Consider the following 57,671-nt stretch of genomic DNA (forward strand, 5'->3'; position numbering starts at 1 on the left):
GTCCTGCACCGTGGTGCTGGATACGCGCACCAGCGAATCGCCGCTGCTGCCCACCGGCAGCGACAGCGAGCCGAGTACGCCCACCCCGACGCTGGCCGAGGTCGAACTCTTCTTCAGCGCGTAACGGTCCTGCAATGCGCTGACGAACACCTGCGCCTTGCCGCCGTCCTGCGTGGCGCAGGAAATGCGCAGGTTGAGCTGTTCGCTCTGCTCGGCTTCCTTGAGCTGGAAGTTCTTGCTGCCCTCCACCGCGGCGGCATCGGCACGCGTCACCGCATAGCCCTGGCTCAACAACACCCGTCGCGCGGCCTCGCAGGCCTGCGGCGAGGTGGCTGCCACATTGCGCGAATAGGTGTCGTCGGAATTGAACGACTCGCGCATCAGCATCGTGTCGCCCTTGCTGCCGCCGCAGCCAGCCAGGGTTGCCAGCGCGCCAAGCAGGGCGCCGTGCGCAATCAGGGAAGAACGAGACATGGAGACATTCCGGCATCCAAAACCGGCACAGAGCATAGCCGCAACCCATGTGCGCGCGGCGTCGCCTGGCCGGCTCAGGGCAACGGCGGTTCATCCGCTGGCAGTTGCAGGTCCAGCTGCAGGCGGCTGCCGTCTGCACCGATGCGCTCGGCGCGCAGATAGTGGTGCGCACGCACCGCCGCCAGCGCGACCGGCGCCCGGCACGGCTCGCCCCACAGGCTCAGGGCAAATCCCTGCGCCTGCAGCCACACGGTGAGGCGGTCCCAGAGCGGCTGCTCGGCCTGCAGGATCAGGTCCAGATCCGCCGGCCCCTCCGGCACCGACGCCGGCGACTCCAGCCAGCGCGCGTAGCTGCCGTGCACCTCCACCGGCAGGCCGTTTGCCCGCAACGCATGCAGCAGCTGCGCTGCCTGCTGCAGGTCCAGCCGCGCACGGCAGTGCTGGAAGATCAGTGCGTATTCGTGGCTGCGATCGCTCTGCGTGCCTGCAGGCGCCAGCGCTGCGCCCGGCCGCCGGTAGCACAGCACCCGCTCCTCGCGCAGGGTGAACAGGCTGGCAAGGATCCGCCCCAGATCCCAGGCCTGCGGGATCACCCGCCCGCCGACGACGACGTTCTCCACCATCGCCACACCGAACCCACCCGGTCGCAAGCGCTTGCGCAGCGCATGCAATACCGCGCGCATGCCGGACAGATAGCCCGCGTAATCGGCACTGGCGTACAGCTGCCCGGGCAGCACCTCACCGTGCCAACGGCAACCGAAATACGGCACGTTGGTCAGGCACAGGTCGATCGCCGCGGCGGGCGCGGTGTCGACCAGCGTGCCGACCACCACCGGCGCCTGCACGCCGTGCCGCTGCAGGCGCGTGCGTGCCAGTTGCGCGCGTGCGGCATCGATCTCCATGCCATGCGCGCCACGCCCTTCCAGCGTGGCCGCCAGCAGCGTGCTGCCGAATCCGCAGAACGGGTCGAACACCTGCGCGCCCGGCGCGCTGAAGTGCCGCACGAACGGGCGCATCTGGTTGACCCAGCCACAGTCGCGCCCGCCAAGTGGATCGGCTGCGCGCAACGCCTCGGGCAGTGCCCAGGACGGGTCATCCGGTGTGGGCGTCCACCAGCTGCGCTGATCGAGCTCATCCACCGGCCGGCTCCCACAGCACATCGGCATCCGGGTCCCAGCCCGCACACAGGCGGCCATTGGCAAAGAACACCAGCTTGTAGAGGTCGCCGGTGGCATGGCGTGCGTGCATGGCCGCGTAGTCGGCACTTTCGAACACCACGTCCAGGCCGTCTTCGCTGCGCATGCGCAGATTCCAGAAGTAATAGCCCTCGGTCATGCCATCCGCCTGCCAGCGCGACCACCACCGCTGCTGCATGCAGTCCGCCAACAGGCGCTCCATGCCGATGCGATGCTGCGCGATGTACCGCCAGGTGCCGTTGCTGCGGTACGCATCGTCCAGACGCGACAACTCGCGAAAGATCACCTGCGTGGCGCCACAGCTGCGCGCCCACGCGAGGTACTGCGCCACGGCATCGGCAGTGTCCACCCCGCCCCGCTGCACGATGCAGACCAGCCGCACCGGCAGGCGCGCTGCAAGGCGTTGCGCCGTGCGCGCGAAAGTAGCTGCATCGGCAATGGGTTCGCCGGGACGAAAGCGCATGATCGCATCGTTGCCGGCCTGCAGCGGGTGGTGGCGCGACAGCTCGATCCACGACAGGCCGAACTCGACCAGGGCATCGATCAGCTGTGCCCCCTGCGCGCGCGCAAAGCCGGCGCCATTGCTGTACAGCACGCGCTGCTCCACGCGCGGGCCGTCGGGCGTCGTCGCCAGGGTCTGCAGCAGGGTCTGCAACCAGTCCGGATCGTCGGTCATCTCCAGGCCGGACAACGAATACGACAACGGCACCTCGTGCAGCAGCTGCAACGCAGCGCGCAACTGCGCAAAGTAGTCCGGCCCTGGCCGCAACATCGCTGCTGCCGCGCCACCATGATGCTGGCGCAGGTTTTCCGAGCAGAATCCGCAGCGCGCCGAGCACGGCTGTACCGACGCATACGGAGTGAACGTGATCGGCAGCGCTACCCGGTACGCGCGCGCGCCGATGCGCAGTGCATGCCATCGGCCGCTCTCGCCCTGCTCCGGCACGCGCCGCCACAGGCTGGGGGCGGCGGCGCGCAACCCGGCCAGCAGCGGCGAGGCAGACAGCAACGCGTTGTCATCGATCGCGCGCATGGCGGTGCCTGCGTGGCGAACGTCAGCGGCGCGCGGCGTCGGCACGTGCGCGCACCTGTTCCAGGGTCCACTCCTGCTGCATGACGCCGTTTTCCCACACCGTCACCAGCGCATCGTCGCTGTCTGCATGTGTGCCGACGTCGTCCAGCAACGCGCTGCGATAACTGCCATCGCCGCGGTTGCGCAGCAAGGTCAGCCGACCGCGCTTGCTCTGCTTGCCCTTGTCGGTGACCGGGTCCTTGTAGACATCGATCCATTGCCCGTCCACGCGCACGGCCGAGCACTTCAGCGCGAACTTCTGCGTATCGCGATCCACCTTCTGCAACAGCGCACCGCCCATGCCGAAGGCGACGTTGTCGGCGGCATACCCGGCAGCGGTGATGCGTTCGAGGATCGCGCGCAGCGACTGTGGATTGATGCCATCGCCCTGGATCACCCGCACATGGTTGAGCACCTTGTAGCCCTTGCCGTTGAGCCGATGGCCGAAGGCCTCGTCCAGCAGCACCAGGCAGTGCTCGACCACGTCCACCGGGTCGCCCGAATCCGGGCGGATCACCACCGTCGCACCGGAGGCGATCACCTGCTCGCGCAAGGCGGTGCCCCAATGCTCGCGGATCGCGTGGTAGATGTCGTAGCTATCCGATACCACCGCCACCAGCGAGCCGGGACGCGCGAACTGCGTCAGCATGTTGCGGTACGCATCGGCCTCGCGCTCGCGGCCCCAGCTGGTGATGGTGCTGTGCTCGGCGGCGGGAATCGAATACCCCGCCACCGGCGTGTGGTAGTGCGCACGCGCGAGCAACAACGCCGACAAGGTATCGGTGCCGAGGAAGTTCACCAGATGCGCCGCACCACCCAGCGCGGCCGAGCCAAGACTGGAGACACCACGCGCGCCGAAGTCATGCAGCTTGAACGGCAACTGCCCTTCCGGATCGTCGCTGGTGCGCTGCAGGTAATCGCGCACGACCTGCTTCACCTGCCAGCTCACCGTTGCCACCGTCACCGGGTACCACACGCGCAACAGCAGTGTTTCCAGATACGACGGAACCCAGAACGCCTTGGGATCGGTGGATTCGATCGTCATCAACACATTGTGCGTGGGCACGACCGCGCCTTCGGGCACGGCGCGGATGCGGATCGGCAGTTGCCCGCCGAGACGATCGACGATGTCGCGCCAGCCGGCTTCGTTGAACGGCTCGCCATGCGCGGCCAGCAAGGCCTTCGCATCGTCGATGTCGGCATGCGTCACCGGCCGGTTGATCGCCTCCTTCAGGATCGACTGCAGGCCGAAGAACACGGTCTGGTCGTAGACGCCACCGCGCGATTCGACATAGAAAAACGCCGCATCGGTGCCAGGTGGATACTGCAGCCAGTGGCTGGCCTTGTAGCTGTCGGTGTTGAGCAGCAGGTTATCGAGGTAATGCATGACGGAAGCTCCTTCGCGTCGGGTGAACCGGCGGTCTGTCCGCCGGCGGGAGGCTACGGTTCGAGCCGATCTTGGATTGCGCGCGGATGCCTTTGGTGGACGACGGCACGCACCCGTTGTCGCTCTTAGCCGCGACCCAGAAAGAATTCGAGGATATGCAGGTGATCTTCGTACAGGCGCGGCCCCATCGCCATCACTTCCGCAAGCGGAATCCAGCGCGCCTTGTCGGCATCGTCGCCCCCGCGCACCGCAGGCAACTCGCCGGCCGGAAACTCGAAGTGGAAGGCATGGGTGATGGTGCGCCCGCGCAAGCTGCGCTCGGGGTGATCGAACACCTGGCGCCCACGCAACGACCCCTTGAGCACCGGCACCGGCACTTTCAGCCGGGTTTCCTCGCGCAGCTCGCGCAGGCAGCCGTCCAGCAGGCCTTCGTCCTGGCCGACGAAACCGCCCGGCAATGCCCACAGGCCCTTGCCCGGCTCGGCACGTCGACGCACCAGCAGCACGTGGCCCGAATGCACCACTACCGCATCGGTGGTGACGAAGGTCGGCGGATACGGGGCGTCCTTCCACGCGGCGCGATACTGCTCGATGAAGCGGTATTCGGCCACCAGCTGTGCATAGCTCGGCGAATTGCGCCGGAACGCTTCCAGCATGTCGTACACCGGCGCCGGCACATTGCCACGCAGCATCAGCAGCCCACCGTGGAAGCCGATCTCGCCGGCCTCGAACAGGTAGCGGCGCAATTCGGTGGCCGACAGCGTGGCGGTATGTTGCACGTCTTCCAGCGGCCACTGCGGAAACTCGCGCAGGTAATAGCTGCTGGCGTCCTTGTCCATGCCGATCAGGCCGATGCGTGCATCGAGCGTGCCGCCATCGGCCTGCACGGCCTCGGCAACCTGCCGCTGCACCTCGGCAATCCACAGGCTTTCGTTGTACAGATGGTCGCGCAACGGGCGCAGGATCAGCCGCGGGCTCTCGCCCGGCAACGCGGACTCGATCATCACCGCGCGTTCGGCGACGGTCCACGGATTGCGAATGGTGCGGGGGGTGTCGGCGGAGCCGATCAACACGATGAGCTTGTTCGCCTTGCCCAGCGCATGGCGGGCGACGGCGGCGTGGCCGTTATGAAAGGGCTCGAAACGCCCGATGAACACGAGATAGTCGTACTGCGATGCCATGAGAATCCCTCACGGTTGGCTAGGCAGCCAGCGGTCTATCCGCTGGCTTGGTGCAAATGCTACGCCGATGCGCGATAACGTCAAGCCGGCGCGGTGTCGCAATGACATTTCGGTCATGCAGGCCGATTAGACTCGCCGGTTGGTCCTTGAGGAATCCGCCTGCATGCCACGCTTGTCCTTTCGCGCTATCTCATATTCCTTGCTCGCCGCACTCGCGCTGCTGTGCATCGCCCTGCCTGCATTGGCCGCACCCGCGCCTGCACCCTTGCGGGTGATGTCGTTCAACGTGCGCGTGCCGGTGGACAGCGACGGTGACAAGCGCTGGGCCGTGCGCCGCACGGCGATGGTGGCATCGATCGAACAAGCGCACCCGGACGTCTTCGGAATGCAGGAACTGGTGCAGGAGCAGGCGCAGTATCTGGCTGCACAGCTGCCTGATTACCGCTGGTTCGGCAAGGGCCGCGACGCCGACGGCAACGGCGAACACATGGGTGTGTTCTACGACAGCCGCACGTTGTCGGTGGTGGAATCGGGCGACTTCTGGCTATCGGAAACGCCACAGGTGCCCGGCAGCCGCAGCTGGAATACCGACCTGCCACGCATGGTGACCTGGGCCCTGTTCGAGCGCCGCAGCGACAAGCGCCGCTTCTATCTGCTCAACACGCACTTCGCCCACCGCGACCAGGACGAGGCCGCCCGCGAGCACAGCGCGCGCGTCATCCTGTCGCGCATCGCGTCGCTGCCGGCCGACATTCCGGTGGTGCTGACCGGTGACTTCAACAGCGATCCCGACCAAGGCACCTACCGCATCCTCACCGCCACGCTTGCCGATGCACGTGCCCGCGTCTCGACGCCGCAAGGCCCGGAAAAAACCTTCCAGGACTTCACCACGCAACCGACCCGACGCATCGACTGGATCCTGTTCCGTGGCCTGACACCAACACGCTTTTCCACGCTGGATACCCGCCCAGGCGGTGTGTTGCCCTCCGACCACTACCCGGTGCTGGCCGAATTCGCCTGGCCGCATTGATCGTGCCGGCGAGGTGACGCTGTCACGATGCCGGCCCGTCTGACGGCACATAGGTCAATCGCGTTGCAGCCAATCGACCAGCGCTTGCAGCATGGTCGATGGCGCGGGCCCGTGACGCAGCACGATCGACAGTTGCCGAGGTGCCCATGCTTCATCCAGGGGCACGGTGACCAGCCGATCGCGCACGCATGAGCGTTGCACTGCGGCGTGCGGAAGAATCGCCACGCCCATGCCTTGTGCGAGCATGCGGCACAACGCATCGATGCCTTGCACCTTTGCACGGGTGCGCAACTGCACGCCGGCGCGGCTCACGTGTACGCGCAGGTGCCGTTGCAAGGCGCTGTCGCCGGCCAGGCCCAGCGTGTCCATTCCGGCGAGTTCGTTCAATCGCAGCGTCGAGGCGCCAGCCAGTGGATGCGTGGCAGCCATCACCAGCACCAGCCGATCCTCACGGAACGGCAGCACCTGCAGGCCACTGACATCGGCATGGCTTGCGACCACGGCGATGTCGGCGCGTTCCTCGCGCACCGCATCGGCGGCTTCGTCGCTGCCCTGCTCGGTCAACGCCAGATCCAGCTGCGGGTGTGCGATGAGAAAATCCGCCAGCCGTTCGGGCAGCCATGCCGACAGCGCCGCGGTATTGGCCGCCAGCCGCAGCGTCACCTGCCCGCCGCCACCGTAGCCGCCCAGCTCCAGCTGCAACGCCTCGGTCTGCCGCTGCAACTGCCGTGCGTGCCGCAGCAACACACCGCCGGCCGGGGTCAGGCCGACACCGCGGCGCCCGCGTTCCAGCAGGACGGCGCCCACTTGCAGCTCCAGCGCACGAATCCGCGCGCTGGCAGCCGCCAACGACAACGCCGCCCGTTGCGCGCCGGCAGTGATGCTGCCTGCCTCGACCACCGCGATGAACAAGCGTAGATCGACAAATTCCAGATGCATGAGCGCTCCACAGGCACGTGTACGTCAATCGATGTGCACCGGCCGCCGCCAAGGCAGGCCGGCCAACAGCCACCTAGCTGGCCATGGATCCTTCCATGCTCCGCGTCCCGTGCCTCAGCCTTCGGCTGTACCGAAGCCTGCATCAAACAATCCCGCATTGTCCGCGGCGGAACAAGCCCGGATCCTTGCCTGCATGGAGACCTTGCACACCCATTGGTATCTGATCGCAGGTATTTTCTTGCTGGCTGGCTGGGTCAAGGGCGTGGCCGGGATGGGCTTGCCGACCGTGGCAATGGGGCTGCTGGGTCTATGGCTGACACCTGCCGAGGCAGCGACGTTACTGGCGCTGCCTTCGCTGGTGACGAATGTGCAGCAAGCCTGGGGACCAGACACGCTCGCCGTGTTGCGACGCCTGTGGCCATTGCTGGCAACCGTGACGCTCGGCACCTGGCTGAGCGCAGGAGTGATGACAGGCGCCGATCCCAGCCTGGTCCGCGCCGGGTTGGGCGTGCTGCTGGCGCTGTATGCCCTGCTTGGGCTGGCCCGCCGCCAGTGGACGCTGCAGGCGCGTCACGAACCCTGGGCCGGGCCAGTGGCCGGGCTGGTCACCGGCCTGTTGAGTGGCGCCACCGGCGTGTTCGTGCTGCCATCACTGCCTTACCTCACCGCATTGCAGCTCCCGCGCGAGTCGTTGATCCGGTCCCTGGGCTGGTGTTTCGGCGTTGCGACGCTGGCGCTGGCCATCGCCCTGGCCTGGCACGGCGCGCTACCGGGTGCGGCGATCGCTCCATCGCTGTGGGCGCTGCTGCCCACCGCCACCGGCATGTGGCTGGGTGCCTGGGTACGCCATCGCATTTCCGCCGAGACGTTCCGGCGCTTCTTTTTCGCCACGCTGCTGGTGCTGGGCCTGCAAGGCATCTGGCAGGCAATGGCGTAAGGTCACATCGGACGCACTGAACACTGCAAGGCATACCGGTACGGCAGCCGGCTGGTCGATCCGCAATCACACCCGCTCGCGCTGGTAAGACCGATATGCAGGGTCGGCCAACAAAAACGCCACCGCAGTGCGGTGGCGCTTTTTATTCCTTCAACCCGATGGAGTCGCCGGGTGCTCGGCAGATCAGTCGGCCCAGCGTCCCGGTGCGGTCGACTGCGGCAGCACCTGCGCCGACAACGGCTGGTCCTGCGACAGCAGGCCCAGCGCATCGGCCAGGATGGCGGCCGATTCGTGCAGCAACGGGTCCGGGCGCTTTTCCGCGGCCTTTTCGCGTGCGGTGTCCTTGACGATATCGCGCTCGTTGCCGGTCAGGCCGTCGTCGCTGTCTTCGGCAAGCGGATCCAGCGGCAGGCCCAGCTGCTTGCGCAACTGCTGGCGGTCCTTGCGCTGCTGATCCTGCTTCTGACGCTCGGCAACGCGCTCTGCCTCGTTCAACGAGATGTACTTCTTGGCCTTCTCATCGCGGAACTGCTTGACGTCCTCTTCCCACCACTGGAACTCCTTGTCGGTGGCGATACGCGCAGTGTGCAGGACCTGCAACTTGGGCAGCAGCGGCGCGAAGTTGCCGTACTGGGTATGCGGCGCGGCGGCAATGCGCGTCCACGGCAGCGCATTGTCGTAGGTGCTCTCGCCGAACTCGGTGGCATCCACGCTGGCCGGGAATGCGATGTCCGGCACCACGCCCTTGTGCTGGGTACTGGAGCCACTGACGCGGAAGAACTGCGCGATCGTCAGCTTGACCTGCCCATAGCGCTGGCCTTCCGCAGCCGGCCAGCGGTCCAGGTCGACGATGTTCTGCACCGTGCCCTTGCCGAAGCTGGTTTCACCAATCACCAGACCGCGACCATAATCCTGGATGGCGCCGGCAAAGATCTCCGACGCCGACGCCGAGCCGCGATTGATCAACACGCCCAGCGGACCATCCCAGGCGACCTTGGGATTGCTGTCGCCATTGACGGTGACGCGGCCGCCGGATTCGCGCACCTGCACCACCGGACCCTGCTCGATGAACAGGCCGGTGAGCTCGATCGCTTCGTCCAGCGAACCGCCGCCGTTGTTGCGCAGGTCCAGCACCACGCCGTCGACCTTGTCGGTCTTGAAGCCGGCCAGCAGCTTGGCGACGTCGCGCGTTGCCGAGGCATAGTCGGTCGCGTTGCGGCGGCGGCCTTCGAAATCCTGGTAGAAGCCCGGCAACTTGATGATACCGATGCGACGCTCCGGCTCGCTGCCCTTGGCCGGCAGGGTGATGGTCTCGCCCTTGGCGGCCTGTTCGGCCAGGCGCACCTTCTGCCGGGTCAGCGTCACCGTGCGGTGCTTGCCGTCGATGCCCGACTCGGCCGGGATGTACTCCAGGCGCACCTGGGTGTCCTTGCTGCCGCGGATCTTGGCCACCACATCGTCGATGCGCCAGCCGATCACATCCTCGATCGCGCCGTTCTTGGCCTGGCCCACGCCGACGATGCGATCGCCCGGCTTGAGCGTGCCATCCACCGCCGCCGGACCACCCGGGATCACCTCGCGGATCACCACCATGTCGTCCTGCTTCTGCAGCTGCGCACCGATGCCTTCCAGCGACAGCGACATCTGCTGATTGAAGTTTTCGGCCGTGCGCGGGGTGAAGTAGTCGGTGTGCGGATCGACCGCATTGGTGTAGGCGTTGAGGAAGAACTGGAACACGTCCTCGGCCTTCAACTCGTTGACCGAATCGGCCAGCGCGGCATAGCGCTTGTCCAGCGTCTTGCGGATGTCATCAGGCTTCTTGCCGGCCAGCTTCAGGCGCAGCCAGTCGTTCATCACCGACTGGCGCCACAGCACGTCCAGCTGCTTGTCGTCGGCGGCCCACGGCACGTCCTTGCGGTCGTACTCGAACTTGTCGCTGCCGGTGAAATCGAAGTCCTGCTTGAGCAGGTCGCGTGCGTACTTGACGCGCTGATCCACACGCTTCTTGTAGACCGAAAACACCTGGAACGCCGGATCCAGCTTGCCGCCGCGCAGCGCATCGCCCACGCCCGCTTCCAGCGGCGCGAAGCCGGTGATGTCGGTCTGGGTGAAGAACTGTTTGCTGCCGTCCAGGGTTTCCAGATAACGCTTGAACACGTCCTTGGTCATCGCCTCGTCCAGCGTGCGCGGACGGTAGGCGTAACGGCTATCGGAGAGCAGGCCATAGACCAGCTTGGTCGCAGTGGCCTGGTCGGGCGTGGCTGCGGCCGGCAACGCCGTATCGGCGCGTGCGAGCAATGCCATCGGGGTGGTCAACACCAGCGCCAGCAGGCCGGCCTTCATGGACGCAGAAACGTTGTAGGTCATCGAATGGCTCTCGGCACAGGGCCGACGAAAGAAAGGCGGTGAACGGATCGGACAGCATGACAGTGCCGAAAGTTGCTGGCGTTGTCATCCGCTGGCTGAATCAGCCTAGCGCCGGGCCTGTAGCGGATTGTGAACGCGACCGTACCCTGCAGGCCAGAATGCAAAGGCCGGATACGACAAGACCCCGCAAGAGGCGGGGTCTCGTGGGTCGCTCGGCATCGAAATCGTTGCAACCGCTCGCACGCAGCTGCCACGTGGGATGCGCCCGGCCAGCACGCAGCTGCGGTGCCAGACGGTACATCCGCCCGGGCTGGCGACCGCAGCCGCCTGAGCACGGGGGCGATCGCCTGCCTTAGGCAGCCACGCCGGCGCCGGCCGCCTGCCGGTCGGCGTGGTACGACGAGCGCACCATCGGTCCGGAGGCGACGTGGCTGAAGCCCAGCGCATTGCCGTACTCCTCCAGCGCCTTGTATTCCTCCGGCGTCCAGTAGCGCATCACCGGATGGTGGTGCGGCGTCGGCTGCAGGTACTGGCCGATGGTGATCATGTCCACATCGTGCGCGCGCAGGTCGCGCAAGGTGGCCTGCACCTGTTCCATCGTCTCGCCCAGGCCGAGCATGATGCCGGACTTGGTGGCGATGGACGGATGCTGCGCCTTGAAGCGCTGCAGCAGGGTCAGCGACCACTGGTAATCGGCACCGGGGCGCACGTTCGGATACAGGTCCGGCACGGTTTCGATGTTGTGGTTGAACACGTCCGGCGGGCTGAGCGCCAGGATCTCCAGCGCGCGGTCCATGCGGCCCTTGCCGCGGAAGTCCGGGGTCAGGATCTCGATGCGGGTCCTGGGTGAACTGACCCGGATGGCCGCAATGCAGTCGACGAAATGCTGGGCACCGCCGTCGCGCAGGTCGTCGCGGTCCACGCTGGTCACCACCACGTACTTCAGGCCCATGTCGGCCACGGTGGTGGCCAGGCTGGCCGGCTCGTTCGCATCCGGCGGCTTGGGCCGACCGTGCGCTACATCGCAGAACGAGCAGCGCCGCGTGCACACCTCGCCCAGGATCATGAAGGTCGCGGTGCCGTGGCTGAAGCACTCGTGGATGTTCGGGCAGCTGGCTTCCTCGCAGACCGTGACCAGGCGGTTTTCGCGCAGCTTGGCCTTGAGGTTCTGCACTGCATTGCCGGACGGAATCCGCACGCGGATCCACGACGGCTTGCGCAGCACCGGTGCATCGACGAACTGCACCGGCGAGCGATTGATCTTGTCGCCACCGATCTGCTTGACGCCGGTCTGCAACGGCGCAGGTGCGGCGGAGTCGCCGGAGACGACCTGCAAGGGAATGGAACGGGCAATAGGCTGGGTCATGGCAATAACGGGCGCTCAGGCCGGAAGCGAAAGGTCGGGCAACGCGGACGCGGGCTGCAGGACGAGACCGAACTGGCGCGCCAGCTGATCGAGCAGCACCGCCTTGACGGCGTCCATCCCGGAGGGGCCGCCCAAGTCTAGCACCGAGGTCACCTGCAGGCCCTGGTAGCCGCAGGGATTGATGCGGTGGAACGGCTCCAGGTCCATCGCCACGTTGAACGACAGGCCGTGGAAGGTGCAGCCGCGCCGCACCCGGATGCCGAGCGCGGCGATCTTGGCCCCGCCCACGTACACGCCCGGCGCGCCGTCGCGGCGCTCGGCGACGATGTTCCACTCTTCCAGCGTGTCGATCAGCGCCTGCTCGATCTTGCACACGTAATCGCGTACGCCGATCCTGAGCCGGCGCAGATCCAGCAGCGGATAGACCACCAGCTGGCCCGGGCCGTGGTAGGTCACCTGGCCACCACGATCGACCTGCAGCACCGGAATCTCGCCCGGCGCCAGCACGTGCTCGGGCTTGCCGGCCTGGCCCAGCGTAAACACCGGCGCATGTTCGACCACCCACACCTCGTCGGCCGTGGCGTCATCACGCGCATCGGTGAACCGCTGCATCGCGCGCCACACCGGCGCATACTCCTGTCGACCGAGATCGCGCCACTGCGCCGGCAGGACGGGGACCGGGCCCGCCAGCGCCTGCACCGCTACAGCGTCCACTTCACTTCCGGATGGTCGCGCAGCGCCTGGTGCGCAGCGTCGAACTGCGCGCGGCTTTCGGCGCGGAAGCCGATCTTGACAGAGACATACTTGCCGCTGGACGAATGCTTCCAGCTGATGCTTTCCTCCAGCAGCTCCACGCCGGTGGCGGCGAGCAGGCGCGGAAGTTCGCTTTCCAGCCCGCGCTCGGCCGCGCCCATGGCGCTGAGCTCGAAGGTGCCGGGAAACTGGAAGCCGTGATCGGGGTTGTCGGTGCTGATTTCCATCAGCCCATTATCGGGACGATGGCGGACAAACCCAAGCCCGCAGTACATGGGAAAGAACAACGGGGCCATCGGGGCCCCGTCGTTTCACGCCAAACGCGTCACGCCCGGCATGGATGGCGCTATTGCTTATTTGGACAGTTCCAGCATGGCCGACGAGACCCAGCCACGATTGCCCATTTCGTCTTCGACTTCCCACATGACGCCTTCCTTGGTGCCGGTCGGGTACAGCATCATGCCCGGCTCCAACGTGCGCACGGCCGCGCCAGTGCCCTTGGCATTGCCCAACAGACGCCCCGCACGGGTCACGGTCACAGCCTGCTGCACATTGGATGCAGCCGCGTTGCCGGACAGACCGCCGAGCTGGGTGACGACGTCGGTGTAAGCCTGCAGATAGGCCAGGGTGATCACCTGGCCGATCTCGGTGTTGGCATAACCGCCGGCACCGGCCGCGCCGTAGTCGCCGCCGGTGAAGACGTTGCCACGCGCGCCCCAGCCCAGGTCGGTCTTCTTCGCGTTGCCTTCGGCCATGGCGACCTGTTCGGAGGAGCGCACATCGGTGATGGTCAGCACCACGTCAGCGGTCTTCTTGTTGAGGTTCAGGCCACCGACCAGGTTGCCGGCATTGCCACCCACCAGGCCGCCCAGCATGCCGGCAATGGCACTGCCGCCGGCATTGTGGTTCTGCGAAATGAGGTCCGGCGTCATCACATAATCGGCTGCGCGGATCTGGCCCTTGCCCACGTTGGAACGTGCGCGCAGATCGCCGTTTGCCGCCATATCGCGCTCGCGCTGCGATGCCGCCATGCCCGCGCCACGGTCCACCAGGGTGAAGCAGCGCGAACGGTTGACGAAGACCTTGATCAACTTGGATGGCGCCGGCAATTGCTGACCGGACCACCAGTTGACTGCGTCCTCCGGCTCGATCACCGACAGGCTGCCCAGCGGCTTGGCACACACCGGGATCTGCGCGACGGCATCCTTGCGCTGATCCTGTGCGGAGCCCTTGAAGGCATCCTTCAGTCCGGCCAGGGCCGGCGCGCTGACGCTGGCCAGTGCAATGCCCACCACGCCGGACAACAGCGCTGCGCTCACAGAAATCGTCTTGCTCATATTCTTCCCCTGACACCTGCGCTGCCGTCGGCAAACGCGATCCGTTGTGATGAAACGGCCTGAGAAGGCCGCCGTTCCTTGGGGCTGGTTTCCCCGGGGGCGGATCATATGCTATTCGCGCGAGCTTTTCATGGCCGTCATACCGCAAATGGAACGGACTGGTGTTCCAGACTCCGCCGCTGCATCCAGGCGGCTCGGGCATGATCCCTCCTGCACATTCACGCGGCGCAGCCGTGGCCGCAGGCACCTTTGCCCCACATCGTCCTTCTTACCTTCCCAGGCCCTCCATGCTTCGACCGCGCGCGTTGACCGCTGCCCTGCTGCTTTCTCTTTCCGGGCTGTCGATGCCGGCCCTGGCCGCCGACCAGTGCGACTCCAGCAGGATGAGCCGGACCCCGCCGGCGGTGAACTTCCGGGTCGACAATGACCTGTTCGGTGGGGAGGACCAGGATCAGGGCTACTCCAATGGTGCGGTACTGACGCTGGTCTCGCCCAACCTGGTCGACTACACCGACGACCCCTGCCTGCCGCGCACCGCGCGCTGGGTCAACGGCTACCTGGAGCGCCTGCATCCGGGCGAGTTCGAGCAGCAGAACATGGTGTTCTCGATCGGGCAGGCGATTTTCACTCCCACCGATCCGACCCGCCGCGATGTGATCCCCGACGATCGCCCGTATGCGGGCATCCTGCTGGCGAGCTTCGGCTACAACGCGCGCAACGATGCGCAGCTGCGCACCACCCAGCTGCAGATCGGCGTGGTCGGCCCATGGGCATTTGCGCAGGAAGCGCAGGACGCCATTCACGACATCCTGGGCGACGAGAAGTTTCAGGGCTGGGACAACCAGCTGCACAACGAGCCGCTGATCAACCTGGTCCACGAGCGCATGCGCCGTTGGCCGGGCGATGCGGCGGTCAATGCGGACGGCTTCGGCTGGGACTTCATTTCGCATTGGGGCGGCTCGGTCGGCAACATGGCCACGCATCTGAATGCCGGTGGCGAGGCACGCTTTGGCTGGAAACTGCCGGACGACTTCGGCAGCACCCCGACCCGCCCGGCCGGCGAGAACACCGCCCCCAGCCGGCTCGGGCGCGCCAGCGGCTGGTCGGGCCATCTGTTCGTGACCACCGATGCGCGCTGGGTGTTGCGCGACATCACCCTGGACGGCAACACCTTCCGCAACAGCCACAGCGTGGACAAGCGCGCGTTCGTGGGCGATGTCGGCTACGGCCTGGCGGTGATGTACGGCCGCTGGAAGTTCGCCATCGCCCGCTACCACCGCACCCGCGAATTCGACACCCAGCGCGAAACGCCGGTGTATGGCAGTTTCACGATCAGTCGGATGCTTTGAGGGCTGGGATTGGGGAGTCGGGATTGGGGAGTCGCAAGAGCGGGCTGATGGTGCTTTGCTTCTGCTCTCGCTCCTGCCAATCCCGAGTGCCCAATCCCCAATCCCCGCAAAGAAAAAAGCCGGCTTTCGCCGGCTTTTTCTTTGGATCACTCCGATTCCCACCACATCCAGAACGCATCCCAGAGGCGCTTGAAGAATCCGCCTTCTTCCACGGCATTGATGGCGACCAGCGGGGCCTGGGCGATGATCTTGCCGTCCAGGCTGACCTTGACGGTGCCGATCTGCTGGCCCTGCTTGATCGGGGCCTGCAGGTTCTTGGCCACTTCCATGCTGGGCTTGAGATCGTTGTAGCGGCCGCGTTGCAGGCTGACCAGCAGCGGCTGGGCCACGCCGAGCTGCACTTCGTCCTGCTCGCCCTTCCAGACCTTCTGCTTGGTCACGACCTTGCCGGGCGCGTACAGGCTGTGGGTTTCGAAGAAGCGGAAGCCCCAGTTGAGCAGGGCCAGGCTGTCGTCGGCACGCTGGCGCTCGGACGAATCGCCCATCACCACCGCCACCAGGCGCTGGTCGCCGCGCTTGGCCGAGCTCAGCAGGCAGTAGCCGGCCTCGGAGGTGTGGCCGGTCTTGATGCCGTCCACCGCCGGGTCGCGCCACAACAGCAGGTTGCGGTTGTTCTGCTTGATGCTGCCGACCTGGAATTCCTTGATCTTGTTGTAGGCGTAGGTCTCCGGGTAGTCGCGCACCATCGCGCGGCCCAGCATGGCCAGGTCGTAGGCGGTGGAATGGTGGCCTTCGGCGCTGAGGCCGTGCGCGTTGACGAAGTAGGAGTCCTTCATGCCGATCTTGGCGGCGTAGCTGTTCATCAGCGAGGCGAAGGCCTCTTCGCTGCCGGCCACATGCTCGGCCAATGCGATCGCGGCATCGTTGCCGGACTGGATCGCCATGCCCTTTTCCATGTCTTCCAGACGCGCGGTCTGGTTGACCGGGAAACCGCTGTAGCTGCCGTCGGTGCCGGCGCCGCCCTCGCGCCAGGCGCGCTCGCTCATCATGACCTGGTCGTCGCGCTTGACCTTGCCGTTCTTGATTTCGGCAGCGACCACGTAGGATGTCATCACCTTGGTGATGCTGGCCGGCGCCAGCTGCTGGTGGATGTTTTCACCGGCCAGCACCTGCCCGGTGGCGTAATCCATCAGGATCCACGACTTGGACACGGCCGGGGCGGGTGCGGGCGGAACCGGGACGGCGGCCGGCGCAGCGGCAACGGCAGGCGTCGGCTGCGGCGCAGGCGTCTGGGCGCAGACCAGGCCAAAGGCGAACGTGGCCACCGCAGCGGCGGCGAAGCGGAATTTCATTGAAGAACGACTCCTGACGGGCCCGAAGGCTGGGTAATGCGAAATTGTAAGGCGCCGCGGCGATCAGGGCGACGCGCCAGCGGCCGCGCGCGCCTGCGCAGTTCAGCGATGGCGGCAGGTGGCGTGCCGAACGTGGCTGACGCACTGGGCGATCGAGCAAGCTGCATGGGGGCGCGTCGTGATCGCGGCTGCCCGACGATACCTTTCGAGAGCGGGCGGCGGCCTACCCGCCGACGCCCTGGCTGCAGGATCGATCGTAGCTAGTTGGCAACGATCTGCGGACGCCCGAAGCCCAGCCCGGCGATACGCTGCGCGATCTCCGAGGCATTGGCGTGGTCGCGCGCGTTGACGCGCAACCGCCACAAGGTACGGCCGCCGCTGACGATGTCGCTGACGCTGGCGCCGGCAATGCCGGCCGAGGCGAGCTGCGACAGCGCGCGGTTGGCGTTTTCGCGGCTGGCGAAACTGGCCACCTGCAGCAGGATGTCGCCCAATGCCGCCTCGGCCACGCTCGGCGCCTTGACCGGTACCGGTTCGCTCCTGAGCGGACGTGCTGGCGCGCTGTCGGCAGGCTTGATCGCCGCCACCGCGACCGGGGCGGCTGGCGCGACCGCTACCGGGACAGCCGAGGCAGGCCGCGGCGCGGCGGCAGCCGGCTTGCCGGTGGCCACGCGCACGCCCTGCGACTTCATCCAGGCATCGAAATTGTCGGCATTGCCGGGCTGGCGCGAGTCGGCCACGCGGTAGCGCCAACGCTCGCCCGCGGGAACCGCAGCAGTCCCGGCACTGCTTGCCACTGCGGCGGCGACCGGAGCGGCGGCGCTGGCGGCCCCTGCGCGCGGAGCGGCGGACGGCACTGTGCGGGTAGGCAGACGCTGCACCAGGCCATCGATCTGGCTGGCGCTGGCGGCCGGCCGTGCGGCGGCCACCGCGGTGCTGACCGGTGCGCTGCCGCTGCGGCGCTTGGCCAGCAGATTGCCGTTGTCGGCTTCGGTCAGGCCACGCACCTCGACGTTGCCGGTGCCCTTGCCGGTGATGCCCAGCTTGACCGCGGCGGCGTAGCTCAGATCGATCACGCGCCCGTCGTGGAACGGGCCGCGGTCGTTGACGCGCACCACCACCGAATCGCCGGTGTCGGTATTGGTCACCAACGCAAAGCTGGGCAGCGGCAAGGTCTTGTGCGCGGCGGTGAAGGCGTACATGTCGTAGACCTCCTTGTTGGAGGTCAGCCGGCCGTGGAACTTGCTGCCGTAATACGAGGCGGTTCCGCGTTCGACATAGTCGCCGGGGCTGTCCATCACCACGTAGCGCTTGCCCAGCACCTCATACGGCGAGCGGTTGCCCACCGCCGAGCGCGGCTCGTTGGTGACCAGCGGTTCGGGGATGCAGGCCACGTTGGGCACATGGTCCGGCGTGGTGTCCTTGACGCCGGGCTTGTACAAGCCGCCGGCGGTGTAGTCGCCGCGCGTGGACGGGTCTTCCTTGGCGGCCGCGTACGGCGAGGTCGAGGGGCAACCGGTGGCGACATACGCCGGCCCCTTGCCGTCGACCTTGACGCCCTTGATGGCGCCGCTTCCGCCGGTGCCGGCGCTCTTCTTCGGTGCACTGCTACAGGCCGCCAGGCCGAGCATCAGCGCCATCGGGATCAGCCACTTGGGGCCTGTCGTGCTGTTCATGCCGGGGGTAACTCCTTGCCGGCGATGGCCTCGGACAGCTGGAACACGGCCATCGCGTACATCTTGGAAATGTTGTAACGGGTGATCGCGTAGAAATTCTGGAAGCCCAGCCAGTACTGCTTGCCGTTGGCATCGTCCAGAGTGATCGGCGTGGCGGTAGTGCCGGCCACCACCGGCGCATCGGGGTGGTAGCCGCGCGCGGACAGATCGGCCAGCGTGTGCACCGGCGACCAGTCGGTGGGATTGAATTCCTCGTGGCCTGCGGCCAGCGTGGCCGGCACCGCGACCTGACCACCGCGCACCCAGCCGCCCTTCTTGACGAAGTAGTTGGCCACCGAGGCGAACACGTCGTTGTGGTCGGTGAACAGGTTGCGCTTGCCGTCGGCATCGCCATCGACGGCGAACTGGCGGTAGCTGGACGGCATGAACTGGCCCATGCCCATCGCGCCTGCATAGCTGCCGATCAGCGTGGTGACATCGAGCTGCTCTTCCTTGCCGAGCGCGAACAGCTGGCCGAGTTCATCGCGGAAGAACAGCTCCCGACGCACTTCGCGTTCGAGCTTGGCCGGGTCGCCGCTACGCGGGTAGCGGAAGGCCAGCGTGTACAGCGCGTCCAGCACGCGGTACTTGCCGGCATTGCTGCCGTAACTGGTTTCTACCCCGATGATGGCCACGATCACCTGCGCCGGCACGCCGGTGGCGGCTTCGACCTTGCTCAGCTCTGTACGATGCTCGGCCAGGAACTTGCGGCCGCCATCGATGCGCGCCTGGGTGATGAACATCGGGCGGTATTCGTTCCACGGCTTGACCCGCTCGGCCGGGCGCGACATCGCGGTGACGATGGCGTCCTTGAACTGCGCCTGCGCCAGCACCGCTTCGATCTGTGCGGCGTCGATGCCGTACTTGGCGGCGGTGTCGCGCACGAAGTTGGCACGGGCGATCTCGAACGGCACCGGGGTCAGGTCCACCGGCGGCAGCGCGGGCGCTTCGGCAGCCGCACTGACGGGCGCGACCGGGGTGCTCGGCGGCTTGGCCGGGGGCGCGCTGGCGGCCGGCGGCGGGGTCGGAGGGCTGGGCTGGGTCGCGCAGGCGACAAGGCCGAGAGTGAGCAGGCAGGTCAAAGTGCGTCGAATCATCGGCCGAGGGTAACAGAGAACAGATGAACTTCTGGCAATAAGGCCATGAAAGGAAAGAGCTTTGAGTGGCGGGGATTCGGGATTCGGGATTCGGGATTGGCCGGTGCCGCGCGGAATGGGGAATGGGGAATTAGGAATGGAGATAAGGGGTGCTGCGCGTGTGCGGCCCCGGATTTGCTGTCACGGCAGGCTGGGGCTGGCCAGGCGTCGGGTTCGGCGCCGTGCCAGGCGGCCTGCTTTGGTTTCTCCACCTGGCGGCCTGATCGGCCGCCTTGGGTCCCCTCGCTGGCACTTCAGCCGTCAGGCGCGGCCGGGTGGCCGCGCCTGGTTGATTACAGGGCCGGGAAGCGCGGTGCGGTCGAGCAGGTGGGCACGCTGCCGCCGAGTTGCACGGTGGGCGTGGTGACATTGCTGCCGGTCGGGGTGAGCGCGCTGTTGCTGAGCCCGATCCGCGCGTCGCTGGCGGTGACCGCGGTATTGCCGGTGGCCACGTTGGCCAGTGTCAGGTCCAGCGGCGTCTGCGCATCGAAACCTTTCAGGATCCAGCCCTTGCCCTTGAGGCCGGCATCGCCGGTGGTGCGCAGGCCGTTGACGACGATGTCGCTGAAGCTGGGCTTGGTGCCGCTGCCGCCGGTCGCATAGAACGGGTTGATTACCAGCGGGCTGGTCACCCCGTACAGGCAGGTATTGCGATAGGTCACCAGGCTGACCGGGCCGCCCTTGGCCAGGCTGGTCTTGATGCGCAGCCCGGTGTTGTCGGTGCTGCGATTGCCGGCATCGTCGCTGGCCGTGATGGCGTTGTTGTCGACCAGCACGTTGTTGACCCCGGACATCACCTCGCTGCCGATCGAGATGCCGTGGGTGCCGTAGCAGCGGTTGTCGCGCACGCTGATGTTGCCGGACCTGGACGCAATGGTCTTGATCGCCACGCAGTCGTCGCCGCCCATCACATCGTTGTCGACCAGGCTGGCGTTGACCACGCTGTCCAGGTCCAGGCCGTCGGTGTTGGGGCTGGTCGCCGGCGATTTCACCCGCACGCCCCAGATGGTCAGGCCATCGACGATGTGCGCGAAGAAATGAAAGTACGCCGCGTTGATCAGATTGACGTGGTAAAGGGTGAACGTGGTGGAGTTCTGCACCTTGATCAGGTCCGGGCTGTTCTGCACCTGGCCGGCAGTCTTGGCGTTTTCGCCGAATTGCCACCAGGTGGTGGTCCTGCCGAGCATGGGCAGGTCGCCACGCCCATCGATCGTGCCCTGCCGCCCGCCGGTGCGTACGCCCATCACGCCGGACCTGGCGCCCTTGATGCCGATCAGCGGCAGGCAGCCACCGCTCTTGGCGCCCGCAACGCCGCAACCGCTGCCGTAATCGGCCGGATTGCGCGAGCCGTACAGGGTCACGCCCTGATCGACGACCAGGGTGACGCCGGTGGGAATCGTCAGCGGGCCGCTGAGAAACGCGTCGCCGGTGCCGGCCTTGAGCAGCACGCTGCCGTTCTTGCCGGTGCAGGCCGTCAACGCGGCCTGGATGGTCTTGGTATCAGGCGGCGCGCTTTCCAGCGCGGCATCGAACAGGCGCCCGCTCGGCGTGTGGCTGGCGCTCACCGCCTGGCAGGTGGCAGGAATCGCCGGCTCGGACACGGCGCGCGCATCGCCGCTGGCAAGGGAGATGGCGCCGGCGTGTGCAGCGAACGTCAGACAGACACCGCCGAGGGCGGCGCTTAGCAATTTCATGGAAGAGGTCACCGGAAAGAGGAATGGTGCGCGCCTGCAACTGCAACGCGACGCAACCGCGGGCAGACAGCGGCGCATCGGACTCTACGGAGCAATGCCCTCATGCACAGAAGGCGAGCGAACCCGATGCCGCATGCGCGAAGCGGCCCTGCGCCGGCATGTCGTCATTGCAACGCAGCGCGCACAACCGCACGCGCCTTGCGCAGCGTCAGCTGCGTGTCATGCGCCTGTCGCACACGGCGTGGTGCACCTGGTCAGCCTCGATTCGTTCTGGCGAGGCGGGTACGCCTGCCACTCTGGGCTGCAGCACGCGCCGGCTCAGTACCCATGCACCGGACGGTGCGTCTTGACCGCCATCACCAGGCCCAGGCCGGCCAGCAGCGACACCGCCGAGGTGCCGCCGTAACTCATCAGCGGCATCGGCACGCCCACCACCGGCAGCAGGCCGGAAATCATGCCGCCGTTGACCAGCACGTAGACGAAGAAGGCCAGCCCGGTGGCACCGGCGACCAGGCGCGAATAGGTGTCGCGCGCCTGCGAGGCGATCCACAGGCAGCGCGCGATCACGATCAGGTACAGGCTGAGCACGGTCGCCACGCCGATCCAGCCGAATTCTTCACTGAGGACCGAGAACGCAAAGTCGGTGGTCTGTTCGGGGATGAAGTTCAGGTGCGACTGCGACCCCAGCCCCCAGCCCTTGCCGTCGAAGCCGCCGGAACCGATCGCGATCTTGGACTGGATGATGTTCCAGCCGGCGCCCAGCGCATCGTTTTCCGGATTGAGGAACATCATGATGCGGTCCTTCTGGTACGGCCGCAGCAGCCAGAACCAGGCCACCGGCGCGGCCGCCGAGACGCCACCCACGCCCACTGCCACCCACCACCACGGCAGGCCGGCCAGCAGCAGCACGAACACGCCGCTGGCGGCGATCAGCACGCCGGTGCCGAAGTCCGGCTGCAGCATGATCAGGGCCGTCGGCACGCCGATGATCACGCCGGTCACCAGCACGGTGGAGATGCGCGGCGGCAACGGCATGCGGTGCAGATACCAGGCCGCCATCATCGGCAGGCTGATCTTGAGCAACTCGGCCGGCTGCAGGTAGAACAGTTTCAGATCCAGCCACTGGCGGCCGTATTTGCCGGTGCCTAGCGCGAATACCGCCAGCAACGGCAGCATCGACAGGCCGTACACCCATGGCGTCCAGGCGCGCAGGCGCAGCACCGACATGCGCGAAATGCCCCACATCGCGGCCAGGCCGATGACAAAGCGCACGGCTTGCGCCATCACCAGGTGATCGCCGTTGGCGGCGCCGCCGGCGCTCTTGAGCACCGACAGACCGATCACCATCAGCGCCCCCAGCGCCAGGCACAGCACCCAGTCCAGGCTGCGCGTGAAGCGCGCCACCATGTCCACCAGCCAGCGCAGGATGTCACTCAATGGTCGGTCTCCTGGACCGCATCGGGCACATCCGGCACCACCGGCTGCGCCGGCGTATTGGGGTCCAGGGCCACCGCGGTCTGGCCGATCACCACCGGCAGCTCGGCCAGCGTGGCTGCCGCCGCATCGCCGGCCTGGCGCGCATCGGTGGCGCCGGCTTCGAACTGGTTGACGCCCACCGCGGTCATGCCCAGCTCGCTGTCCAGCGGCTCCAGGCCGGCGGGCAGCTTGCCGAGCAGCCAGGCGTCGAAGATCTTGCGTGCGATCGGCGCGGCCGAACTGGTGCCGAACCCGCCGCCCTCCACCGCCACCGCCACCGCGATGACCGGGTTGTCGGCCGGGGCGAAGCCGACGAACAGGCCACGGTGACGCAGATGCAGCGGCAGGCTGCGCGGATCCACCGCGGCCACGCCCTTGCGGCTGACCACCTGCGCGGTGCCGGTCTTGCCGGCCATCTGGTACGGCGCGCCGGGGGTGATCGCATAGCCGGTGCCGCCCGGACGCATGGTGTCCATCATGCCCTCGCGCACCACCTGCAGGTGCGCCGCGCTCGGGCTGATCGGCTTGCCCGGCGGCTGGATCATCGGCTGCCAGGGGTGGTCGAAGCCGGTGCGCTCCTCCAGCACCAGGTGCGGGCGCAGCAGCAGCCCGCTGGCGATCGCCGACACCCCGCGCGCCAGCTGCAGCGGCGTGACCTTCCAGTCACCCTGGCCGATGGCGATGTTGACGGTATCACCGGGGTACCAGCGTTCCTTGCGGGTCTTGTACTTGTAGGCCGGCGACGGCAGGATGCCGCCGATCTCGCCGAGCAGGTCCACCCCGGTCGGTTGACCGAAACCGTACTCGCCCATGTAGTGGTCGAACCGATCGATGCCCATGTCCACCGCCAGGCGGTAGTAGTAGGTATTGACCGACTGGGCGATCGACTTGCGTAGATCGGTCCAGCCATGGCCGCCGCGGTGCGAGTCGCCCCAGCCGCGGCTGACCCCGGGCAGGTAGAACATGCCGGTGGACAGCACCCGGTCTTCCGGCCGGCGCAGGCCGCTGTCCAGCCCGGCCAGCGCGATCAGCGGCTTGAGCGTGGAGCCCGGCGCCACCCCGCCCAGCACCAGCCGGTTGAACTGCGGCCGCGACGGGTTGTCGTTGAGCATCTTGAAGTCGGTGTGCGAGATGCCGTTGACGAACAGGTTGGGGTCGTAGCTGGGCAGGCTGACCATGCCCAGGATCTCGCCGGTGCGCGGGTCCATCGCGATCGCCGCGCCTTCGTGCTCGCCGAACGCGGCCACCATCGCGCGCTGCAGGTCGGCATCCACCGACAGCCGCAGGTCCGCGCCCGACTGCGGCGCGACCCGGCCGACGGTGCGGATCGCCCGCCCCTGCACATTGGTTTCGACCTGCTCGTAACCGACCTGGCCGCGCAGATCCTGCTCGTAGTAGCGCTCCAGCCCGGACTTGCCCATGTGGGTGAGCGCGGCATTGCCCTCGCCCAGCACCGCCAGGTCCTTCTCGTCGATGCGGCCGACGTAGCCGATGATGTGCGCGAACAACGGCCCGTACGGGTAACGCCGGGTCAGGTACGGCTCCAGCTCCACGCCGGGAAAGCGCCAGCGCTCCACCGCAAAGCGCGCCATTTCCTCATCGCTCATGCGCAGCTTGAGCGTGACCGGCAGGAAGCTGCGGCGCGCGCGGCGCTCGCGATTGAAACGTTCCAGGTCCTCCGGCGCGATCGGGATCACCTTGCCCAACGCGGCCAGCATGGCGTTCATGTCGGTGACCTTGTCCGGGGTCACGTCCAGGCGGAAGGCCGGCACGTTCTCGGCCAGCAGCCGGCCGGTGCGGTCGTAGATCATGCCGCGCCCCGGCACCACCGGCTTGGGCTTGATGCGGTTGGCTTCCGAGCGGGTGGCGTAGACCTCGTGGTCGAGCACCTGCAGCTTGAAGTACCAGCCGCCCAGGCCGACCAGGCAGATCACCACCATCACAAAGCCCAGCACCGCACGCCGGCGGAACTGCTCGGCCTCCGCGTGCGGGTTCTTGGGGTGACGACGCCCGTGCATGGCTTACTTCTTGCTCCGCTTGCCCAGCCGTACCGCATCCAGCAACACGAACAGCGGCGGCCACAGCGCCATGCCCAGCAGCGGCGCCCACCAGTAGCTCCACGGCAGGGTCGGCTCGCCCACCGCCAGATGCACCGCCGAGGAGACGATGCGGTCGTTGAGCAGCAGCCCGCCGATCGCCAGCGCCTGCTGCGAGACCGGGAAGAAGCGCATCCGCGCGCGGAAGCGCTGCAGGATGAAGGTCATGATCACCAGCCGCAGCGCCTGTTCGCCGAGCAGCCCGCCATACAGCAGGTCCGCCAGCACACCGGCCACGAAGGCGATGCCCAGCCCGACCCGGTCCGGCTCCTCGATCACCCAGTACGCCAGCACCAGCGCCAGCCAGTACGGACGCAGCGGCTGCACCACCACCGGCAGCGGCAGCAGGCCCAGTACCAGCGCGATGAGGATGCTCGCCGGCAGGATCCAGGTGTTGCGCATGCGGGTCATTGCTCCGTCTCCTGCGGAGACGGACGGGATTGGGGATTGGGGATTGGGGAGTGGTTGGAAGCCGCGCCCTGCGGCGGGGCCGGACGGGAATCGGGATTGGAGCCGTTGGATGGGGTCGATGAGGGACGGCGGGCGGGCGTGCTGGCCGGGCGGCTGGACGCTGGCGCGCGGGCCGGCTGCGCGCCGGGCGTGGCAGATGTCGATGCGGACCGTGGGCGCGGCGCGGCGCCAGTGCCCGATGCCGCTTCGGCCGTCGGGCGTGCCGGATCAATCGCTGGGTTGGACACTCCGCCCGCCGGCGTGCGTGGTGTTGCGGTCACCGGCGCGCTCGCTGGCGCGCTGGTGGTCGCTGCCTGGACACCGTTGCCGTTGCGAATCCCGTCTCCCGAATCCCCAATCCCGGCCCCAGGCACCACGCGTAGCGGCTTGCCTGCACGCAGCAACAGCACATCGCGGCCGCGATCGAGCTTGGCGGCCGGGGTCAGTTCGCCGACCAGGAAGGCGTGGGTGTCGTCCGGATGCAGTTCGGACACCTTGCCGACCGGGAAGCCGGCCGGAAAGCGGCCGCCGAGGCCGGAGGTGACGATCTCGTCGCCCACCTGCACGCCGGCACTGAGCGGGATGTCGCGCAGTTCCAGCCGGTCGCCGCGGCCGTAGACGATCAGGCGCACGCCGTTGCGCGCCACGCTGACCGGCACCGCGTGGTCGGGGTCGGTCAGCAGCAGCACGGTCGAATGCAGCGGAGTCACCTCGATCACCTGGCCCATCAGCCCGCCGGCATCGATCACCGCCTGGCCCATCAGCACGCCATCGCGGCTGCCGGCATCCAGCAGCAGGCGCTGCCGGGTCGGGTCCAGGTCGATATCCAGGATCGGCGCAAGCTGCACGTCCAGGCCGCGGCGCTCGGCCACGTTGAGCAGTTCGCGCAGCTGCGCATTGTCCAGCGCGGCGGTCTGCAGCCGGGTCAGGCGCGCATTGGCCACCAGCAGCTGGTTGCGCAGGTCGCGGGTTTCTTCCACCAGTTGCGCGTGGGTGGCGGCGTTGTCGCGCACCTGCGAGCCGATCCGCCCCGGCAACCCGGCCACGGCCCAGATCGGCTGGATCAGCAGGTTGGCCTGCAGGCGCACCTGGCTCAGCCAGCCCCCCCGGCTATCGAGCGCGATCAGCACGATCGCCAGCACCAGATAGACCAGCAGCCGCAGCGTGGAGGTGACTTCGCCCGGACGGGAGGCGACGGGAGGACCGGCGTAGGAGGGCACTGTCAGGGCCGGGAATGGGGAATCGGGAATGGAGAATCGGGAAGCAGTGTGCTGCCCCCGAGACGGTTGAGGCGAAAACTCACATGGGCGGGACCGCGTCGCAACCGCTCAGGAGCGCGGGCAGGGAATGCTTTCACGATTCCCTACTCCCGATTCCCGATTCCCGGATCCATCACTCCGGCGCGAAGAACTCGTTGCCATGCATGTCCACCAGCTCCAGCGCGCGACCGCCGCCGCGGGCCACGCAGGTGAGCGGGTCGTCGGCGACCTGCACGTGCAGGCCGGTTTCTTCGGAGATCAGGCGGTCCAGGTCGCGCAGCAGCGCGCCGCCACCGGTGAGCACGATGCCGCGCTCGGCCACGTCGGCACACAGTTCCGGCGGGGTCTGTTCCAGCGCCAGCTTGACCGCCGAGATGATGCCCGACAGCGGCTCGTGCAATGCCTCGAGCACCTCGTTGGAGTTGATCTTGATCATCTTCGGCACGCCTTCGGCAAGATTGCGGCCGGAGATTTCCATCTCCTGCACCTCGTCCTGCGGGTAGGCGCAGCCGATCTGCAGCTTGATGCGCTCGGCGGTGGCTTCACCGATCAGCATGCCGTGGTTGCGGCGCACGTAGTTGGTGATCGACTCGTCGAAGCGGTCGCCGCCCACGCGTACCGACTGCGAGTAGACGATGCCGTTGAGCGAGATCACCGCCACCTCGGTGGTGCCGCCGCCGATGTCGATGACCATCGAACCGCGCGCCTCGGTCACCGGCATGCCGGCACCGATCGCCGCGGCCATGGGTTCTTCGATCAGGTAGACGTCGCGCGCGCCGGCTTCTTCCGCCGATTCCTTGATGGCGCGGCGCTCGACCTGGGTGGAACCGGCCGGCACGCACACCAGCACGCGCGGGCTCGGGCGCAGGAAGCGCGACTTGTGCACCTTCTTGATGAAGTGCTTCAGCATTGCCTCGGTGTAGGTGAAGTCGGCGATGACGCCGTCCTTCATCGGGCGGATCGTGGTGATGTGGCCCGGGGTGCGGCCGAGCATCTGCTTGGCCTCGGCGCCGACGGCAGCCACCGAGCGCGTGCCGCCGATGGCGCGGTCCTGACGCACCGCCACCACCGAAGGTTCATTCAGCACAATGCCCTGTCCGCGCACGTAGATCAGCGTATTGGCCGTGCCCAGGTCGATGGACAGGTCGTTGGAGAACATGCCGCGGAGTTTCTTGAACATCGAGGGAGCCGTTCCTGAAAGAGTCGCTTGCCCTGTCGCCGATGCAGAACCAACTGGTCGATAAGCGGGCAGAAAACGAAGTCCACTAGCCTAGCAATCCCCCCCGGTGCGGGCAAGGAAAAATCGGCCGTTTCGGCGTGGTTTTCATGTGCCGGTCACGCCGGGCATGGCATGCGGTTGTGGCCCTGATCGATCGCAGCCGTTACCCTTTGCGCCGCGGCGCTCGCGCCGTCCCGCCGCCATGCCGGCAACTGGCGGGTATTTCCCAACGCAAAGGCCCGACTCGATGTCCGCACTGATCTGTGGTTCCCTCGCCTACGACACCATCATGGTGTTTCCGGACCAGTTCAAGAACCACATCCTGCCGGACAAGGTGCACATCCTGAATGTGTCGTTCCTGGTCCCGCGCATGCGCCGCGAGTTCGGCGGTTGCGCCGGCAACATCGCCTACAACCTGCATCTGCTCGGCGGCGCGCCGATCCCGATGGGCACCGTCGGCCAGGATTTCGGCCCGTATCGCGAACACTTCGAGGCGCTGGGCATCGACCTGTCGCGGGTGAAGATCATCGACGAGCTATTCACCCCGCAGGCCTTCATCACCACCGACCACGACAACAACCAGATCACCGCCTTCCATCCGGGCGCGATGATGCGTAGCTACGAAAACCATGTGAAGGACGTGCCGGGCGTGACCCTGGGCCTGGTCGGCCCGGACGGGCGCGAGGGCATGATCCAGAATGCAGAAGAGTTCGCTGCCGCCGGCATTCCCTTCATCTTCGATCCCGGCCAGGCGATGCCGTTGTTCAACGGCCCGGAACTGCGCCAATTCATCGAACAGGCCGACTACGTGGTGGTCAACGACTACGAGTCCAACCTGCTGCAGGAACGCACCGGCTGGAACGAAAAGGACATCGTCTCGCGCGTGCAGGCCTACATCACCACCCAGGGCCCGAAGGGCGCGCTGGTGCATACGCCGGAAAAGACCTACGACATCCCGCCGGCGCACGAGCGCCGCGTGGTCGATCCGACCGGCTGCGGCGACGCCTTCCGCGCCGGGCTGATCTACGGCATCCAGGGCGGCTACGACTGGCTGACGATCGGGCGGATGGGCAACCTGATGGGCGCGCTGAAGGTGGAGCATCCGGGCACGCAGAATCAGCGGTTCGATTTCGGCGAGTTCAATGACCAGTTCAAGCAGCAGTTCGGCTACGCGCTCTGAGACGGCATCGGCGCTGATCAGCGCTTGCCCTTCTCGCCTCGGGAGAAGGTGCCCCGCAGGGGCGGATGAGGGTACGGGCGAGGCCTCGTGCAGGTTGAACGGCACAAGGCCTCGCACCGTACCCTCACCCCAACCCTCTCCCGTAGGATGAGGGGCTCGGCAGTTCAACTATCAGCGCACACAGCAGTTCGGCTACGCGCCCTGACGCGGCACCGCCGCTGATCAGCGCTTTGCCCTTCTCCCCTCGGGAGAAGGTGCCCCGCAGGGGCGGATGAGGGTACGGGCGAAGCCTCGTGCAGGTTGAACAGCACCGGGCTTCGCACCGTACCCTCACCCCAGCCCCCTCTCCCGCAGGAGAGGGGCTCGTCTGCACCGCAATTTGCTGCAATGCAGTTTGAGCATGGCAGCGATCTGTGCCTCTACTGACGCTTCGCGCCCACTGAGGAACGCTGGCCCATGTCAGAGCCAAGCGTTGTCGCCGCCACGTCCATCGCCCTGCCCGAGATCGAACCGGATGCACTCCGGCAGATCCGCCGGCTGCGCGACATTGCGCCGCTTGCCGCACCACTGTCGCGCTCGTGGCGGCGCTGCCTGGACGATTACGCCTTGTTGCCCGAGGCAGCCCCCGAGCCGCTGGTGCACGATGCGCTGCACGTGCGCGAGCGCCAGCAACGTCTGGGCGATGTGCTGCGCATTGCCAAGGTGGAGATGGAAAATCTCTACGAGCAGATCGCCGGCAGCGGCTATGCGGTGATCTTTGCCGACGCCGAGGCGACCGTGCTGCACAGCGTGCACGACCCGACCCTGCTGCGCGAATTCCGCCAGGCCGGTCTGTTCTGCGGCGCCAGCTGGGCCGAGTGCCATCAAGGCACCAACGGCCTGGGCACCTGCGCGGCCGAGCGCACTGCGGTGAGCGTGCATCGCGGCGAACATTATCTGACCCGCCATCTGCCGCTGTCGTGCAGCGGCGCGCCGATCCTGGACCCGCACGGCGGCCTGCTGGCGGTGCTGGATGCCTCCACCCCCAATGCGCAGGACGGCAAGCAGACCCAGCGCCACACCGTGGCGCTGGTGAGCATGTCGGCGGCGCAGATCTCGCGCTCGCATTTCCTCAACCAGTTCGGCCATGCCTTCATCCTGCGCTTCCATAGCCGGCCCGAGTTCGCCGGCCTGCTGCACGAGGCGCTGATTGCGATCGATACCGACGGTCGCGTGCTGGCAGTCAACGAGGCGGTGCTGGAGCAACTGGGCAAGCTCGATCGCAGCCAGCTGGTGGGCCGCAACATCGCGCAGGTGATGCAGCTGGATTTCGACACCCTCGAGCACCGCGCCGGCAGCGATGCCGGCACCTTGTGGTCGATCCGCTGCGCCTGCCACGGGCGGCGTTTCTACGCGCTGGTGCGCCCGCCGCGTGCGCGCCCCGCGCTGCCGGCGGTGGGCGGGCCGGCGCAGCTGGCGCCCGATACCGAACTGCAACCCGGCGAGCACGTCGGCTCGGACTCGCGCATGCGCCACAACCTGGCCAATGCGCTGAAGCTGGCCGCACATCGCGTATCGATCCTGCTGCGTGGCGATACCGGCACCGGCAAGGAGGAGTTCGCCAAGGCGGTGCATCGTGGCTCGCCGTGGGCCGGCGGCGCCTTCGTGGCGATCAACTGCGCGGCGATTCCCGAGGCGTTGATCGAGAGCGAATTGTTCGGGTATGCGCGCGGCGCATTCACCGATGCCGCGCGCGAAGGCCGCCACGGCAAGCTGCTGCAGGCCAGCGGCGGCACGCTGTTCCTGGACGAAATCGGCGACATGCCGCTGCCGTTGCAGAGCCGCCTGCTGCGTGTCCTGGAAGAACAATGCGTCACCCCGCTGGGCAGCGAACGCGCGGTGCCGCTGGAGCTGCACGTGATCAGTGCCAGCCACCGCGATCTGGCGCAGCGGGTGGCGGCTGGCGAGTTTCGCGAGGATCTGTATTACCGGCTCAATGGCGTGGTGCTGCATCTGCCGCCGCTACGCGAGCGCAGCGACAAGGCCGAGCTGATCCGCACCCTGCTGCGCGAGGAGAACAGCGAGCACAGCGTGCGCATCAGCGAAGAAGCGATGCACAAACTGCTGAGCTACGCATGGCCGGGCAACCTGCGCCAGTTGCGCAATGTGCTGCGCACGGCGGCGGTATTGTGCAGCGACGGGGTGATCCGCCTGCCCAACCTGCCGCAGGAAATCGTCGATGCCGGCAGCGCACCGTGCCTGGTCGATGGCCGCGCGGTGGCCGCCGACGACATGCCCGGCCGCGTCGCACTCGACCAGGCCGAACGCCTGGTGCTGCAGCAACAACTCGAACGCCACCGCTGGAACGTCAGCCGCACCGCCGATGCGCTGGGCATCAGCCGTAATACGCTTTATCGCAAGCTGCGCAAGCACGGCCTGGATACCGGTTGAATGGGGAATCGTAGAGCTAACGCCCTGCACTCACCTATTCCCGATTCCCAATTCCCCATTCCTCTGCGATCAGAGCGCCCAACGCACCCCGATCAGATACTGCCGCGGTACGCCCGGTGCGAGAAACCGCGCCGGGCCGGTTTCCACCGGCGCATCCTGCGGGCGCGCCAGTTCGCCATCGGGGAACACGTCTTCGGCCACTGCCGCGTAGGTTGCATAGCGGCGGTTGAAGACGTTGTCGACGCGGGCGAACAGCGCTAGCCGCGCACTGACTTGCCAACGCGCCTGCAGGTCCACCAGCGCATAGCCGGCGGTGCCGATGTCGATGCGCGCGGGTGCGGGCTCGCCGTCTTCGGCGTTGTCGACCTGGCCATCCTCGTTGCCGCTGGCCACGCGCCCGGACACCGCACGCACCCCGGCGCCCAGCGTCAGCGCATCGCGCTGCCATTCCACACCAAGCTTGAGGTTGTGTCGCGGCAACGCGGCGATGCGCAGGCCTGGCCGCAAGGCGATCACGCGCTCGCCGGACAGCAGCTCGCCATCGCTGCGGTAGGTCGCATCCAGAAAGCTGTAGCCGGCCGACCAGTACCAGTTGCCGCTGTGCAGGCGCAGCGCCAGGTCCGCACCCTGGTAGCGGGTGCGGCCGACATTGTCGAAGTAACCCAGCTGCGTGTCCGGCGCGCGCAGGAACAAAATATCGTCGCGATTGTCGGCGCGGTACACCGACACGCTCGCGCTGCTGTCGGTCGACGGTGTCCAGCGCGCACCCAGTTCGTAGGTGCGCGAAACGATCTGCTCCAGGCGCGGGTCGGCCTGCAGGCCGGTCGGCAATCGGCACGGCTGGGTGGGATCGGCGCAGCCCAGCTCGATCGCGGTAGGCGCACGGCTGTTCTGTGCGACCGAGCCGTACAGCGTCAGCCCCGAAGCGAGCCGATGGGTCAGCCCCAACGACGGGTTGGCCTTGGCGTAGACAAAGCGCTCGCGTGGGCGGTCGCCGTCGTCGGCAGTGGAGAGAATGTTGTCCACCACCACATGGTTCCAGCGCACTGCGGCGCTGAGATGGGTGGCCGCGTCCAGTGCCCAGGTGTCGGCGACGAACACGCCCAGCGTCTTGGTGCTGCCGCGCACGCCGGAAAAGAACGCACGCCCGGCATCCGGACCGGCAGCGACCGAGCGGTCCGGCTGCACCCAGCCATCGCGCGCGAATTGCCGATAGCGCACATGACCACGATCGAAGGTCACGCCGGTGCTGAGCGCATGCGCGCCCCATTGCCTGCTCAGGTTGAGCGCAAGCCCCTGCGCCTCCTGGCGCATCTGGGTGGTGTTGAGCGCGCCGGTAGGCAGGGCGTCGGCATCGGCGCGCGCGACATCGCACTCGGCATCCAGCGCACTGCCGTCGGCAGCGTAGCCGGAGGCGCATTCCTCGACGAATTCCTCGTAGTCCTCACCGATATCGCCATTGACGGTATAGCGGCGACCCACCCGCGAATAAGCCAGTGCATGCACGGCGGTGTCCGCATCGAAACGGTGGTCCAGTTGCGCGGTGAACAGCGTAGTGCGATTGCGGGTGAGATCGGGCGAGGTGTACACCGCGCGGCGGTCGGCACGATACAGGCCGGGCTCGGCGCCATCGTCGGTATAACGCGTATCCGGCAGCAGGCCATTGCCGATCAGGCGGCTGCGCCCGTGCAGCACCGACAGGCTCCAGTCGGTCTGCTCGCCTTGCTTGCCGAGCTTGCCGAACACCGTTCCCAGGCGACCCTCGGAGGCATCGCGCCAGCCGTTCTCGTCGAAGCCGGTGACCGCGACAAGCCCATGCCAGCCGTCCTGGCTGGCGAGACCATAACTGGCATCCAGGCGCTTGCGCGCACCGCTGCCGATGCTCGCTTCGCCCTGCAATCCCGGCGCGGTGAGGCCCGATGCAGTGGACAGCACCACCGCGCCACCGAGCGTGTTCGGCCCGAACAAGGGATTGGAGCCTGGCATCAGCGTCACCGCATTGATGGCCGACTCGGGCAGCATGTCCCAGCTGACGATGTCGGCAAACGGTTCGTTGAAACGCACCCCATCCAGATACACCGACACGCCCTGCGAGGCGCCCGGCAAGGCGGAGGCACGAAAGCCGTGGAAGGTGAGATCGTTCTGGAACGCGCTGCCCTGCACGTCGTTGCCATCCACGCCGACGAAGCGCCGCTGCAGCAGGTCGCCAAGGTTGTTGCTGCGCCCGCGTGACAACGCGCCATCGGTGGCCGACTGCACCATGTACGGCAGTTGCGCCGCGTCGATGGTAGTGCCGGGAATCGGTGTGGCGGTGACCTCGATGCGGTCCAGCCAGGTCACCTGCGGCGCGCCTTCGGCCATCGCAGTGCCGATCGTACCAGCGCACAGCAGCGCTGCGCAGGCGCAGGCAAGCCGATGTCGTTGCAATGCATCGCGGCGATGGTGTGCGACGCGAAGCGGCGGTGTGCTGCGATCCCACGGTAAGTGATGCGTCGACCTCATGTCGTCTCCCTCAATAAAGCACGATCGATTTGATGCCACGCGCCGCGCGTAGATCCGCCAGCGCCTGATTGATGTCGTCCAGCGCCAGGATGCGGGTGATCAACGGGGCCAGCTGCAGATCGCCATGCAGATAGCGCGCGACATAGCCGGGCAGCTCGCTGCGCCCTTTCACCCCGCCGAACGCGCTGCCGCGCCACACCCGCCCGGTCACCAGTTGAAACGGGCGCGTGCTGATTTCCTGCGCGTCGTCGGCCACGCCGAGGATGACGCTCTCGCCCCAGCCCTTGTGGCAGCACTCCAGCGCCGCGCGCATCGCGCCGACATCGCCCACGCATTCGAAGCTGTGGTCGGCGCCGCCATCGGTGAGGTCCACGATCACCTGCTGGATCGGCGCGCCGTAGTCGCGCGGATCCAGGCAATCGGTGGCGCCCAGGGCACGCGCCAGCGCGAACTTGGCCGGGTCGATATCCACCGCGATGATGCGCCCGGCCTGCGCCAGCACCGCGCCCTGCACCACCGACAGGCCGATGCCGCCCAGGCCGAACACCGCCACGCAGTCGCCGGGCCGCACATGCGTGCTGTTGAGCACCGCACCGACGCCGGTGGTGACCGTGCAGCCAAGCAGGCAGACCTGATCCAGCGGTGCATCCGGCGGGATCCGCGCGACCGCGATCTCCGGCACCACGGTGTATTCGGAAAACGTGCTGGTGCCCATGTGGTGCAGGATCGGCCGCCCGTGCAACGAGAACCGGCTGCTGCCGTCGGGCATCAGGCCGCGCTCCTGGCTGCTGCGGATCGCCTGGCACAGGTTGGTGCGACCGGAGCGGCAGAACTTGCACACGCCGCATTCGGGCATGTACAGCGGGATGACGTGATCGCCGGGCTGCACGCTGGTGACGCCGATGCCGACTGCCTCGACGATGCCCGCGCCCTCCTGCCCCAGGATCGCCGGAAAGCTGCTCGCCTGCCCGTGCGCCAACGCATGCGCATCGCCGTGACAGATACCGGTGGCGACCAGGCGCACCAGCACCTCGCCGGGCCGCGGCGGCTGCAGGTCCACCTCTTCGATGGTCAGCGGCTGGTGCGGACCCCATGCCACCGCAGCGCGTGTCTTCATCCGGCCCCCCTGGCGCGCGTCGGCATGGCCGCCGCTCAGCGCGCGATGACCACGCCCCACGGCAGGTCGCCGACGGGGATCTGTTTGATCTCGCGCAACGCGACGGTGTCGATCACGCTCACGGTGTTCGAGCGCCCGTTGGCGACATACAGCTTGTCGCCGGCCGGGGTCAGCGCCGGATTCCACGGCCGCAGCCCCACCGCGATCTCGGCAAGCCTGCGCGCGTTTTGGGTATCGATCACGCTGACCGTGCCGGCACCGCCGTTGGACGCATACAGCCGCGTGCCATCGGCCGACAACGCCACGCCCGCCGTGCGTACGCCGGCCGGCAGGCTGGCGCGGCGTCGGCGCGTCTGCAGGTCGATCACGTCCACCACGTTGGCGGTCTCCTGCGCGATGTAGACGCTGTGCCCGTCCGGGGCGAATGCCATGCCGCGCGGATGGCCGCTTGTGGCGACCACACCGCGCGATCGATGGGTGGCCAGCTCGATCATGTCCATGTCGTTGGAACCTTCGTTGCTGGTGAGCAGCCACTGCCCGTCCGGCGTGTAGGCGCAATGTTCCGGCGCCTGCCCGCGCGTGGCGATCACCTGTTGCACGCGGAACTGAGCCGCATCGATCAACATCACCTGGTTCTGCCCTTCCACGCACACCGCGAACTGCCTGCCGTCCGGCGACAGCGCGATGCCCTCGGCGTTCTCGCCGATCTGCACGCTGCGCAGCACCGCGTCCTTTTCGGTATCCAGTTCGATCAGGCGATGATGCTCGGCATCGATCAGGTACAGATGCCCGTGCTGGCCCGGCAACACCTGCTGCAAGCGCTTGCCCAGTTGCCCCTGCGCGCTGAGCGTGCGCACCATCGTATCGCTGTGCGTATCGATCACCGATACCGTACCGCTGCGTTGATTGGGCACATACGCAAACACCGGCGGCATCGATGGCGCCGGTGTTGCTGCAGGAGCCGTACTCGTCGTTGTCGCCGGCGCAGCGTTTGCCGCGGGCGGCTGCGCATCGCGCCGGCAACCGGCCAGGCCCAGCAGCACGCCCAGCGCGGTGGTCGCCAGGACGCGCTGCCACCCGATGGGCGCTGGCCTCATTGCGCCTTGCCCGCGGTCTTGTTGATCGAATGGATGAAGGCGAGCAGTTTCTCGGTGTCGCCCGGCTTGAGCACCGGCGCGAACGGCGGCATCTGCCCGACCACCTTCTCATGCCCGATGCGGGTCTTGCCGTGGGTGATCATCGCGGCGGTGCCCTCGCTGATCAGCGTACGCAAGGTGTCGTCGTCGCTGCCATACACCCAGATGTCGTTGGTCAACGGCGGGCACATGCCGCCGCCACCGGTGCCGCCATGGCAGGCATTGCAGCCGGCCGAGAAATAGATCTTCTTGCCTTCGGCGATCAGTTCGGGAGTGACCTTGACCTCCGGCCCCTTCGGGATCGCCACGACGGTGGCCGGCGCTGCGGGCGGGGTGGCCGGATCCGGTGCAGGCCCGGCGGCCGGGTTGGGCATCCCGGCGGGCGCCGCTGCGGGCGCCGGCGCGGCGGCGCCGGTGGTGGCCGGCGCAGGTGGACTGGCAGCGGCCGCCTCGGGCGCGGGCGGCGGTGCCGGCTTGCCGCAGGCGGCGAGCACGACGCTGAGCATCACCGCGCACAGCGGTGCGCGCATGGAACGATCGGAACAACCCACGGTGGACTTGCGCATGAACGAACCTTTCTGGTCGGAGGGAACACCACGCACCCCGTGCGCGCGGCGGGTGACACAGTCATTGCCGGGATGGGTGCCTGGCCTGGGTGAGCAGCGCGGCCAGCGCGCTATCGCCGCGTGCCTGCGCCAATGCGGCGGCGGTCTTGCCGTCGCGATTGCGTGCGGACGGGTCTGCGCCGGCCGCCAGCAAGCGCCTGGCCACCGCCTCGCGCCCGGCCGCGGCGGCCAGCATCAATGCGGTGACGCCAGCCTGATTCGCGTGGCCGACCTCGGCGCCGCCGGCCAGCACCGCATCGAGAATCGCCGGGTCCTCGCGCGCCACCGCAAACATCACCGGGGTGAAGCCGGCGGGATTGGCACGTCGCACGTCCGCCCCCGCCTTCAGCAATGCCTGCACCACGCCGACATCGGCGTAGGCCACCGCCAGCTCCAGCGCGCTCCAGCCATCGCCGGAGACGGTGTCCACCGACGCACGCTTGCCGAGCAACCTGGCCACACTGTCGGCATCGTTGGCCCATGCGGCTTTCATCAACGCGGTCCAGCCACTGGCATCGCGTGCATCCAGGGCTGCACCGGCATTGAGCAACAGACCGACCAGCTCCGGTTCCTGATTGCGGATGGCCTGGTGCAACGGCGGCTCGCCAAGCAGGTTGGGCCGATTGACATCGGCGCCATGCCGCAACAACCACGCCACCCGCACGCCATCGCCGGCATCCAGCGCATGCGCCAGCTCCTGGTTCGGGTCGGCACCGTCGGCGATGCGCAGTTGCAGCTGCGCCAGTTGCTGCGAGGATGCGGCCGGGCTTGGCGCCTTGGACACTGGCGTCGGCGTCGCATACGGCCCATGCGCGGCCAGATCGCCGCTCACCACGCACTCACTGCAGCGCACCAGCGGCACGTGATAGCTGCGCAGGATCTGCGCGATGTTTGCCGCGCTCTGCTGCATCGCCGTGTTCAGGGCATCGCGCAGCTGCGCATTCTTGCGTGACACCGCCCATGCCATCGAATACTCCAGCACCGCATCGTCGATGGTATTGAGCGGCACCACGCCCAGGCCGTTGCGCTGGGCGTAGTAGCCGGCCACCGGGCCCCAGGATTCGGCCGCATCCAGTTCATTGGCGGCGACGCGTTCGACCAGCTTGCCGGGATGTTCTTCCGGCGCGGTGGCCGAGTCGTAGAACAGGTACTGCACCTCGCCGCTGATGCCGTGCTCGTACAGGGCCTGGCGTGCGGGCGAACTCTGGAACACGCCCAGCCGCAGCTTCTTCAGCGCCGGGTCGTCCAGCGAGGTCGGCAGCAGATCCAGGCCCTTGCGCGTCACCAGCACATACGCCGAGCGATACAGCGGGCGCGTGGTCAGGCCCTGCTCGAAGTCGCTGTTGAGGTCCATCAGCACGTCGCAGCGGCCGGCAGTGATGGTGCTGCGCGCCAGCCCGCGCTGGTAGTAGGTGCGCCACTCGTATTCCAGGCGACGGCCCATGGCCTCGGCCACCACCTGCGCAATCTTGTTTTGAAAGCCTTCGCCGGCTTTGTTGGACAACGGCATGTTGCCCGGGTCGGCACACACGCGCAGCACCGCGGGATCGGGTGCAGGCGGTGGCGTGCTTGCCGTCGATTGCGCCGAAGCCGGCAGTGCACTGGAGGCAGCCGCCGCTGTGGGCGCCGCTGCGGAATCAGAAGCGCGAGCCGTCGGTGAGGACGGCTCGCGTGTGCAGCCTGCGGCGACGAGTCCGAGGCTGCAAACCACCAGCATCTTGCGTAGATGCCGGGGCATGCCGCGCACGCCGGCACAGCTCTGCCGACGTGTGCGTCCAACGCCTTGCGTGGATCTCATCGTGCGGTCTTCGCGACGGCGTTGGCCGCGCCGCCGCCTGCCGCTGCGGTGGCGGTGGTACCGGCGGTCACGGTCTTGCCCGCACCATCGATACGGAAGCTGTGCACCATGCCGCCGAGCGGGATCTTGTCGAAACCGGCGCCGAACGCCAGCCCCGCAGCCCCCAGCGCGCCATACGGATCGGACGGATCCAGACCTGCGGCCACCGGCAGGCCGATCCAGCCACCGATGCCGGAGAACACCGCCACGTACTGGTGCCCGTTGGCCTTGTAGGCGATCGGGTTGCCGATGATGCCGGAGGGCAGCTTCATCTCCCACAGCTTCTTGCCGGTGTCCTTGTCCACCGCACGGAACCAGCCGTCCAGCGTGCCGTAGAACACCAGCCCGCCATCGGTGACCAGGGTGCCGCTCCACACCGGGAACTTCTCCTTGATCTCCCACTTGGATTTGCCTTCCACCACATCGAAGGCCTTGACGATGCCCAGCGCACCGGGCTCGTTGGGCTTCATCATCACGTTGGCGAACACGTAGGGCAGGCCCATCATGGTGTTGCCGCGCTCCTGCGGTTCCAGCTCCATGTGCCAGTTGTTGGTGCCGCAGAAGAACACTGCGGAGTTGGCCGGATCCACCGAGCACGGCTGCTGGTCCTTGCCGCCCATGGCCGAGGGAAAGGCCTGCACTTTCCTGCCGCGTTCCAGCGGCGAATGCGCGGCCACCTTGACCGGGCGGCCGGTCTTCATGTCGATGCGTTCGGCCCAGTTGGCCGGCACGAACTTGTGCGCGCGCAGCAAGGTGCCGTCGCGACGATCGAGTACGTAGGCAAAGCCGTTGCGATCGAACTGCACCACCGAGGGCACCTGCTTGCCGTCGATGCTCAGGTCCACCAGGATTGGCTCGTTGATGCCGTCGTAATCCCACTGGTCGAACGGGGTCTTTTGATAACCCCACACCGCTTCGCCGGTATCGATCTTGCGCGCGAACAGCGTCATCGACCACTTGTTGTCATGCTCGCCGTTGTTGCATTCCTCCTGCGAGGTCTTGCCGCAGCGATACGACGGGCTCCACAGGCCGGGATTGCCGGTGCCGTAATACAGTAGCTTCAATTTCGGGTCGTAGCTGTACCAGCCCCAGGCCGCACCGCCACCACGCTTCCATTCGTCGTTGGGAAAGGTCTTGACGCCCAGATCGCCGAGCTGCCCGTGCTGCGGATTGGCCTTGTTGAAATCCGCACCCAGGCAGATCGCCTTGTCGGTGCCGGCCGCATCGCAGGACCAGGACTGCTTGCCATCGGCCAGGTTGTAGGCGGCCACGCGCCCGAGCACGCCGAACTCGTTGCCGCTGATGCCGGCCACCACCTTGCCGTCGGCGATGATCGGCGCCATGGTGATGGTCTCGCCCTTGTCCGGGTGCGCGAGTTTCTGTTTCCACACTTCCTTGCCGGTCTTGGCATCGAGTGCGATCACATCGCCGCTCAGGCTGCCGAACACCAGCTTGCCATCGGCATACGAGGCGCCGCGGTTGACCGTATCGCAGCACGCCACCGCCACCGAGCGCTCGTCCTGCTGCGGGGTGTATTTCCACAGCACCTTGCCGCCGTCGTCCTGCGCCGCCAGGTCGATGGCGAACACGTTGTTCGGATACGCGCTGACCATGTACATGATGCTGCCGATCACCAGCGGCTGGCCTTCGTGGCCGCGCGTGGCATCGGTCTTCATTTCCCACGACATCTTCAGGTTCTTGACGTTGTCGCGATTGATCTCGGCCAGCGGGCTGTGCCGGGTGAGCGCGAAGTCGCGCCCGATGCCACCCCAGTTGTCCGGGTTGCTGGCATTGGTAGTGAACTCGCCATCGGTATCGACCACGGCGGCGGCCGGTGGCGCAGCGGCGGGTGCAGCGGCCGATGCCGGCGCAGCGGTCTCGGTGGCGGCCTCTTTTTTACAGCCGGCCAGCGCGGCGCTCAGCGCAAGCATGAGCAGCACACTGCTGCGCAGGCTGCGGCAGGAAGATTGGTGCATGTGCGTCTACCCCTCTCGATTGAACAACCAGTCGGTTGAAACATCCCGCAGCGCCGGCGTTGCACCCGCCAGTTGCGTCGCGGACGTCGGAAAACGTCGAGAGGGAAAGAGCAAACGCCATGCCAGCGTACTGGTGCGACGCACCATGTCGTAGCAGCAAGCACTGCAGTGATGGCAGTGGCTTGCGTCAGGCGCACTGTCACGGTTCTGGCACAGTTTGCGCCGGGCGTGCTGTGACATTGGTGGCGCAGCGGATGTGGAACGGCCTGTCAGCCGGTGCCATGAACTCAGCTTGCGCGAGGCGACATGCTTGCCTCTGGTTCGTGCAACTCGATGCCGCAGATCATCCACAGACCGTACGACAGGGTTGACCAAGGTGCCGCCGCATTTCTTTCTCCCATCGGGAGACGCTGCCCGACGGGTGGATGCGTTGACGGCGCAGACAGCCCGTGTGGTGTCCGGCTTGCCGATGACGCGTTGCAGGATTCAGCAGCGTCCACGCCTCTCGGGCGCATGCCACTCTTCAATGCGATGACGGGGTCCAATGCGATGACGATGTCCTGATCGCAAGCGACCTCCAGCGACACGCGGCCAGTCACACGTCGCGATCCATCCTTCCGCGCGCCTGGCCTACTCGCCAAACCTCACGCTAGCGGTTCCACTGCGCCAGCAACTGCGTGCAATCCTGCAATCGCCAGTCGGCAAGGCCGGGCCACGGATCGCCGGGCGTGTTGACCAGCACGGTGCGGGCGCCGGCTGCACGACCGCAGGCCAGGTCGTTGTGGTGGTCGCCGACCATGACCAGGGCCGCGCCCTCCACCGACCAGCGTCGTGCGAAGTACTGCAGGCCGTCGGGTGCGGGTTTGGGAGCGGCTTCATCGCGGCCGACGATGTCGTCCCAGGCAAACGCATCGTGCAGGCCGATCGCCTGCAACGTTACCTGCGCCAACGCGCGCGCGTTGCGGGTCAGCATGCCCAGCCGGCAGCCGGCGGCCTGCAACGCGCGCACCAATGCCACTGCACCGGGTGCCGGCTGTGCGGCCTGCGCGAGTTCGCGCTCGTGCGCGAGCAACCACGCATGCTTGGCTGCGGCCTGCTCGGCCGGCAGCGCTGCCAGGTGATGCAGGATGTCCGCCTCGGGCGGGATCTCCAACGTGCGCCGGATCAACGCGAAATCATGCACGGCTTCGGTCAGCGTGCCGTCCATGTCGAACACCCAATGGCGGTAGGTGGAGAGTGCGGGAGTTATTTGTGGGATGGTCCTACCGTCCATACGTGCAAACACTCGAGAGATGGTTGACGCGATACCGCAAGCCGTCGCCAGGTGAATGCACACCTGGCGCATTCACCTCAATGGACCAGCAGTGCATGCCGATGCCGTACACCGAGCGCGCGCCTGGTGTCAGGCAGCCGGCGGTCGTGCCTACTTCCAGCCCGGCATCTGGGTGGTCTCCAGGCCGCCCACGTCGAACTCTGCGGTGCGCGTGCCGCCGGCCTTCACCGGGAACGCGATGCTGATGCGCTTGGCGTTGCGCACCAGCGTCCACAGCGCCTTGTCGTCGTCGATGAACATCGCGATCGCTTCGTCGGTATCGGGGCGGTGCGCGGCCATCGCGCGTGGTGCGCCACCATCGGCCGAGACCTGCACCTTGCAGCCGCGATAGCAGTTGAAGTCGCCGGCCTTGAGCACGAGATAGCTGTGGCGCTTCCACTGCGGGTGATCGCGAAATACCAGGCTCACCGGCTTGGGGCCGCTGCCGTCGACATCCACGCGGCTCTTGGCATCGATCATCGCCGAGCGCTGCGTGCCGCCCTTGGCCGGCACTTGCGAGTACTGCCACAACGCCTGCATGCGGCGCAGTTCGCGCGCCTGTTCGCCCTTGGCCTTGATGTCGGCATAACCGGGCTCGATGCGTGTGGCCGCCGCGGTGCCCGGAAACCCTTCCAGCACTGCGGCGCCATGCGCACGCGCCATGTCCCAGTTTTCGGCCTTCACTGCCTCGTCGTATTGCTTGGCGAGTGCGTCGGCATCGTGTTCCTTGGCTTGCGCCTGCGCGGTTTCCTGCGCCTGGCGTTGCGCCTCGCGATCAGTACAGCCACTCACTGCAGCGACGCACAAGGCCGCGCTCAGCAGATACTTCATCGTCGACTCCGGAATGCATGAAAAGCAGCGGCAACGATACCAGCCTGCCCGCATGCCCCGCGATCAACCGCCGCAAAGCGTAGGAGCGCACCCGGGCGCGACGGGGCTTTCCCGGTGGAGCCCCGTCGCGCCCGGGTGCGCTCCTACGGCGGTGGTTGCAGGCACGATGCGGCGATGGAAGCGGCGGGCGGGCATGCACCACGGCGCGACTGCATCGTCGGTTCCGGAAGGCATGGACGGCAGCGGCAACGATACCGGCCTGCCGCACCACCCGCGATCAGCCAACCCGCATCGTAGGAGCGCACCTGGGCGCGATCGGGCCTCACCGGGAAAGCCCCGTCGCGCCCGGGTGCGCTCCTACGGCGGTGGTTGCAGGCACGATGCGGCGATGGAAGCGGCGGAGGGCGTCTGCAACGCCCTCCCCTGCCATTACGGCTGCGGCTGCGGCTGCGCCGGCGGTGCCGCCTTGGCCTTGGCGATCATCTCGGCCACCGACGCGGTGGTGATCGGGTGGTAGCCGGGCTTGGCCTTTTCGAAGGCCTGTTCGGCAAAGGCGATGCCGTCCGGGGTCTTCAGCAGTTCTGTGTAGATCGGCAGCACCAGCTTGCGGCGGCCGACACGTTCGATGAACTCACCGGCGGCGGCGCGCGCATCGGTGTAGCCGCTGCGGATCGCCAGCGGGTACCAGCGCATGGCGATTTCGCCGTTCGGTGTGCCGGTGAAGTGGTAGGCATCATCCAGCTGCTTGAGTTGCTCGGGCTTGAGCGTGGCGCCCATGCCGCTGAGGAAGTGCACCCACTCCTGCGTGCCCCATTCGCCGGTGACCTGCTTGCTCGGCAGCGTGCCGCTGCCACTCCAGGCGATGCGCGCGGTGTCCACGATCGAGAAGCTGCGCGAGCGTGCCTTGGCGGCGAAGGCCGGGATGCCCGGCTGCTTCAGCCACGCATCCACCTCGGCCGCGCTGACCGTGTTGGGATGCTTGTCCAGCAGGTTCTTGTTGAGGTAATCGACGAACTGGTCGGTGGTGGCGCTCTGGAACGCATGATCGTCGAACCAGCCGCGCAGGAACGGGTCGAACACCGCGCGCCCGAAGCGCTGCTCCAGGAACTGCAGGAACCACGCACCCTTGACGTAGGCCACCTGGCTCAGGGCCTCGTCGGGGTCGCGCTCGGCCAGCGGCGGCAATGTCAGCGCCTGGTCGGCTGGCGCCATGCCCTTCACTTCGGCCAGCAGATCGCCCTGGTCGATCTCGCGCTCCATCTCGGCCATCTCCGCGCCATACAGCGCCTCGGTGATGCGCGCCTGCACGTAGGTGGTGAAGCCTTCGTTGAGCCAGATGTCCTTCCAGCTGGCATTGGTCACCAGGTTGCCCGACCAGCTATGCGCCAGTTCGTGCGCCACCAGCGAGACCAGCGACTTGTCGCCGACGATCACCGTGGGCGTGGCGAAGGTCAGGCGCGGATTCTCCATGCCGCCGAACGGGAACGACGGCGGCAGCACCAGCATGTCGTAACGGCCCCAGCGATACGGGCCATAGAGCTTTTCGGCGGCACCGATCATCTTTTCGGTGTCTTCGAATTCCTTGGCGGCCTTGTCGGCCATGGCCGGCTCGGCCCACACGCCCGAGCGTGCGGAAATCGGCTTGAACACCACATCGCCGGCGGCGATCGCCAGCAGATAGGACGGAATCGGCTCGGGCATCTTGAAGCTGTAATCGCCGTCGCGCGCAGCCTTGGGGTCGTTGTCGGCGCTCATCAGCACCATCACATCCGGGCGCGAGGTCACATGCGCGCTGTAGGTGAAGCGCACGCTCGGGGTGTCCTGCAACGGCACCCAGCTGCGTGCGTGGATCGCCTGCGACTGGCTGAACATGAAGGGCAGCTGCTTGCCTTCGGTCATCGACGGCTCCAGCCACTGCAGGCCGGAGGCGGTCGGTGCGGTGTGATAGGTGATCACGACCTTGGCCGGCTGAGTCGGCGCTTCGATGGTGAGCTTGCTGCCGAAGGTCTTGTCGGCCGGCGCCAGCGCGAACTGCAGCGGTGCCAGGCCGCCCTTGCCGTCGTCGGCCTGCACCTGCGCGATGCTCAGCTCGCGCGTGTCCAGCACCAGTTGCTTGGCGGCCTTGTCCTTCCACTGCAGCGTATAGGTGGCCGTGCCGCCGATCTGCTTGCTGTCGAAGTCCAGCTTCAGGTCCAGCGCCAGATCCTTGATGACCACCAGCTGCGGCTGGGCGTAGGAGCTTTCGTCGTGGTTGCGGGCGTCTGCTTTCACGGGGGCCTTGGCAGTGGTGGCCGGCGCGGCGGTGCTGGCGGCCGGCGGCGTGGACTCATTGGAACAGCCGGCCAGCGCGATGGACACGGCCAGGGACAGCGACAGGAACGGGAAGCGCATCGACGGCACCGCAGCGAGGGAATTGGGCATTTTAACGCCACGGGCCTTTGCCTGCCCGTGTGGCGCCAGGCGAGCACCTGGCGGCCGGTCAAGCTGCGGCGGCAAAGGACCACGCCCATGTCGCTGCCTGGGCCGGCGCGAACCGTCTGCGCCCGCCGCAGCGGTAGCGTGATGCATGCCGCCGGTGCGCAGCCGCGCAGCAGCCTGCGGCCCGCCCGCCAGGTGATCTCCGGATCGCGCCTAGACCACCGGATGGCTGCGCGGGCTGTCATGCCCGTCGCGCACCAGGCGCCGGCCGCCGGAGAACTTGGCGCGGTACATCGCCGCATCGGCGCGGCGATACAGCTCAGTGGCATCCAGGCCCCGCTCGCACACCGCGCTACCGGCGCTCACATGCAGCGGCGCCTCGTCGGCATCCTCGCGTTCGAGCATCGACAGCCATTGATTGAGCTTGAGCGTGGCGTCGTCCTCGCTGGCATGCACACCGATCAGGAACTCGTCGCCGCCCCAGCGCCCGATCCAGTCCTGCGCGCCCAGCCAGCCGTACGCCGATTCCACAAGCCGCACCAGCACGCGATCGCCGGCCAGGTGGCCGAAGCGGTCGTTGATCGGCTTGAGGTTGTCCATGTCCAGCACGAACAGCACGAACGGCCAGCCTTCGCGTTGTGCGGCGGTGACCGAATCGCGCATCGCCTGCTCGCAACCGCGCCGGTTCAAGGCCTCGGTCAGCGGGTCGAACAAGGCGTGCTTCTTCAGATCGCGCATGCCGGCATCGATGCCGCGCAGGCTCCGATTGATTCCGCGCAGCAACCGCCCCAGTTCGTCGTCGCCATGTTCGGGCAGGCTGGGCAGGCGTTGGTCGGCGTAATACGCATCCAGGGCGTCGGCGGCGATGCGCAGCGGTGCGAGCAGGCGATACAGCGCCGACAAGGTGGCCGCGGTGCCTGCCAGCGTGGCCAGCAGCGCCACGATCACCACCGACCACAGCGGGCGCCCGCTCAACTCGCTCTGCGCGGCCAGCCAGGCGATCAACAACAGCAGCGGCAGGTGGATGCCGACAAAGGTCACCGCCAGCAGCTTGGCACTGAAGGAGCGGGGAAACACGCGCGACAACCCTGCGTACAAGCGCATCCACGTCTCCGGCAAAAGAGCGCCTAGTGTCGCCGACCGTTGGTGGAGCCGACGCGACGGGAGTCTCAAAAGTTTGTCGGCAAACGCACACACGCAGACTGCAATCGTGCGGCAAGCGAACACGAGCATGGCATGCCCGCGCGGTGTCCGGCGCATGCTGCGCGCCGGACCGGACACTCAGATCACGCTGCGTCCGATCCGGTTCAGATCTTGTAGCCGGAATGGATCGCCACGATGCCGCCGGTCAGATTCTTGTAGTGGCAACGCGCGAATCCGGCCTCGCCCATCATGCCCTTGAGCGATTCCTGCGGCGGATGCTTGCGGATGCTCTCGGCCAGGTACTGGTAGCTGTCGGCATCGCGTGCGAACAATTGGCCCAGCCTGGGCAGGATCTTGAACGAGTGGAAGTCGTAGATCGGCTTGAACCAGTCGGCGGTGACTTCGGAAAATTCCAGCACGCGCGCCTGCCCGCCCACCTTCAACACGCGGTACATCTCGCGCAGCGCGGCGTCCTTGTCGGTGACGTTGCGCAGGCCGAAGGAGATGGTCACCAGATCGAAGCTCTGATCCGGGAACGGCAGCGCCTCGGCATTGCATTGCACGTAATCGAAGCCGGCCACCAGGCCGCGGTTGGTCAGCCGGTCGCGGCCCACCGACAGCATGCCGGCGTTGATGTCGCCCAGCACCACCGCGCCTTCGTTGCCGACGCGCTCCTTGAGCAGCACGGCGATGTCACCGGTGCCGCCGGCCAGATCCAGCACACGGTCGCCCGGCTTCACCTGCGCGGTCGCCACGAAGTAGCGTTTCCATGCGCGGTGCACGCCCAGACTCATCAGATCGTTCATCAGGTCGTAATTGCGCGCGACCGAGGTGAACACTTCGCCGACCAGCTTCTGCTTGTCCTTGGCAGCGACATCGCGGAAGCCGAAATGGGTGGTACCGGAGGTATAGGGGGATTCGCTCATGGGCGGATTATCGCACTGCTGACGCCGCCATGACCGCAACCGGACCACAATCGCTGTCTCCCCTGCGACCGGCCCTGCGAGCCCTGCGTGCACGACAAGTACGTCCAGCGCGACTGGCAGCCCCACGAGAAGCCCACCCTGCCCGGGTCGGCCTCCACGCCCCTGCATTCCACCCGGCGCCGCATCCAGTACGGGCTGGTGGGCGTGGTGGTGGCGCTGACCGGCGGGCTGAGCAATGCGCTGGTCACCGCCAACCTGACCTATCTGCAGGGCACGCTGGGCGCCTACGCCACCGAAATGGCCTGGCTGCCGGCCGCCTACGTGATGACCAACATGTCGGCCAACCTGCTGCTGGTGAAGTTCCGCCAGCAGTTCGGGCTGCGGCGCTTCACCGAGATCTTCCTGGCGCTGTATGCGGTCATCGCCTTCGCGCACCTGTTCGTGCACAGCCTGAGCTCGGCGATCACCGTGCGTGCCGCGCATGGACTGGTGGGCGCGGCGCTCAGTTCGCTGGGGCTGTATTACGTGATCCAGGCGTTTCCGGCCCGGTACCGGCTCAAGGCAGTGGTGACCGGGCTGGGGGTGACCCAGCTGGCGCTGCCATTGGCGCGGGTGTTCTCCACCGATCTGCTGGAATTTGCGCAGTGGCAGGGCCTGTACCTGTTCGAACTCGGCCTGGCGGTGTTCGCGCTGGCCTGCGTGCTGGCGCTCAAGCTGCCGCCGAGCGATCGCTATCGCGTGTTCGAGCCGCTGGATTTCCTCACCTTCAGCCTGTTCGCGACCGGTGCGGCCGGCCTGGCGGCGGTGCTGTCGCTGGGGCGGCTACTGTGGTGGACCAGCACGCCCTGGCTGGGCGTGGTGCTGGCGGCCTCCATCGTGCTGCTGTGCACGGCAGCGTGGATCGAGCACAACCGCCGCAACCCGATGATCAACACGCGCTGGCTGGCCAGCGGCGACATGCTGCGGCTGGGCCTGGCGATCCTGCTGATCCGGCTGGTGCTGTCCGAGCAGAGCACCGGCGCGATCGGCTTCTTCCAGACCCTGGGGCTGGCCAACACGCAGTTGCAGACCCTGTTCGTGCTGATGCTGCTGGGCGCGGTGGTTGGCGTGGCCGCCAGCGCGTGGCTGATCAACCCGGCGCGCGTGGCCGAGCACCTGATCATCGCGGTGGCGGCGATCTGCATCGGCTGCTTCATGGATGCCCATGCCACCAGCCTCACCCGCCCGGAGCAGATGTACCTCAGCCAGTTCCTGCTCGCCTTTGGCAGCACCTTCTTCATCGGCCCGGCGATGGTGGCCGGGCTGGGCCGGGTCATTGCCCAGCCGGCCAATCTGATCAGCTTCATCGTGCTGTTCGGCATGGCGCAGAACATGGGCGGCCTGCTCGGCAGCGCGCTGCTCGGCACCGTGCAGGTGGTGCGCGAGAAATACCATTCCAGCCAGTTGGTCGAGCATCTGACCTTGACCGACCCGCAAGTGGCCGCACGCGTGCAGGCCTATGCCACCCTGTACGGCCGCAGCATCGGCGACCCGGCCCTGCGCCAGGCCCAGGGCGTCCGCGCCCTGGGCAGCGTGGCCACGCGCGAGGCCAACGTGCTCGCCTATAACGACGTGTTCCTGTTGATCGGCTGCATCGCCATCGCCACCGGGCTTTGGATCCTGTCCGTGCTGGTGTGGCGGCGTTATCTGCGCCCACCCGCTTCGCCCCCTTCTCCTGCTTCCAGTCCACGCCCATGAATACACCTGCAGATTCAACCCCTGCTGCCGATCGGCAACGTCGCAGACGTCGTCGCATCGGTGGCGTGATCGGCTTTGGCGGGCTGGCCCTGCTCGGCGTCGCACTGGTGCTGTATGCATGGCGGTTGCCGCCCTTCGTCAGCGCCGTCGAGCGCACCGAGAACGCGATGGTGCATGGCCAGATCACGGTGATCGCACCGCAGGTCAGCGGCTACGTCACCGAGGTGCCGGTGCAGGACTTCGCGCACGTCAAACACGGCCAGTTGCTGGCCAGAATCGACGACCGCATCTACGCCCAGCAGCTCGAGCAGGCCAGGGCGCAACTGCAGACCGCGCAGGCCAACCTGTCCAACTGGGACCAGCAGCGGCATAGCGCCGCTGCCACCATCGCCGAACAACGTGCCGCACTGAGCAGCAACCAGGCCCAGCGCGACCGCACCCGCTCGGCCTATGCGCGCGCGCAGCAGCTGGCCGACCAGAAACTGGTCTCCGAACAGGACCGCGACACCGCCTTCGCCGCGCGGGCGCAGGCCGATGCCGGCGTGGCACAGGCACGTGCCGCGGTGCAGGCCGCCGAAGAAAACGCACGCAGCGTCACCGTCAATCGCGCCGCGCTGGAAGCGGCGGTGGCCAACGCGCAGGCGGCGGTGCAACTGGCGCAGATCAATCTGGACAACACGCGCATCCTCGCCCCGCGCGATGGCCAACTGGGCCAGCTCGGCGTGCGCCAGGGCGCCTACGTCACCAATGGCACGCAGTTGATGGCGCTGGTGCCGGACACGCTGTGGATCGTGGCCAACTTCAAGGAAACCCAGATGGCGAAGATCCGCATCGGGCAGCGCGCCAGCTTCACCGTGGATGCGCTGGACAATGCGCGCCTGCACGGGCGCGTGCAGGACATCTCCCCGGCCGCCGGCTCGGAATTCAGCGTGCTGCCGGCCGACAATGCCACCGGCAACTTCGTCAAGATCGCCCAGCGCATTCCGCTGCGCATCAGCGTCGATCCCGACCAGCCGCTGGCGCCGCGGCTGCGCCCGGGCATGTCGGTGGTGGTGGCAATCGATACCGGCAGCGCGGTCGACTGAGGCGACACAGCCGCTATCATGCGCTGATGTCGTCCCTGCCCCCACCCTCGCTGCACTGGCAGTGCCTGCGCTTCGACCAACTGAGCACCACGCAGCTGTACGCGCTGCTGCGGCTGCGCTCGGACGTGTTCGTGGTGGAGCAGCAGTGCGCCTATCCGGAGCTGGATGGCAAGGACAGCGTGCCGGGTGTGCTGCACCTGCTCGGCAGCACCGACGATGATGCGTTGGCTGCCTATCTGCGCGTCTTGCCGCCCGGTGTGAGTTATCCCGAGCCGAGCATCGGCCGGGTGGTGATTGCCGCCGCGCAGCGTGGTCACGGCTTTGCCCATGCACTGCTACGCGAAGGTTTGCGCGTGGTGCAGCAACACTGGCCTGCCAGCGCTGTGCAGCTCGGCGCGCAAGCGCACCTGCAGGCGTTCTACGCCGCACACGGTTTCACGCCCTCGTCCGCACCGTATCTGGAAGACGGCATTCCCCACATCGACATGCTGCGTCGCGCCGACGCTGCCACCCAGGAGCCTGCATGATCACCACCCCCGACTACCGCGCCCTGCTCGACACCGCCATTGCCGAAGCCCGCCAGGGCCTGGCCGAAGGCGGCATCCCGATCGGCGCGGCGCTGTATCACAACGACGGGCGCCTGCTCGGTTGTGGTCACAACCGCCGCGTGCAGGAAAACGATCCCTCCGTGCATGGCGAAACCGATGCCTTCCGCAAGGCCGGCCGTCAGCGCCGCTACAAGGACACCATCATGGTCACCACGCTGGCGCCGTGCTGGTACTGCAGCGGACTGGTGCGCCAGTTCAATATCGGCACCGTGGTGGTCGGCGAGTCGGTCACCTTCCAGGGCGGCGTGTCCTGGCTGCGCGAGCATGGCGTCACTGTCATCGACCTGCAGAGCCAGGAATGCATCGACCTGCTGGGCGGCTATATCGCCGCCAACCCGGACGTATGGAACGAGGATATCGGCGAGGACTGAGCGGTTCGCCGGATTTAGATTGGCTGTGCAGTGCAGGTGGCTGCCAAGGTGAGGGCCAATTGCAGAGCCGATGATCTGCGCCTTCGTTGCAGGGAGTGATCTGCAACCTGGCTGCAGGGCCCTTGCCCGCCCACCATCGCGGGACACGCCGCAAGTACGTCCGTGTAGGCTCTTACGCGGCATCCATGCCGCGTAAGGTCCCGCGACGATGGGCGGGCAAGGACCTATCGAGTTGGTCGGTGCGCATGATGGAGCGGTGCTGGATGCGCTTTGTTCGATCATTGAGGCATCGGCTACAGGTCTGATGCACACCACACGACAGACAGCTTTTTTAGATGAGCGCCGACCAATTGTCTGGTGCGGTGCCCTCGCCGGTTGCGGGACCGTGTGGCGGCATGGATGCCGCCACCGAGCCTCCACGGATGGATTCACGGCGTGTCCCGCAAGCGGTGAGGGCATCGCGCCCTCCACCGACTCGGCTTTTGACTGCATCTGCCAGCATGCGGCCAGCTTGCATCGTCCTGTGATGCGTTCCTGCCGCGCTTGCACCGCATTTCACGCCAGATGCCATACGCGCATTGCATTGCGCATCTGCGCGCAGGTGCGCTGCGATCAGAGGATGTAGCGGCTCAGGTCCGGATCCTGCACCAGCTCGCCGAGCTGCGCATCGACATAGGCCGCATCGACGGTGACGCTCTGCCCGTCACGGTCCGGTGCCTCGTAGCTCAGCACATCGAGCAGACGCTCCAGCACCGTGTGCAGGCGGCGCGCGCCGATGTTTTCCTGCCGCTCGTTGACCTGTGCGGCAATCTCGGCCAGGCGCTCCACCGCATCGGCGCCGAAGGTCAGGCGCACGCCCTCGGTCTGCAGCAGGGCCTCGTACTGCTTGATCAACGCCGCCTTGGGCTCGGTGAGGATGCGCACGAAATCGGCCTTGGTCAGCGCGGTCAATTCCACGCGGATCGGAAAACGGCCCTGCAATTCGGGAATCAGATCGCTGGGCTTGGCCAGGTGGAATGCACCGGAGGCGATGAACAGGATATGGTCGGTCTTGACCGTGCCGTACTTGGTCGACACATTGGAGCCTTCCACCAGCGGCAGCAGATCGCGCTGCACGCCCTCGCGGCTGACATCGCCGCCATTGGAGCCGGCCTCACCACGCTTGGCCACCTTGTCGATCTCGTCGATGAACACAATGCCGTGCTGCTCGCAGGCCTCGATCGCCGCCGTGCGCACATCGTCTTCGTTGACCAGCTTGCCGGCTTCTTCTTCGATCAGCAGCGGGCGCGCGGCCTTGATGGTGAGCTTGCGTTTTTGCGACTTGCCGCTGCCCAGGTTGGAAAACATCTGCCGCAACTGCTGGCCCATTTCTTCCATGCCCGGCGGGGTCATGATGTCCATGCTGGCATTGACCGCCACTTCCAGCTCGATCTCGCGCTCGTCCAGTTCGCCACTGCGCAGCATGCGGCGGAACTTGATGCGGGTGTCGTTGTCCTGCGACGAGGGCTCGTTGCGTGCTGCTTCCGGATCGAAGCCGATCCCGGCCGCACGGCGCGGCAGCAGCGCGTCCAGGATGCGATCTTCGGCGCGCTCTTCGGCCTGGTTGCGCACGCGCACCTTGGCCTGTTCGCGATACAGCTTGACCGAGGTATCGGCCAGATCGCGGATGATCTGCTCCACATCCTTGCCGACATAGCCGACCTCGGTAAAGCGCGTGGCTTCGACCTTGACGAACGGCGCATTGGCCAACGTGGCCAGGCGGCGTGCGATCTCGGTCTTGCCGACGCCGGTCGGACCGATCATCAGGATGTTCTTGGGCATCACCTCGTTGCGCAGCTCTTCGGGCAGCTGCATGCGACGCCAGCGATTACGCAGCGCGATGGCAACCGCACGCTTGGCATCGTGCTGGCCGACGATATGACGGTCGAGCTCCTGCACGATTTCGCGCGGAGTCATGGTTGAGCTATCGGGATTTGGCATTGGGGAATCGAGAATGGGGAAAGGGGAATCGCAAGCGCGAAATCAAGAGCCTCTGTCGTCGGGGTGGAACCGAAACCGCTGTTGCGATTCCCGATTCCCACTCCCGATTCACAGCTCCTCGACCACCACATTGCGATTGGTATAGATACAGATATCGCCGGCAATATTGATCGCTTCGGTGGCGATGGTCTTGGCATCGAGCTCGGTGTGCGCCAGCAGCGCGCGAGCGGCCGACAAGGCGTACGAGCCACCCGAACCAATGGCGATGATGCCGTCTTCCGGTTCGATCACATCGCCGGTACCGCTGATGATCAACGAGGTTTCTTTATCGGCGACCGCAAGCAGCGCCTCGAGCTTGCCCAGGCGGCGCTCGGTGCGCCAGTCCTTGGCCAGCTCCACAGCGGCGCGGGTCAGTTGTCCATGCTTGTCGAGCTTGGCTTCGAACAGCTCGAACAGGGTGAACGCATCGGCGGCGGCACCGGCAAAACCGGCCAGCACCTGCCCCTCGCGGCCGAGCCGGCGCACCTTGCGCGCATTGCCCTTCATGACCGTGTGGCCGAGGGTGACCTGGCCATCGCCGGCCACGGCGACATGCCCGCCACGCCGAACCGAGATGATGGTGGTGGCGTGAACGATGTTGGGATTCTGGCTGGGATCCATGGGTCCTCCGGGGGTTTCCCATGAGGTGGGGACGCCCCTGCCGGGTTCAAGCGCGCTGCGACCAGGCGTCGCATCGAGGCGGGGGTGAGTGCGCCTACGCGCGCGACAGCGTCCGCCCTGGACTGCTCCCGGCACCTTCGGCGCCTCAACGCCCGCAGGCCTGCTTCGGGCAGATGGGCCGCGGTCTACACGACATCCGGCCTGCCATCGGCCGATCCATCGCCCGTGCCTACCCTCGCCACACGCCGGGGTGCTGGGCGAGGATTTCAATCACGCTCAGTCCCCGCAACGCGATCGGCGCGGCACGCGTAACAGCCCTGACGGGCATGATGCAGGTGCACGTAGGCGATCTGCGTATCGTCCAGGCACGCGTGCAACCACGCTGCGACGTGGTCGCCTGCACACACCTCGGCGTTCACCAGATGATGGCGATGATCGTAGGCCCGCAGCGAAATCAGCCGCGATTGGATCGCGGCCGGCACCGCATCGGGCTCCAGCCGTGCGGGCACCGCTGCGGCACGCACAAAGATCGGCCCGCTCGCGCGGTAGGGCGAGTCGGCTGCCTGATGGAGATATGGCAGCAGCAGCAACTGCTCACCTGCGCGCGCATCCTGCAGGCTGACACGACACGGAAATCCGTGATCGGCATCGGCGATCACACGTATTGCGTGGTGGGTGGTCAACGCAACGTCATCGAGTCCGTGCAGATGGGCGAACAGGGCCGGATCGAGCCCGGTCAAACGAAACGAGGTCATGACGATCTTCCAGAGGCGGAAGCGCAGCGTGACGCACGCGTGCCGGCCCTGCTCGCCGCCTTCGGACATGGCAGCACCTGAGTGCGGTCAAGCCCCTCTCGCACCGGCGGAGAGGCGATAGCTGCGGTGGTCGGCCGGCGACGTGCATCAACTGCCTGTGGCTGTCCATCACGCAATCGGCAGATCCTTGCGCTGCGCACCAGGCATCGCAACGTCAGGCGCTGCATCCCGCCTACTCGGCGGCTTTCTTGCGCTTTGCCCGCGGATGCGCGGCGTCGTAGACCTTGGCCAGATGCTGGAAATCCAGATGCGTGTAGATCTGGGTGGTCGCGATATCCGAATGCCCAAGCAACTCCTGCACGCCACGCAGGTCGCCGGAGGATTCGAGGATGTGGCTGGCAAAACTGTGCCGCAGCATATGCGGATGCACGTCCTTGAACATGCCCTGGCGTACCGCCAGTTGCTTGATGCGGATCTGCACTGCGCGTTGCGAAATGGCTCCGCCGGCGCGGCCGGGGAACACATGCGTGTCGGCACGCCCGCCGCTGTCGCGCAGCCATTGGCGCAAGGCGCCGATCGCATGCGAGCCTACCGGCACCAGGCGCTGCTTGCCGCCCTTGCCGAGCACCATCACCAACCCGCTGTCCAGATCCAGATCACGCCAGCGCAGCGCGCAAAGCTCGCTCAGGCGTAGCCCGGACGAATAGAACAGCTCCAGCAAGGCGCGATCGCGCAGGCCCAACGGCGCATCGGTCGGCACCTCGACCAGACGCACCGCCTCGTCGGCATCCAGCACCTGCGGCAACTTGCGTGGCGCCTTAGGCGCACGCAGCGCCGCGGCAGGACTGGCGGCAATGCGGCCATGCCTGAGCAACCAGGCGTAGTAACTGCGGCATGCCGACAGGCGACGCTGCAGGCTCTTGGGCGACAACCCGCGCCGGTGCTCGGCCGCGACGAATTGCCGCAACTGCGCGCTCTCCAGCTGCGCAACATCGTCGATGGCCTGTTCGCCGGCCCACCCCACCAACGCGGCCAGATCGCGCCGGTAGGCATCCAGCGTATGCGCAGACACCTGCCGCTCGACCTGCAGATACGCCAGGAAATCGTCGACCGACGCCACCTCAGACTCCTCGTTGCCACGTCATCGGCGCGGCCATCCAGCGCAGGCGGCACGCATCGGCGCAGCCCGCGCCACGCATCATGTATCGAAGCGCTGCAAGGCCACGCTCAAGGACTCGCCCATCATGCGCAGGAACAAGGTGCCCATGCCGGGATAGAAGCGGTTGGCGTCGCTGCTGCCGACCGCAATCAAGCCGATGCCGGGCAACGGCAGCAGTGCGGTGGATTGCACGTCGGCGGCCTGGCCGGCATACAGCAGCGCATGTTTTTCCGTCTGCAGGCGGCCGCAGATCGGCTCGCCGTCGCCCAGGCAATCGCGGAACGGGGCAAGCCGCGCATCATCGACGGCGATGACCTGCAGCCAGTCGGCCTCCAGACCGGCAACCGGCTTGAGCAACACCAGCCGTACCAGTTCGCCGTTGAAATCCTCCGCCAGCGAGGCGGCCATCGCCTTGAGCGTGTCGGCCGCGCTGGTCTGGCGCATCAGTGCCAGGGTCAGTTGATGCGTGCGCACGGCCAGGCGCTCGTTGTCCTGCGCATTGTGACCAAGCTCGTGCAGGCGCCGCGACAGCTCACGATTCTTGTCGCGCAGCACTTCCAGCTGGTAGGTAGCCAGCGACGCGGTCGGGCCGTCGTCGCGCGGCACCAGCAGGCTCACCGCCAGGTCCGGGAACTGCTTGAGGAAGGTCGGATGGCGCCGCAACCAGGTTGCCACGTCGTGCGCGCCGAATTTGTCCGTGTTCTCGCTCATCAGTTCCACTCTCCATCGAAGACGAACACGGCCGGACCGGACATCACCACCTGCTGCTGATCGCCATCCCAGCGGATGCGCAGTTCGCCACCGGGCAAGGACACCTGCACGTCGCGCTCGACACGGCCACGCTGCATCAGCACCACCGCCGCCGCGCACGCGCCGCTGCCGCAGGCCAGGGTTTCGCCGACACCGCGCTCGAACACGCGCAGGCGCACGTGCGTGGGGTCGACAACCTGCACGAAGCCGACGTTGACCGAATCGGGGAACGCGGCGTTCTGCTGCAGCGAGGCGCCGACGCGCTCCACTGGCGCCGCATCCACCCGCCCCACTTCCAGTACCGCATGCGGGTTGCCCATCGACACCGCGCCAAAGCGCACGGTTTCGCCATGCACCGGCAGCGCGTACTCCTCGCGCGCGCGCGCAAAGCCGGCCAGCGGGATCTGTGTGGGCTCGAATTGCGGCACGCCCATCGCCACCGCGTAGGTGCCGGTGTCCAGACGTTGCACGCGGTGGGAGGTGAACGGGCTATCGATGACGAAATCATCGCCCTGCGCAGTGCCGTCGCGCACCAGCCAGGCCGCCACACAGCGCGCGCCATTGCCGCATTGGCGCGCGGCCGTGCCGTCGGAATTCCAGATGCCGTAAGCGGCCACCGCCTCGCTGCTGCGCGGAGGCTCGATGGTCAGGATCTGGTCGCAGCCCACGCCGAAATGGCGGTCGGCCAGATGTGCAGCCAGCGCGGCATCCGGCGGCGGCGTGCCGTCGCGCAGGTCCAGCACCACGAAATCGTTGCCGGCGCCATGCATCTTGGTGAAACGCAGGCGCCCGCTGCGACCGTCAGCGCTCATTGCCGCTGCTAGCGGGCTGGTCGGTGGTGGGCGCGGGCTGCGGATCGGTGTTCAGCGGCGCAGGTGCCGGGTTCGACTCGTCCAGTGGTTGCGGCGCGTCCGGCGGCTGCGGCACGGGCTGGGCTTCCACCGGCACCGGCTTCTGCGGCATCACCAGCGGGCCCTTGTTGCCGCAGGCGGCAAGCAGGACAAAGGTCGCACCAACCAGTGCGAGGCGAACGGATGGTCGGGACAGAAGGCTCATGCGTCGAAGTATAGCCAGAACACCCTGACTGACGTGTGCTCAGCGCGGCGCGGAGATCGCGCGCGGTGGCGGCTCGGGGCGCAGCCACAACCAGATCGCCACCACCGCCATGCTGCCGATCGACACGCACTTGACCCAGAACACCGGCACGCACCACAGCATGATGGCGGCGCACACGCTCATGGTGAGCGTGGCCATCCACTTGGCCTTGCGGCTGACTGCACGATAGGTCTGCCACTCGACGATCGCCGGGCCGAAGCGCGGGTGCGAGAGCAGCCAGGTGTGCAGGCGCTCGGAGCCATGCGAGGCGGC

48 protein-coding genes (2 of these 48 cut by a window edge) are annotated in these 57,671 nt (G+C 67.1%); 9 read left to right on the forward strand and 39 right to left on the reverse strand.

The window, feature by feature from the left end:
* The 5 genes from EO174_RS05240 to EO174_RS05260 all read right to left on the reverse strand — a co-directional run.
* Positions 1-474, reverse strand: partial view of a DUF2242 domain-containing protein gene (locus EO174_RS05240; protein WP_164740091.1) — the 5' portion only. It extends 327 nt beyond the left edge of the window; only the first 474 of its 801 coding nucleotides appear in the window; it begins with the start codon at positions 472-474; the stop codon falls past the left edge of the window.
* 74 nt (positions 475-548) lie between these two features.
* Entirely contained in the window at positions 549-1,613 is a 1,065-nt protein-coding gene (locus tag EO174_RS05245) for a DNA methyltransferase (RefSeq protein ID WP_126942824.1), read from the reverse strand.
* Entirely contained in the window at positions 1,606-2,703 is a 1,098-nt protein-coding gene (locus EO174_RS05250; RefSeq protein ID WP_126942827.1) for a hypothetical protein, read from the reverse strand. Before EO174_RS05250 ends, EO174_RS05245 begins: the two co-directional genes overlap by 8 nt.
* Before the next feature lie 22 nt (positions 2,704-2,725).
* Complete coding sequence (locus tag EO174_RS05255) at positions 2,726-4,129, reverse strand: nicotinate phosphoribosyltransferase (protein ID WP_126942830.1); 1,404 nt, start codon at positions 4,127-4,129, stop codon at positions 2,726-2,728.
* Between the two features lie 125 nt (positions 4,130-4,254).
* Positions 4,255-5,310, reverse strand: a complete 1,056-nt coding sequence (locus EO174_RS05260; RefSeq protein WP_104649212.1) for a bifunctional nicotinamide-nucleotide adenylyltransferase/Nudix hydroxylase — start codon at positions 5,308-5,310, stop codon at positions 4,255-4,257.
* Positions 5,311-5,473: 163 nt separating this feature from the next.
* Between EO174_RS05260 and EO174_RS05265 the strand changes: the two genes are divergently transcribed.
* Positions 5,474-6,340: an endonuclease/exonuclease/phosphatase family protein gene (locus EO174_RS05265; protein ID WP_126942833.1), complete on the forward strand. Its 867-nt coding sequence runs from the start codon at positions 5,474-5,476 to the stop codon at positions 6,338-6,340.
* Between the two features lie 54 nt (positions 6,341-6,394).
* Here the strand turns inward: EO174_RS05265 and EO174_RS05270 are convergent, their stop codons facing one another.
* Positions 6,395-7,279: a LysR substrate-binding domain-containing protein gene (locus tag EO174_RS05270; RefSeq protein ID WP_126942836.1), complete on the reverse strand. Its 885-nt coding sequence runs from the start codon at positions 7,277-7,279 to the stop codon at positions 6,395-6,397.
* 193 nt (positions 7,280-7,472) lie between these two features.
* Between EO174_RS05270 and EO174_RS05275 the strand changes: the two genes are divergently transcribed.
* The gene (locus tag EO174_RS05275) at positions 7,473-8,216 is read left to right on the forward strand and encodes a sulfite exporter TauE/SafE family protein (protein ID WP_126942839.1); all 744 of its coding nucleotides are present in this window, start codon (positions 7,473-7,475) and stop codon (positions 8,214-8,216) included.
* Positions 8,217-8,399: 183 nt separating this feature from the next.
* Here the strand turns inward: EO174_RS05275 and EO174_RS05280 are convergent, their stop codons facing one another.
* The 5 genes from EO174_RS05280 to EO174_RS05300 all read right to left on the reverse strand — a co-directional run bounded on the left by EO174_RS05280 (position 8,400) and on the right by EO174_RS05300 (position 14,039).
* On the reverse strand, positions 8,400-10,559 hold the full coding sequence (locus tag EO174_RS05280; RefSeq protein WP_206515044.1) for a carboxy terminal-processing peptidase: 2,160 nt from the start codon (positions 10,557-10,559) through the stop codon (positions 8,400-8,402).
* A gap of 376 nt (positions 10,560-10,935) precedes the next feature.
* Entirely contained in the window at positions 10,936-11,949 is a 1,014-nt protein-coding gene (lipA, locus tag EO174_RS05285; RefSeq protein ID WP_119129570.1) for a lipoyl synthase, read from the reverse strand.
* A 15-nt stretch (positions 11,950-11,964) separates the two neighbouring features.
* The gene (gene lipB, locus EO174_RS05290) at positions 11,965-12,663 is read right to left on the reverse strand and encodes a lipoyl(octanoyl) transferase LipB (RefSeq protein WP_126942845.1); all 699 of its coding nucleotides are present in this window, start codon (positions 12,661-12,663) and stop codon (positions 11,965-11,967) included.
* A complete protein-coding gene (locus EO174_RS05295) occupies positions 12,651-12,929 on the reverse strand; it encodes a YbeD family protein (protein WP_104583778.1) in 279 nt (92 codons plus the stop codon). The genes lipB and EO174_RS05295 overlap by 13 nt, the downstream gene beginning before the upstream one ends.
* A 126-nt stretch (positions 12,930-13,055) precedes the next feature.
* Positions 13,056-14,039, reverse strand: a complete 984-nt coding sequence (locus EO174_RS05300; protein WP_104583777.1) for a CsgG/HfaB family protein — start codon at positions 14,037-14,039, stop codon at positions 13,056-13,058.
* 287 nt (positions 14,040-14,326) lie between these two features.
* Here EO174_RS05300 and EO174_RS05305 point away from each other — a divergent pair, with 287 nt between their 5' ends.
* On the forward strand, positions 14,327-15,388 hold the full coding sequence (locus EO174_RS05305) for a lipid A deacylase LpxR family protein (protein WP_104583776.1): 1,062 nt from the start codon (positions 14,327-14,329) through the stop codon (positions 15,386-15,388).
* Between the two features lie 146 nt (positions 15,389-15,534).
* Here EO174_RS05305 and EO174_RS05310 read toward each other — a convergent pair whose 3' ends face one another.
* The 9 genes from EO174_RS05310 to EO174_RS05350 all read right to left on the reverse strand — a co-directional run bounded on the left by EO174_RS05310 (position 15,535) and on the right by EO174_RS05350 (position 27,746).
* Positions 15,535-16,740 (reverse strand): D-alanyl-D-alanine carboxypeptidase family protein, encoded by a 1,206-nt coding sequence (locus EO174_RS05310; protein WP_104583775.1) that lies wholly within the window; start codon positions 16,738-16,740, stop codon positions 15,535-15,537.
* Between the two features lie 260 nt (positions 16,741-17,000).
* The gene (locus tag EO174_RS05315) at positions 17,001-18,416 is read right to left on the reverse strand and encodes a septal ring lytic transglycosylase RlpA family protein (protein ID WP_126942848.1); all 1,416 of its coding nucleotides are present in this window, start codon (positions 18,414-18,416) and stop codon (positions 17,001-17,003) included.
* Entirely contained in the window at positions 18,413-19,552 is a 1,140-nt protein-coding gene (mltB, locus tag EO174_RS05320; RefSeq protein ID WP_126942851.1) for a lytic murein transglycosylase B, read from the reverse strand. The genes EO174_RS05315 and mltB overlap by 4 nt, the downstream gene beginning before the upstream one ends.
* Before the next feature lie 332 nt (positions 19,553-19,884).
* Positions 19,885-21,285, reverse strand: coding sequence for a glycosyl hydrolase family 28 protein (locus tag EO174_RS05325; protein WP_126942854.1), 1,401 nt, complete (start codon positions 21,283-21,285; stop codon positions 19,885-19,887).
* Positions 21,286-21,603: 318 nt separating this feature from the next.
* On the reverse strand, positions 21,604-22,722 hold the full coding sequence (gene rodA / locus EO174_RS05330; RefSeq protein WP_104583771.1) for a rod shape-determining protein RodA: 1,119 nt from the start codon (positions 22,720-22,722) through the stop codon (positions 21,604-21,606).
* Positions 22,719-24,779, reverse strand: a complete 2,061-nt coding sequence (mrdA, locus tag EO174_RS05335; protein WP_115676004.1) for a penicillin-binding protein 2 — start codon at positions 24,777-24,779, stop codon at positions 22,719-22,721. Before mrdA ends, rodA begins: the two co-directional genes overlap by 4 nt.
* A gap of 3 nt (positions 24,780-24,782) precedes the next feature.
* On the reverse strand, positions 24,783-25,268 hold the full coding sequence (gene mreD, locus EO174_RS05340) for a rod shape-determining protein MreD (protein ID WP_104583769.1): 486 nt from the start codon (positions 25,266-25,268) through the stop codon (positions 24,783-24,785).
* Positions 25,265-26,527: a rod shape-determining protein MreC gene (gene mreC, locus EO174_RS05345; RefSeq protein ID WP_126942857.1), complete on the reverse strand. Its 1,263-nt coding sequence runs from the start codon at positions 26,525-26,527 to the stop codon at positions 25,265-25,267. Before mreC ends, mreD begins: the two co-directional genes overlap by 4 nt.
* Before the next feature lie 172 nt (positions 26,528-26,699).
* Positions 26,700-27,746 (reverse strand): rod shape-determining protein, encoded by a 1,047-nt coding sequence (locus EO174_RS05350; protein WP_006452025.1) that lies wholly within the window; start codon positions 27,744-27,746, stop codon positions 26,700-26,702.
* 286 nt (positions 27,747-28,032) lie between these two features.
* Here EO174_RS05350 and EO174_RS05355 point away from each other — a divergent pair, with 286 nt between their 5' ends.
* Both EO174_RS05355 and EO174_RS05360 read left to right on the forward strand, forming a co-directional pair.
* The gene (locus EO174_RS05355) at positions 28,033-28,965 is read left to right on the forward strand and encodes a carbohydrate kinase family protein (RefSeq protein ID WP_104649225.1); all 933 of its coding nucleotides are present in this window, start codon (positions 28,033-28,035) and stop codon (positions 28,963-28,965) included.
* 456 nt (positions 28,966-29,421) lie between these two features.
* On the forward strand, positions 29,422-31,395 hold the full coding sequence (locus tag EO174_RS05360; RefSeq protein ID WP_104583766.1) for a sigma-54-dependent Fis family transcriptional regulator: 1,974 nt from the start codon (positions 29,422-29,424) through the stop codon (positions 31,393-31,395).
* 69 nt (positions 31,396-31,464) lie between these two features.
* Here EO174_RS05360 and EO174_RS05365 read toward each other — a convergent pair whose 3' ends face one another.
* The 11 genes from EO174_RS05365 to ubiE all read right to left on the reverse strand — a co-directional run bounded on the left by EO174_RS05365 (position 31,465) and on the right by ubiE (position 47,198).
* Positions 31,465-33,756, reverse strand: a complete 2,292-nt coding sequence (locus tag EO174_RS05365) for a TonB-dependent receptor (RefSeq protein ID WP_164740092.1) — start codon at positions 33,754-33,756, stop codon at positions 31,465-31,467.
* 151 nt (positions 33,757-33,907) lie between these two features.
* Entirely contained in the window at positions 33,908-35,014 is a 1,107-nt protein-coding gene (locus EO174_RS05370; RefSeq protein ID WP_104583832.1) for an S-(hydroxymethyl)glutathione dehydrogenase/class III alcohol dehydrogenase, read from the reverse strand.
* Between the two features lie 35 nt (positions 35,015-35,049).
* Positions 35,050-36,111, reverse strand: coding sequence for a beta-propeller fold lactonase family protein (locus tag EO174_RS05375; RefSeq protein WP_126942863.1), 1,062 nt, complete (start codon positions 36,109-36,111; stop codon positions 35,050-35,052).
* Positions 36,108-36,752, reverse strand: a complete 645-nt coding sequence (locus EO174_RS05380; protein WP_164739003.1) for a c-type cytochrome — start codon at positions 36,750-36,752, stop codon at positions 36,108-36,110. The genes EO174_RS05375 and EO174_RS05380 overlap by 4 nt, the downstream gene beginning before the upstream one ends.
* 25 nt (positions 36,753-36,777) lie before the next feature.
* Complete coding sequence (locus EO174_RS05385; RefSeq protein WP_126942870.1) at positions 36,778-38,553, reverse strand: quinoprotein dehydrogenase-associated putative ABC transporter substrate-binding protein; 1,776 nt, start codon at positions 38,551-38,553, stop codon at positions 36,778-36,780.
* Positions 38,550-40,568, reverse strand: a complete 2,019-nt coding sequence (locus EO174_RS05390; protein ID WP_343132541.1) for a methanol/ethanol family PQQ-dependent dehydrogenase — start codon at positions 40,566-40,568, stop codon at positions 38,550-38,552. The genes EO174_RS05385 and EO174_RS05390 overlap by 4 nt, the downstream gene beginning before the upstream one ends.
* Before the next feature lie 649 nt (positions 40,569-41,217).
* A complete protein-coding gene (locus EO174_RS05395) occupies positions 41,218-41,841 on the reverse strand; it encodes an HAD family hydrolase (protein WP_115675990.1) in 624 nt (207 codons plus the stop codon).
* Positions 41,842-41,991: 150 nt separating this feature from the next.
* Positions 41,992-42,711 carry a hypothetical protein gene (locus tag EO174_RS05400; RefSeq protein WP_126942873.1) on the reverse strand — a complete coding sequence of 240 codons (720 nt, stop codon included), beginning with the start codon at positions 42,709-42,711 and terminating at the stop codon, positions 41,992-41,994.
* A gap of 429 nt (positions 42,712-43,140) precedes the next feature.
* A complete protein-coding gene (locus tag EO174_RS05405) occupies positions 43,141-45,102 on the reverse strand; it encodes a M1 family metallopeptidase (RefSeq protein ID WP_206515045.1) in 1,962 nt (653 codons plus the stop codon).
* A gap of 240 nt (positions 45,103-45,342) precedes the next feature.
* Positions 45,343-46,233 carry a GGDEF domain-containing protein gene (locus tag EO174_RS05410; RefSeq protein ID WP_024940237.1) on the reverse strand — a complete coding sequence of 297 codons (891 nt, stop codon included), beginning with the start codon at positions 46,231-46,233 and terminating at the stop codon, positions 45,343-45,345.
* Positions 46,234-46,436: 203 nt separating this feature from the next.
* A complete protein-coding gene (gene ubiE, locus EO174_RS05415; RefSeq protein ID WP_016903622.1) occupies positions 46,437-47,198 on the reverse strand; it encodes a bifunctional demethylmenaquinone methyltransferase/2-methoxy-6-polyprenyl-1,4-benzoquinol methylase UbiE in 762 nt (253 codons plus the stop codon).
* Between the two features lie 87 nt (positions 47,199-47,285).
* Between ubiE and EO174_RS05420 the strand changes: the two genes are divergently transcribed.
* The 4 genes from EO174_RS05420 to EO174_RS05435 are packed head-to-tail and all read left to right on the forward strand — an operon-like array spanning position 47,286 to position 50,999.
* The gene (locus EO174_RS05420) at positions 47,286-48,935 is read left to right on the forward strand and encodes an MFS transporter (RefSeq protein ID WP_126942879.1); all 1,650 of its coding nucleotides are present in this window, start codon (positions 47,286-47,288) and stop codon (positions 48,933-48,935) included.
* Positions 48,932-50,020: an HlyD family secretion protein gene (locus EO174_RS05425; protein ID WP_119129553.1), complete on the forward strand. Its 1,089-nt coding sequence runs from the start codon at positions 48,932-48,934 to the stop codon at positions 50,018-50,020. The genes EO174_RS05420 and EO174_RS05425 overlap by 4 nt, the downstream gene beginning before the upstream one ends.
* 26 nt (positions 50,021-50,046) lie before the next feature.
* The gene (locus EO174_RS05430) at positions 50,047-50,547 is read left to right on the forward strand and encodes a GNAT family N-acetyltransferase (protein WP_126942882.1); all 501 of its coding nucleotides are present in this window, start codon (positions 50,047-50,049) and stop codon (positions 50,545-50,547) included.
* Positions 50,544-50,999, forward strand: a complete 456-nt coding sequence (locus EO174_RS05435) for a nucleoside deaminase (RefSeq protein WP_047126085.1) — start codon at positions 50,544-50,546, stop codon at positions 50,997-50,999. The genes EO174_RS05430 and EO174_RS05435 overlap by 4 nt, the downstream gene beginning before the upstream one ends.
* 612 nt (positions 51,000-51,611) lie before the next feature.
* Here the strand turns inward: EO174_RS05435 and hslU are convergent.
* From hslU to EO174_RS05480, 8 genes are all read right to left on the reverse strand, one after another.
* Complete coding sequence (gene hslU, locus EO174_RS05445) at positions 51,612-52,979, reverse strand: ATP-dependent protease ATPase subunit HslU (RefSeq protein ID WP_119129549.1); 1,368 nt, start codon at positions 52,977-52,979, stop codon at positions 51,612-51,614.
* Positions 52,980-53,087: 108 nt separating this feature from the next.
* Positions 53,088-53,639: an ATP-dependent protease subunit HslV gene (hslV, locus tag EO174_RS05450; RefSeq protein WP_005997221.1), complete on the reverse strand. Its 552-nt coding sequence runs from the start codon at positions 53,637-53,639 to the stop codon at positions 53,088-53,090.
* Between the two features lie 266 nt (positions 53,640-53,905).
* Positions 53,906-54,463: a DUF1203 domain-containing protein gene (locus EO174_RS05455; protein ID WP_235858393.1), complete on the reverse strand. Its 558-nt coding sequence runs from the start codon at positions 54,461-54,463 to the stop codon at positions 53,906-53,908.
* A 163-nt stretch (positions 54,464-54,626) separates the two neighbouring features.
* Positions 54,627-55,514, reverse strand: a complete 888-nt coding sequence (xerC, locus tag EO174_RS05460) for a tyrosine recombinase XerC (RefSeq protein WP_104649238.1) — start codon at positions 55,512-55,514, stop codon at positions 54,627-54,629.
* A 78-nt stretch (positions 55,515-55,592) separates the two neighbouring features.
* Positions 55,593-56,264, reverse strand: coding sequence for a DUF484 family protein (locus tag EO174_RS05465; protein ID WP_164740093.1), 672 nt, complete (start codon positions 56,262-56,264; stop codon positions 55,593-55,595).
* Complete coding sequence (dapF, locus tag EO174_RS05470; protein WP_115675981.1) at positions 56,264-57,115, reverse strand: diaminopimelate epimerase; 852 nt, start codon at positions 57,113-57,115, stop codon at positions 56,264-56,266. Before dapF ends, EO174_RS05465 begins: the two co-directional genes overlap by 1 nt.
* A complete protein-coding gene (locus EO174_RS05475; RefSeq protein ID WP_126942888.1) occupies positions 57,105-57,359 on the reverse strand; it encodes a lipoprotein in 255 nt (84 codons plus the stop codon). Before EO174_RS05475 ends, dapF begins: the two co-directional genes overlap by 11 nt.
* Positions 57,360-57,398: 39 nt before the next feature.
* Positions 57,399-57,671, reverse strand: partial view of a YbaN family protein gene (locus EO174_RS05480; RefSeq protein ID WP_104583749.1) — the 3' portion only. The gene runs 126 nt beyond the window's last position; 273 of the gene's 399 nt are visible here — the last part of the coding sequence; the start codon falls outside the window, past its right edge; it ends in the stop codon at positions 57,399-57,401.

Source organism: Xanthomonas sp. BRIP62418 (assembly GCF_003993495.1).
GTDB classification, from domain to species: domain Bacteria; phylum Pseudomonadota; class Gammaproteobacteria; order Xanthomonadales; family Xanthomonadaceae; genus Xanthomonas; species Xanthomonas euroxanthea.

Bases quoted from the DNA above. Each gene is read 5' to 3' on its own strand.
- EO174_RS05250 (WP_126942827.1), bottom strand. From the start codon at position 2,703: ATGCGCGCGATCGATGACAACGCGTTGCTGTCTGCCTCGCCGCTGCTG.
- EO174_RS05255 (WP_126942830.1), bottom strand. From the start codon at position 4,129: ATGCATTACCTCGATAACCTGCTGCTCAACACCGACAGCTACAAGGCC.
- EO174_RS05260 (WP_104649212.1), bottom strand. From the start codon at position 5,310: ATGGCATCGCAGTACGACTATCTCGTGTTCATCGGGCGTTTCGAGCCC.
- EO174_RS05265 (WP_126942833.1), top strand. From the start codon at position 5,474: ATGCCACGCTTGTCCTTTCGCGCTATCTCATATTCCTTGCTCGCCGCA.
- EO174_RS05270 (WP_126942836.1), bottom strand. From the start codon at position 7,279: ATGCATCTGGAATTTGTCGATCTACGCTTGTTCATCGCGGTGGTCGAG.
- EO174_RS05275 (WP_126942839.1), top strand. From the start codon at position 7,473: ATGGAGACCTTGCACACCCATTGGTATCTGATCGCAGGTATTTTCTTG.
- EO174_RS05280 (WP_206515044.1), bottom strand. From the start codon at position 10,559: ATGAAGGCCGGCCTGCTGGCGCTGGTGTTGACCACCCCGATGGCATTG.
- lipA (WP_119129570.1), bottom strand. From the start codon at position 11,949: ATGACCCAGCCTATTGCCCGTTCCATTCCCTTGCAGGTCGTCTCCGGC.
- EO174_RS05295 (WP_104583778.1), bottom strand. From the start codon at position 12,929: ATGGAAATCAGCACCGACAACCCCGATCACGGCTTCCAGTTTCCCGGC.
- EO174_RS05300 (WP_104583777.1), bottom strand. From the start codon at position 14,039: ATGAGCAAGACGATTTCTGTGAGCGCAGCGCTGTTGTCCGGCGTGGTG.
- EO174_RS05305 (WP_104583776.1), top strand. From the start codon at position 14,327: ATGCTTCGACCGCGCGCGTTGACCGCTGCCCTGCTGCTTTCTCTTTCC.
- EO174_RS05310 (WP_104583775.1), bottom strand. From the start codon at position 16,740: ATGAAATTCCGCTTCGCCGCCGCTGCGGTGGCCACGTTCGCCTTTGGC.
- EO174_RS05315 (WP_126942848.1), bottom strand. From the start codon at position 18,416: ATGAACAGCACGACAGGCCCCAAGTGGCTGATCCCGATGGCGCTGATG.
- mltB (WP_126942851.1), bottom strand. From the start codon at position 19,552: ATGATTCGACGCACTTTGACCTGCCTGCTCACTCTCGGCCTTGTCGCC.
- EO174_RS05325 (WP_126942854.1), bottom strand. From the start codon at position 21,285: ATGAAATTGCTAAGCGCCGCCCTCGGCGGTGTCTGTCTGACGTTCGCT.
- mrdA (WP_115676004.1), bottom strand. From the start codon at position 24,779: ATGCACGGGCGTCGTCACCCCAAGAACCCGCACGCGGAGGCCGAGCAG.
- mreD (WP_104583769.1), bottom strand. From the start codon at position 25,268: ATGACCCGCATGCGCAACACCTGGATCCTGCCGGCGAGCATCCTCATC.
- EO174_RS05350 (WP_006452025.1), bottom strand. From the start codon at position 27,746: ATGTTCAAGAAACTCCGCGGCATGTTCTCCAACGACCTGTCCATCGAC.
- EO174_RS05355 (WP_104649225.1), top strand. From the start codon at position 28,033: ATGTCCGCACTGATCTGTGGTTCCCTCGCCTACGACACCATCATGGTG.
- EO174_RS05360 (WP_104583766.1), top strand. From the start codon at position 29,422: ATGTCAGAGCCAAGCGTTGTCGCCGCCACGTCCATCGCCCTGCCCGAG.
- EO174_RS05365 (WP_164740092.1), bottom strand. From the start codon at position 33,756: ATGGCCGAAGGCGCGCCGCAGGTGACCTGGCTGGACCGCATCGAGGTC.
- EO174_RS05370 (WP_104583832.1), bottom strand. From the start codon at position 35,014: ATGAAGACACGCGCTGCGGTGGCATGGGGTCCGCACCAGCCGCTGACC.
- EO174_RS05375 (WP_126942863.1), bottom strand. From the start codon at position 36,111: ATGAGGCCAGCGCCCATCGGGTGGCAGCGCGTCCTGGCGACCACCGCG.
- EO174_RS05385 (WP_126942870.1), bottom strand. From the start codon at position 38,553: ATGAGATCCACGCAAGGCGTTGGACGCACACGTCGGCAGAGCTGTGCC.
- EO174_RS05390 (WP_343132541.1), bottom strand. From the start codon at position 40,568: ATGCACCAATCTTCCTGCCGCAGCCTGCGCAGCAGTGTGCTGCTCATG.
- EO174_RS05395 (WP_115675990.1), bottom strand. From the start codon at position 41,841: ATGGACGGTAGGACCATCCCACAAATAACTCCCGCACTCTCCACCTAC.
- EO174_RS05400 (WP_126942873.1), bottom strand. From the start codon at position 42,711: ATGAAGTATCTGCTGAGCGCGGCCTTGTGCGTCGCTGCAGTGAGTGGC.
- EO174_RS05405 (WP_206515045.1), bottom strand. From the start codon at position 45,102: ATGCGCTTCCCGTTCCTGTCGCTGTCCCTGGCCGTGTCCATCGCGCTG.
- EO174_RS05410 (WP_024940237.1), bottom strand. From the start codon at position 46,233: ATGCGCTTGTACGCAGGGTTGTCGCGCGTGTTTCCCCGCTCCTTCAGT.
- ubiE (WP_016903622.1), bottom strand. From the start codon at position 47,198: ATGAGCGAATCCCCCTATACCTCCGGTACCACCCATTTCGGCTTCCGC.
- EO174_RS05425 (WP_119129553.1), top strand. From the start codon at position 48,932: ATGAATACACCTGCAGATTCAACCCCTGCTGCCGATCGGCAACGTCGC.
- EO174_RS05430 (WP_126942882.1), top strand. From the start codon at position 50,047: ATGTCGTCCCTGCCCCCACCCTCGCTGCACTGGCAGTGCCTGCGCTTC.
- EO174_RS05435 (WP_047126085.1), top strand. From the start codon at position 50,544: ATGATCACCACCCCCGACTACCGCGCCCTGCTCGACACCGCCATTGCC.
- hslU (WP_119129549.1), bottom strand. From the start codon at position 52,979: ATGCCAAATCCCGATAGCTCAACCATGACTCCGCGCGAAATCGTGCAG.
- hslV (WP_005997221.1), bottom strand. From the start codon at position 53,639: ATGGATCCCAGCCAGAATCCCAACATCGTTCACGCCACCACCATCATC.
- EO174_RS05455 (WP_235858393.1), bottom strand. From the start codon at position 54,463: ATGTCCGAAGGCGGCGAGCAGGGCCGGCACGCGTGCGTCACGCTGCGC.
- EO174_RS05465 (WP_164740093.1), bottom strand. From the start codon at position 56,264: ATGAGCGAGAACACGGACAAATTCGGCGCGCACGACGTGGCAACCTGG.
- dapF (WP_115675981.1), bottom strand. From the start codon at position 57,115: ATGAGCGCTGACGGTCGCAGCGGGCGCCTGCGTTTCACCAAGATGCAT.
- EO174_RS05475 (WP_126942888.1), bottom strand. From the start codon at position 57,359: ATGAGCCTTCTGTCCCGACCATCCGTTCGCCTCGCACTGGTTGGTGCG.